Origin of the sequence: Dactylosporangium darangshiense (assembly GCF_039537565.1) — a bacterium.
Taxonomy (GTDB): domain Bacteria; phylum Actinomycetota; class Actinomycetes; order Mycobacteriales; family Micromonosporaceae; genus Dactylosporangium; species Dactylosporangium darangshiense.
In genome coordinates this window covers 55,438-97,809 of sequence record NZ_BAABAT010000042.1, presented here as the reverse complement: position 1 = coordinate 97,809, position 42,372 = coordinate 55,438, and the positions used below count along the sequence as shown (strand labels likewise).

At 69.5% G+C, this 42,372-nt stretch carries 36 protein-coding genes and 6 pseudogenes (1 of these 42 only partly in view); 22 read left to right on the top strand and 20 right to left on the bottom strand.

The window, feature by feature from the left end; translation table 11 throughout:
* Positions 1 to 53: 53 nt before the first annotated feature.
* A pseudogene (locus tag ABD901_RS45490) lies at positions 54 to 338 on the top strand (transposase); the annotation flags it as partial.
* 245 nt (positions 339 to 583) lie between these two features.
* Positions 584 to 814, top strand: a pseudogene (locus tag ABD901_RS45485) (transposase); the annotation flags it as partial.
* Here ABD901_RS45485 and ABD901_RS45480 read toward each other — a convergent pair.
* From ABD901_RS45480 to ABD901_RS45465, 4 genes are all read right to left on the bottom strand, one after another.
* Positions 711 to 1,421 (bottom strand): IS3 family transposase, encoded by a 711-nt coding sequence (locus ABD901_RS45480; RefSeq protein ID WP_345137763.1) that lies wholly within the window; start codon positions 1,419 to 1,421, stop codon positions 711 to 713. The pseudogene ABD901_RS45485 and the gene ABD901_RS45480 overlap by 104 nt on opposite strands.
* Positions 1,418 to 1,774 (bottom strand): transposase, encoded by a 357-nt coding sequence (locus tag ABD901_RS45475; protein ID WP_345137762.1) that lies wholly within the window; start codon positions 1,772 to 1,774, stop codon positions 1,418 to 1,420. The genes ABD901_RS45480 and ABD901_RS45475 overlap by 4 nt, the downstream gene beginning before the upstream one ends.
* 15 nt (positions 1,775 to 1,789) lie before the next feature.
* Positions 1,790 to 1,921 (bottom strand): hypothetical protein, encoded by a 132-nt coding sequence (locus ABD901_RS45470; RefSeq protein WP_345137761.1) that lies wholly within the window; start codon positions 1,919 to 1,921, stop codon positions 1,790 to 1,792.
* Between the two features lie 232 nt (positions 1,922 to 2,153).
* Positions 2,154 to 3,395: an MFS transporter gene (locus tag ABD901_RS45465; protein ID WP_345137758.1), complete on the bottom strand. Its 1,242-nt coding sequence runs from the start codon at positions 3,393 to 3,395 to the stop codon at positions 2,154 to 2,156.
* Positions 3,396 to 3,544: 149 nt separating this feature from the next.
* Here ABD901_RS45465 and ABD901_RS45460 point away from each other — a divergent pair, with 149 nt between their 5' ends.
* Together ABD901_RS45460 and ABD901_RS45455 are read left to right on the top strand one after the other, a co-directional pair.
* A complete protein-coding gene (locus ABD901_RS45460; protein WP_345137757.1) occupies positions 3,545 to 3,973 on the top strand; it encodes a TetR family transcriptional regulator C-terminal domain-containing protein in 429 nt (142 codons plus the stop codon).
* A gap of 17 nt (positions 3,974 to 3,990) precedes the next feature.
* Positions 3,991 to 4,425, top strand: coding sequence for a GlcG/HbpS family heme-binding protein (locus ABD901_RS45455; protein ID WP_345137755.1), 435 nt, complete (start codon positions 3,991 to 3,993; stop codon positions 4,423 to 4,425).
* A 790-nt stretch (positions 4,426 to 5,215) separates the two neighbouring features.
* Here ABD901_RS45455 and ABD901_RS45450 read toward each other — a convergent pair.
* Positions 5,216 to 7,978 (bottom strand): ABC transporter permease, encoded by a 2,763-nt coding sequence (locus ABD901_RS45450; RefSeq protein ID WP_345137754.1) that lies wholly within the window; start codon positions 7,976 to 7,978, stop codon positions 5,216 to 5,218.
* A gap of 411 nt (positions 7,979 to 8,389) precedes the next feature.
* A pseudogene (locus ABD901_RS45445) lies at positions 8,390 to 8,974 on the bottom strand (IS6 family transposase); the annotation flags it as partial.
* A 548-nt stretch (positions 8,975 to 9,522) separates the two neighbouring features.
* Between ABD901_RS45445 and ABD901_RS45440 the strand changes: the two are divergent.
* Entirely contained in the window at positions 9,523 to 10,347 is an 825-nt protein-coding gene (locus ABD901_RS45440; RefSeq protein WP_345137753.1) for an SCO6745 family protein, read from the top strand.
* A 171-nt stretch (positions 10,348 to 10,518) separates the two neighbouring features.
* Positions 10,519 to 11,259, top strand: coding sequence for a hypothetical protein (locus ABD901_RS45435; protein WP_345137751.1), 741 nt, complete (start codon positions 10,519 to 10,521; stop codon positions 11,257 to 11,259).
* Positions 11,260 to 11,869: 610 nt separating this feature from the next.
* On the opposite strand, the gene ABD901_RS45430 is transcribed toward ABD901_RS45435, so the two are convergent.
* Entirely contained in the window at positions 11,870 to 12,847 is a 978-nt protein-coding gene (locus tag ABD901_RS45430; RefSeq protein WP_345137749.1) for a YihY/virulence factor BrkB family protein, read from the bottom strand.
* 110 nt (positions 12,848 to 12,957) lie between these two features.
* Here ABD901_RS45430 and ABD901_RS45425 point away from each other — a divergent pair, with 110 nt between their 5' ends.
* Together ABD901_RS45425 and ABD901_RS45420 are read left to right on the top strand one after the other, a co-directional pair.
* Complete coding sequence (locus tag ABD901_RS45425; RefSeq protein WP_345137747.1) at positions 12,958 to 14,352, top strand: MFS transporter; 1,395 nt, start codon at positions 12,958 to 12,960, stop codon at positions 14,350 to 14,352.
* 215 nt (positions 14,353 to 14,567) lie between these two features.
* Complete coding sequence (locus tag ABD901_RS45420) at positions 14,568 to 14,999, top strand: DUF7144 family membrane protein (RefSeq protein ID WP_345137746.1); 432 nt, start codon at positions 14,568 to 14,570, stop codon at positions 14,997 to 14,999.
* Between the two features lie 101 nt (positions 15,000 to 15,100).
* Here ABD901_RS45420 and ABD901_RS45415 read toward each other — a convergent pair whose 3' ends face one another.
* Both ABD901_RS45415 and ABD901_RS45410 read right to left on the bottom strand, forming a co-directional pair.
* Positions 15,101 to 15,358 (bottom strand): hypothetical protein, encoded by a 258-nt coding sequence (locus tag ABD901_RS45415; RefSeq protein WP_345137745.1) that lies wholly within the window; start codon positions 15,356 to 15,358, stop codon positions 15,101 to 15,103.
* Positions 15,359 to 15,405: 47 nt separating this feature from the next.
* Positions 15,406 to 15,741, bottom strand: a pseudogene (locus ABD901_RS45410) (DDE-type integrase/transposase/recombinase); the annotation flags it as partial.
* A 774-nt stretch (positions 15,742 to 16,515) separates the two neighbouring features.
* Here ABD901_RS45410 and ABD901_RS45405 point away from each other — a divergent pair.
* Complete coding sequence (locus tag ABD901_RS45405) at positions 16,516 to 17,460, top strand: sensor histidine kinase (RefSeq protein WP_345137744.1); 945 nt, start codon at positions 16,516 to 16,518, stop codon at positions 17,458 to 17,460.
* A gap of 102 nt (positions 17,461 to 17,562) precedes the next feature.
* Positions 17,563 to 17,820 carry a hypothetical protein gene (locus tag ABD901_RS45400; RefSeq protein WP_345137742.1) on the top strand — a complete coding sequence of 86 codons (258 nt, stop codon included), beginning with the start codon at positions 17,563 to 17,565 and terminating at the stop codon, positions 17,818 to 17,820.
* 24 nt (positions 17,821 to 17,844) lie between these two features.
* Here the strand turns inward: ABD901_RS45400 and ABD901_RS45395 are convergent, their stop codons facing one another.
* Together ABD901_RS45395 and ABD901_RS45390 are read right to left on the bottom strand one after the other, a co-directional pair.
* A complete protein-coding gene (locus ABD901_RS45395) occupies positions 17,845 to 19,011 on the bottom strand; it encodes a helix-turn-helix transcriptional regulator (protein ID WP_345137739.1) in 1,167 nt (388 codons plus the stop codon).
* A gap of 62 nt (positions 19,012 to 19,073) precedes the next feature.
* Positions 19,074 to 21,941: an AfsR/SARP family transcriptional regulator gene (locus ABD901_RS45390; RefSeq protein WP_345137737.1), complete on the bottom strand. Its 2,868-nt coding sequence runs from the start codon at positions 21,939 to 21,941 to the stop codon at positions 19,074 to 19,076.
* 208 nt (positions 21,942 to 22,149) lie between these two features.
* Between ABD901_RS45390 and ABD901_RS45385 the strand changes: the two genes are divergently transcribed.
* From ABD901_RS45385 to ABD901_RS45370, 4 genes and pseudogenes are all read left to right on the top strand, one after another.
* The gene (locus ABD901_RS45385) at positions 22,150 to 22,983 is read left to right on the top strand and encodes an alpha/beta fold hydrolase (RefSeq protein ID WP_345137735.1); all 834 of its coding nucleotides are present in this window, start codon (positions 22,150 to 22,152) and stop codon (positions 22,981 to 22,983) included.
* A gap of 11 nt (positions 22,984 to 22,994) precedes the next feature.
* Entirely contained in the window at positions 22,995 to 23,846 is an 852-nt protein-coding gene (locus ABD901_RS45380) for an alpha/beta fold hydrolase (RefSeq protein ID WP_345137733.1), read from the top strand.
* Between the two features lie 249 nt (positions 23,847 to 24,095).
* Positions 24,096 to 24,484, top strand: a pseudogene (locus ABD901_RS45375) (transposase family protein); the annotation flags it as partial.
* A gap of 236 nt (positions 24,485 to 24,720) precedes the next feature.
* The gene (locus tag ABD901_RS45370) at positions 24,721 to 25,152 is read left to right on the top strand and encodes a hypothetical protein (RefSeq protein WP_345137731.1); all 432 of its coding nucleotides are present in this window, start codon (positions 24,721 to 24,723) and stop codon (positions 25,150 to 25,152) included.
* A gap of 277 nt (positions 25,153 to 25,429) precedes the next feature.
* Here ABD901_RS45370 and ABD901_RS45365 read toward each other — a convergent pair whose 3' ends face one another.
* The 5 genes from ABD901_RS45365 to ABD901_RS45345 form a co-directional block, all read right to left on the bottom strand.
* Complete coding sequence (locus ABD901_RS45365) at positions 25,430 to 26,692, bottom strand: MFS transporter (protein ID WP_345137729.1); 1,263 nt, start codon at positions 26,690 to 26,692, stop codon at positions 25,430 to 25,432.
* A 106-nt stretch (positions 26,693 to 26,798) separates the two neighbouring features.
* Complete coding sequence (locus tag ABD901_RS45360; RefSeq protein ID WP_345137727.1) at positions 26,799 to 27,194, bottom strand: GNAT family N-acetyltransferase; 396 nt, start codon at positions 27,192 to 27,194, stop codon at positions 26,799 to 26,801.
* Between the two features lie 74 nt (positions 27,195 to 27,268).
* Positions 27,269 to 28,213 (bottom strand): NADP-dependent oxidoreductase, encoded by a 945-nt coding sequence (locus tag ABD901_RS45355; protein ID WP_345137769.1) that lies wholly within the window; start codon positions 28,211 to 28,213, stop codon positions 27,269 to 27,271.
* A gap of 72 nt (positions 28,214 to 28,285) precedes the next feature.
* A complete protein-coding gene (locus ABD901_RS45350) occupies positions 28,286 to 29,203 on the bottom strand; it encodes an NADP-dependent oxidoreductase (RefSeq protein WP_345137725.1) in 918 nt (305 codons plus the stop codon).
* 307 nt (positions 29,204 to 29,510) lie between these two features.
* Positions 29,511 to 29,915, bottom strand: coding sequence for a YybH family protein (locus ABD901_RS45345; protein WP_345137723.1), 405 nt, complete (start codon positions 29,913 to 29,915; stop codon positions 29,511 to 29,513).
* A 260-nt stretch (positions 29,916 to 30,175) separates the two neighbouring features.
* Between ABD901_RS45345 and ABD901_RS45340 the strand changes: the two genes are divergently transcribed.
* Positions 30,176 to 30,826 (top strand): TetR/AcrR family transcriptional regulator, encoded by a 651-nt coding sequence (locus tag ABD901_RS45340; RefSeq protein ID WP_345137721.1) that lies wholly within the window; start codon positions 30,176 to 30,178, stop codon positions 30,824 to 30,826.
* Positions 30,827 to 31,223: 397 nt separating this feature from the next.
* Here the strand turns inward: ABD901_RS45340 and ABD901_RS45335 are convergent, their stop codons facing one another.
* Positions 31,224 to 31,697, bottom strand: a complete 474-nt coding sequence (locus ABD901_RS45335) for a hypothetical protein (RefSeq protein ID WP_345137719.1) — start codon at positions 31,695 to 31,697, stop codon at positions 31,224 to 31,226.
* 239 nt (positions 31,698 to 31,936) lie between these two features.
* Here ABD901_RS45335 and ABD901_RS45330 point away from each other — a divergent pair, with 239 nt between their 5' ends.
* The 4 genes and pseudogenes from ABD901_RS45330 to ABD901_RS45315 all read left to right on the top strand — a co-directional run bounded on the left by ABD901_RS45330 (position 31,937) and on the right by ABD901_RS45315 (position 35,718).
* Positions 31,937 to 32,293 carry a hypothetical protein gene (locus ABD901_RS45330; RefSeq protein WP_345137717.1) on the top strand — a complete coding sequence of 119 codons (357 nt, stop codon included), beginning with the start codon at positions 31,937 to 31,939 and terminating at the stop codon, positions 32,291 to 32,293.
* A gap of 3 nt (positions 32,294 to 32,296) precedes the next feature.
* Positions 32,297 to 32,689, top strand: a complete 393-nt coding sequence (locus ABD901_RS45325) for a hypothetical protein (RefSeq protein ID WP_345137715.1) — start codon at positions 32,297 to 32,299, stop codon at positions 32,687 to 32,689.
* 277 nt (positions 32,690 to 32,966) lie between these two features.
* Positions 32,967 to 33,575: pseudogene (locus ABD901_RS59555) on the top strand (AfsR/SARP family transcriptional regulator); the annotation flags it as partial.
* 1,324 nt (positions 33,576 to 34,899) lie between these two features.
* Complete coding sequence (locus ABD901_RS45315; RefSeq protein WP_345137711.1) at positions 34,900 to 35,718, top strand: tetratricopeptide repeat protein; 819 nt, start codon at positions 34,900 to 34,902, stop codon at positions 35,716 to 35,718.
* 88 nt (positions 35,719 to 35,806) lie between these two features.
* Here ABD901_RS45315 and ABD901_RS45310 read toward each other — a convergent pair whose 3' ends face one another.
* From ABD901_RS45310 to ABD901_RS45300, 3 genes are all read right to left on the bottom strand, one after another.
* Positions 35,807 to 36,004, bottom strand: coding sequence for a hypothetical protein (locus ABD901_RS45310; protein ID WP_345137708.1), 198 nt, complete (start codon positions 36,002 to 36,004; stop codon positions 35,807 to 35,809).
* Positions 36,005 to 36,107: 103 nt separating this feature from the next.
* Positions 36,108 to 36,512 (bottom strand): globin domain-containing protein, encoded by a 405-nt coding sequence (locus ABD901_RS45305; protein WP_345137706.1) that lies wholly within the window; start codon positions 36,510 to 36,512, stop codon positions 36,108 to 36,110.
* Position 36,513: 1 nt separating this feature from the next.
* Positions 36,514 to 39,141: a helix-turn-helix transcriptional regulator gene (locus ABD901_RS45300; RefSeq protein WP_345137704.1), complete on the bottom strand. Its 2,628-nt coding sequence runs from the start codon at positions 39,139 to 39,141 to the stop codon at positions 36,514 to 36,516.
* A gap of 307 nt (positions 39,142 to 39,448) precedes the next feature.
* On the opposite strand from ABD901_RS45300, the gene ABD901_RS45295 reads away from it, so the two are divergent.
* From ABD901_RS45295 to ABD901_RS45285, 3 genes are all read left to right on the top strand, one after another.
* On the top strand, positions 39,449 to 40,825 hold the full coding sequence (locus tag ABD901_RS45295) for an NAD(P)/FAD-dependent oxidoreductase (RefSeq protein ID WP_345137702.1): 1,377 nt from the start codon (positions 39,449 to 39,451) through the stop codon (positions 40,823 to 40,825).
* Between the two features lie 292 nt (positions 40,826 to 41,117).
* Positions 41,118 to 42,278: an LCP family protein gene (locus tag ABD901_RS45290; RefSeq protein WP_345137700.1), complete on the top strand. Its 1,161-nt coding sequence runs from the start codon at positions 41,118 to 41,120 to the stop codon at positions 42,276 to 42,278.
* A protein-coding gene (locus ABD901_RS45285) for a polysaccharide deacetylase family protein (protein ID WP_345137697.1) crosses the window boundary here: on the top strand, positions 42,275 to 42,372 show its 5' end (the start). Its footprint extends 736 nt past the window's final position; only the first 98 of its 834 coding nucleotides appear in the window; the start codon lies at positions 42,275 to 42,277; its stop codon lies off the right edge, out of view. The genes ABD901_RS45290 and ABD901_RS45285 overlap by 4 nt, the downstream gene beginning before the upstream one ends.

Below are 42,372 nucleotides of genomic sequence, written 5' to 3'. Positions count from 1 at the left end.
CAGAAATCCTGAAGTAACGTCAGCCCAGCACCTCTCTTCAGTTGAACCAGCAGATGTCCAGGTCAGAGCCACGCAACAGATTCCACGGTGGACAGACCACACCAGGAACTCCCGGGTTGTTTCTTATCATCGACGTGCAGACCGGCAGACCGGTCGACGTGCTGCCCGACCGCAGCGCGAAGACGTTCGCCGAGTGGCTGATCGCTCACCCCGGCGTGCAGGTCATCTGCCGTGACCGCGCCGGCGCCTACGCCGAGGGCGCCCGTACCGGCGCACCGATGGCTGTGCAGGTCGCGGACCGATGGCACCTGTGGCACAACCTGGGCCAGGCCGTCGAACGGACCGTCGCGGCATGCCGCGACGCTTTGCGCCCCGAGCCGCCCTTCGCTACGCCGCCGGCGCCGACCGCGAGTGAGGCCCGTGCAGTACCTCGGCTCGCCGACAGCCCACTCGCGGTGCGAACCCGCCAACGCCACCACGACATCCACGAGTTCCTCGCTGCCGGGCTGGGCGTGAAAGCCATCGCCCGCCGGTTACAGCTGGCAATAGGCACCGTGCGCCGCTTCGCCCGCGCCGCCACAGGGACCCGCACAGCCCATGGCAGCGCGGGACCAACGAGAACACCAATGGCTTGCTACGTCAGTACTTCCCCAAAGGCACCGATCTGGCTCGGTGGAATCGTGACGACCTCGACGCTGTATCTGCGACTCTCAACAACCGTCCACGTAAGACACTCGGCTGGAAGACACCAGCCGAAGCACTGAACGAACTGCTACTCTCGCATCAAACCACCGGTGTTGCGACGACCGATTGAATCCGGGGTTCGCCCCGCGGTCCGAGTGGTGGATCAACTGGCCGTCGCGGACGTCGCGGGACCAGATGCCGTACTCGAGGGCGCCGAGGATCAGGTCGGTGTCGCAGCGGTCGCCGGCTTTCCAGCCGACGATGCGGTTGGAGAACGCGTCGCGGACCGCGGCGAGCCAGAACACCCCTTCGCCGCAGCGGATGCGGGTGGCGTCGGCGACCCACAGCCGATTCGGGCCGGTCGCGGTGAACTGGGGGTTGACCAGATCGGGCGCTGGTATCGCCCGTGGGTCCTGGCGTGTGGACCCGCCTCGCCAGCCGCGGCGCAGGAACGCGCCCTGCCATCCCTGGCCCGCCATCAGCCGTTCCACGCGTTTGCGGCCGACCCGGATGCCGTCGCGGCGTAGCTGCCGGTGCACCCGGTCCGCGCCGTAGGTGCAGCCCGACGCGGTCCAGATGTCGTAGATGTTGGACAGCAGCCCCAGGTCGACCAGGTCCCGGTCGCACGGCTCGGTGGTCTGGCGCAGCCAGGCGTAGTAGGTCGAGGTGGGGATCTGCAGAACCCGTAACCGGAGCGCGACCGCGAAGCGGTCCGAGTGTTCGTCGATGAACGTCATGACCGTCGCCGGGTCGGGTCGAGCTCCGAGGCGAAATACGCGCTCGCCGCCTTCAGAATCTCGTTGGCCCGCCGCAGCTCAGTGTTCTCCTTCAGCAGCCGCCGATTCTCCTCCGCCAGGTCACTGGAGGGCCGGTCACTGCGCTCGCCGGCGTCCGCCTCAGCCTGGCGGATCCAGTTCCGCAACGCCTCGTGATGCACGTTGAGCTGCTCCGCCAGCCGGCGGATCACCGGCTTCGGGTCCGACTCGCGATACAAGCGCACGGCACGCGCTCGCAGCTCGTCGGGGTACTTCTTCGGTGCTGGCACGGATCTTCCTCCCACGGCCACCAGACCATGATCAAGAAGCTCCATGAAAGCGGGGATGGCTCACTTCGCTGATCTGCCGCCATCGCCGACGCGCGCGGGGTGCTCGCCGGGCACGTGACCGAGCTGCGCGACCGGCTCGAGGCCCACCTCGCCCACGAGGAGCGCGACGCGATGGCGCTCGTCCAGGCCCACCTCACCCAGCATGACTGGGAGCGGCTGGACAAGGAGCACTTCGCGCCGCAGTACGGGCCCCCGCGACGTCCCCGCGGCGCTCGCCTGGGTGATGCACGGGCTCCCGCCGCACGCGGTGCGCCGGATCCCCGGCGGCCCCGCCCTGCGCGATGTCGGAGGGCACCTCGTGCGGAGGTTCGCCCGCGCCGAGCGCCGCACCTTCCGCTACGTTGCACCGGCGGCCACGGCGTGATCAGGCGACCGTCGGCGAGCGGTCCATCGACTCGCCGGTGACGGACACCGGGCCGTCGTCGATGGCCGGCGGCGGCTTCAGGTATCCGGTCGCCCAGGACACCGGGATCGCGATCGCCGAGAGCACGATGCCGGTGACCAGGGGCGCAGAGGCTCCGTGGGTGGCCAGGGCCCAGCCGCCCACGAGGGAACCAACGGCGATGCCGGCGTTGATGGCCGAGGCGGGCAGCGTGGCCGCCAGGTCGGCGCCGGGGCCGGACAGCGACACGATGCGGTACTGCAGCGACGGCACCATGCCGAAGGCGGCGATGCCCCAGATGACGAGCGCCACGGCGACGAGCAGCGGCATCTTGCCCACGAAGGAGAGCAGCACCAGGGCCGCGACGAGGACCACGTTGGCCACCAGGATCGCCCGCGCCGCGTTGCGGTCGGCGAACCGGCCGCCACCGAAGGCGCCGATCGCGGTGGCCGCGCCGTAGGCCAGCAGGAAGGCGCTGATGAGGGCGCCCGAGATGCCGGTGACCCGGTCGAGGAACGGCGTGATGTACGTCAGCGTCGCATAGGGCCCGGCGAACAGCAGCACGCACAGGCCGAGCACGGCGAGCACCCGGGGCGCGAGCGCGTGCCGGGCCTGGGTCCAGGCGTTGCCCGCGCCACCGCTGGGAACCGGCGGGACGACCAGCACCAGGGCGGCCAGGACCAGCACGCCGAGCCCGACGATCGCCAGGAACGCGGCCTCCCAGCTGCCGGCCGCACCTATCAGCGTGCCGATGGGCACGCCGAGCGCGGTGGAGACCGCGAACCCGCCGATGACGGCGGAGAACGCCCGGCCGATCCGCTGTGGCGGCACGACGCTGATGCCGGCGGTGAAGGCGAGGCCGACGAAGAGGCCCTGCAGCGAGCCGGTCAGCGCCCGCACGACGACGAACACGGCGAAGTTCGCTGTGAACACCGCGACCAGGTTCAGCACCAGCCACACGGTCAGCGTCGAGCAGAGCAGCCCCCGGCGGCCGAGCCTGATGGTGAGCGCGGTCAGGATCGGCCCGCCGATGGACAGGCCCAGCGCATACGCGGTGACCAGGAACCCGGCGGCGCTCGCCGACACGCCGAGGTCCGTTGCGAGCGGCTGGAGCACGCCGACGACGACCAGCTCGGCGCTGCCCATCGTGAACGTACCCAGGAACAGCAGGAGCAGTGCCAGGTTGGTGCGGGCCCGGCTCCCCGGCGCGGTTTGCGTACCCATGACGTCCTTCCCTCAGCTCGCCCTGACCGTGGCCCGCCCGGACCACGGTCCGACACGTCGTCGTAGGGCACCTTACCGTAGAAAGGGAGGGATCCCTAACATTCAGGCGAGAAGTACGCTTGGGCGGGCGAATGGCGAGGGGGAACACAATGCGACGGCCCGGCTCCGAGACCCGCGAGCACCTGCTACAGGGTGCGCAGCCGCCGCGGCAGCAGATCCTCGACCTGTTCGACCGGGTCCTCGCGTCCCTGCAGCCCGACGCGTGCCGCGGGTGTGCGTTCCTCATGACGCTCAGCGAGTTTCCGGACAAGGACCTGCCGGCGCACCGCCGGGCGGTGGCCGCGAAGGCCTGGATTCGTGCGCGCATGCACGGGCTGGTGCGGCACCTGGCCGAGGTGGAGACCGTCGAGGAACCCGAGGCGCTCGCCGACCAGCTGACCCTCGTCCTGGAGGGGATGAACGCCTGGGTGCAGGCGCTCGGCGTCGACGGCCCGATCACGCGGGCCCGGGCGACGGCGGAGGTGCTGCTCGACGCGGCGACGGGACGCTCTGCACGCCGGCAACACACCACTGGATGACGCAAGGAGTCGCCACGTTGAGCGACGTCACGACGATCTCCGCGGCGGAGTCCCGCCGGGCCCTCGACGCCGCCCTGGCCAAGGCCGAGGAGCTCGGCGTCACGGTCGCCGTCGCCGTCGTCGACCACGCGCGGCACCTGACCCCGGTGGCCCGGATGGACGGGTCCACGTACATGGCCACGACCATGGCGACCAACAAGGCGATCACCTCGGCCGGCTCGGGCATGTCCACGCACGAGGTGGCGGGGTTCCTGGCCGCCGACCCGGTGATGCTTACGGGCATGGCGATCCAGCCCAACGTCTGCATCCTGCCCGGCGGGGGTCCCGATTCGCATCGCCGGCGCGATCGCCGGTGCGATCGGGGTGGCCGGGGCGCCGACCTCGCGGAGCAGGAGATCGCCCTGGCCGGGGTCGCCGCGGCCGCGGGGACCCTGGCGGGCCGGACGGGCTAGTCCGCCTGTGCGGCGCCAAGCGGTCCACCTGGGATTAGGGCAGCTCTGTCGGCAGCGTTTACCTGTTGCATCTGATGCAATACTGAACCTTTGCTCAGTACGTCGGTGAAGTCCGGGCGCAGCTGACACGGCTCCCCTCGGCCCTCCGGTCCGGCAGGGTTGCAGAAGCGTACGACCAGCACATGGCGCCACGTGCTGACGTAACTCCAGCTACGCCCCCAGAAGGCCAACGAGGCGCCATGTGGTACCCCGCCCGCCGCACGTAATCACACACCTATGGTGTCCCACGCGTCCCTCCGATCGTGAGGACGTCAGGACACGGCAAACGTCTCACAGGCTGTAGCGATCGATGTCCAAGCGCAGCACGTCAGCCAAGATCAACGGCGTGGGCGTTTGGTGCGTGTTGCCCCTTCGACACAAACCGTCACCCCACGGTGGGCGTCCGATCTGTGCCTGGACGTCCACCGTTTGCGTTTTAGGTTGGGTATGTCAGCCGCAGGCCGAGTTGGCGGTACACCTCGGCTTTGTCGGCGGGGTCGGCCCGACGCAGCATCCCGGCCGCGGCCGAGCAGATGATCGCGGCGCTGATACCCGTTGCGCTCCCCCGGTCCAGACCGCAACCTCCGCCGCTGCCAAGCCTGCCGTCTCCGCGCAACTCGCCTACGCAGGCTCTCCCGGAACTCGACATCGGCAGCGGTGGCGCCGTGGCGGCCGTCGGGTCGCCGTGGACCTCGCAGTACAGGCGGAGCCGGTCGACCGGGAGGTGTCCGCTGCGCGAAGCCGTCACGCGCTACTCCTCAGCCAGCAGCCGGGCGGTCGGCAGCCGGCGCAGCGATCGTACCGGCAGGATCGCCGCCGCCACCGCCAGCAAGGCGCCGGCGAGCGCGGCGGCGGCGGCGACCGCGTACGAGACGGCGGTCAGCTCGGAGCTCAGCAGGGCGGCGGAACCGAGCGCGACGCCCACCCCGGTCGTCGCGCCGAGGACGCCGATGGCGAGCGCCTCATAGGCGGCCAGCCGGGCCAGCGGGGCATCCGCCCAGCCGACGGCGCCGAGCAGCGCGAACTCGGCGGCCCGCTCGCGGATGTTGACGTAGAGCACGTCGGCGACCGTGGCCGCGCCGAGCAGGGTGGTGAGGACCGCCGCGATGTAGTCCGTGCTCTGGACCTGCACGGTGATCGCATCGCCGAGGACGGTGCCGGAGACGCTGCCCCGGAAGGTCAGGTTGATGATCACCAGGAGGGTCAGCGAGGCGATGCCGAGGGCGAGGCTCACCGCGCCGAGGACGGTTCGCCCGGGCGCGCGCAGCACGTTGCCCATCGCCAGGCCCGAGACGCGGCGGGGTACTCGGCTTCGACGGACCGGCGCGACCGCGGGACGAACCGCCGCTCCCGGGTCGGCCCGCGTCGCCCGCCAGGCCGGTGGCAGCGCCGCCAGCCCGCTCAGCAGCAGCGCGGCCGGGATCGCGAGCAGGGCGTAGTCGGCGCCGAGGGACACGCCGAGCAGGCGGGACAGCGCCAGCGCCAGAATGGTGCCGAGCAGGCCGGCGACCGCGCCGACGGTCACCGACTCGCCGGTGACGAGCGCGAACAGCCGCCAGCGGGCCCAGCCGAGGCAGGCCAGCACGCCGAGCTCGGTCGCGCGGGTGCGCACCGCCGCGCTGGCCGCGTTGCCGACGGCGAGCGCGCACGCGACGAGCACGAGGATCGCCAGCACCAGCGACTTGCGGTCCAGCGCCGACACGATCGTCGTGGCAACCCCCAACCGCAGCCAGTTCTCCCGGACCGCCAGCGCGGGCCGTCCGAACTGGCCGGCCGGCAGCTGCTCGGCCACCCCGCCCGCCGACGAACCGCCGACCAGATCGACCCGCAGCCCGGTGGCCAGGTGGATCTGGTCGGCGATGGCCCGCACCCGCTCCTGGGAGAAGGCGTCGCTGCCCACGTCGCCGGCGACCCGGACCCGCACCATCGAGATCGGCGCGTCCTTGTTCACGCCGTGCCCGGCGTCGACGTTGGCGTACGGGTCGCGCTGAAGTTTGGACAGGGCCGACAGCGTGGTGAGCAGGTGCGGGCGCTGCCCGAGCGGCCCGGCGAAGTCGGTCGTCGGCTGGAGCGCCCGGTCGCCCAGGGCCCGCCGCGCCGCTGGGTCGGCCGCGGTCGCCTCGGCGCCCGCGTAGAGGTCGAAGGGTGGCCGCGACAGCTCCGGCCCGAGCTGGACCTTGGCCGGGTCGTAGACGCCGACGCCGCGCAGGAAGGTCCGCTCCTGCTTCGGCTCGTCGCTGCCGTGCCGGACGATGGCTCGGACCGGGTCGTCGGCGAGGCCCATCGGCAGCGGTTTGGCGCCCGGCTGGCCGGCGGGGACCTTGCCCCACTCGCCGCCGCTGTAGGGCACCACGTCGGCGGTGCGGCCGGGGCCCGACAGCGTCATCGCGCTGGTCGTCCACCACTCGCCGACGACGGAGGTGCCCGCGTACGGCACGGACCGGCTGTGGTCGGCGGGCGGGTGCGCGATCGCGTCGAGGAGGGCCGGGTATACGTCCTGGGCCGTGTAGGAGCGCGAGGCCAGCGGGGTGACGGGCATGGTCTCGTAGTAGGTCACGGCGTTGTCGAGCCGCATCCCGGCGGCGGTCTGCTCGGCCGCGTCGCCGCCGAGCCGCTCGATCTCGATGCGCAGCTGCTGGTCGAGGTCGAGGCGGCCGGAGGCGAGGACCGGGATGCCGGCGGACTGGTCGGACTCGGGGAGATACGCCCCGGAGGTCACCGCCCCGTCGAGCCGGTCGAGCTTCGCCTCCTGCGCGGGGTCGACGGCGGCCAGGAGCAGCGGGATCGGGAAGAGCACCTCGACCTGGGCCCGCTTGACCGTGTTGGCGCTCGACGCCGGGTCGCTCGACCAGCAGTCCGCCTCCGTGCGGTCGTCCGGCGCGAGGGGCTTGACGTTGTCGAAGTAGCCGGACTGGTGCTCGCACACGGTGGTGACGCCGTTCGGGCCGTGCTCATGGATCTGGGGCGGCTTCGGCATGTCGGCGCCCGTGTACATCTTGCCCTCGACCCATGGGTCGCCGGGCACGTACTCCAGGTTGTTCGGAGTGACGTAGAGGTACTTCGCCCCGTCGGGGATGCTGCTCAGCCCGCGGTCGCCGACGTAGGTCGGCCGCAGCTTCAGCACCTGGCGCCCGCCCTGGCCGGCGTACTGGGTGAGATCGACCGTGATCACCGCGGTCTGCATCACGTAGCCCGCCATCGCGACCGGCGCCGCCGCCGACACGCCCTGGATGTCGAGGATCCGCCGCCACTGCGCCTCGCTGATCCCGCCATAGGTCGAGCTGACCCGGTCGGTGCTGATCAGCCCGTCCTCGGTGGTGGCGGCAGGCGGGCGGACCAGGATGTCGTACATCGGCCGGAAGTTCTCCTGGACCGTGCCGTTGACCCGCACCTGCGAGCCGCGCGAGGCCGACGCCAGCAGCGCGAAGCTCGCGACGGCGACCGCGACGGCGGCGATCGTGGCGACCAGCCGACCGCGCCGGAAGCGCAGCTGCGCGCGGATGAGCGAAATCAACTGACCCTCCTGAGGGGAGCGAAACGGTAACGAATCGTTAGCCCGGTTCCGCAGACTCCGACCAACCACCGGCACCGGGCCGGTGGACAGCGGAGGGAACCTTCATGGTCAACAAGCTCAGGGCGGCCGGCGATCGGATGCTCGGCGCGCTGGTGCCCCACACCTTCGCGCCCGCGGAGATCACAAATACCCCGCGATGAACATGTGCAGGCAGAGCGCCACGTAACCCACCCGGTCGCCTCCGTCCCGCGCCGTGCGCAGGCCACTGCCGATCTCCCGGGCCCCCGCTCCGCGCCTCGACCCTTCATTGATTTCCGTCTTATGTCAAGACTCAAAAAAATACAGCCTTCACTTATCCGGCGCTGTTGCATTTGGGGATCAGGAGACGCGTTGTGCCCGTGCGGGCCACCGTTAGATCGCGGCGGCGAGCTCGGTGAACGCCGCAGCGACGCGGAGTCCGCGTGGTGCGTCGAGGCCGAGTTCAAAGTGTCCGCGGCGAACGTTTTGCATGAAAGCATGTCCGGCCACGATGGTCTGTGCGGTCCGGTCGGTGCGGAGCCCGCGCATCGATCTGAGCCGGTGTTTCAGCTGGCTGTGATCAGCCTCGATCCGGTTATTGGCATAGCGCTAGACGTGATGCCACGCCGACGGAATCAGCTCGTCGGTAACGACCTCGGTGGGCGTCACCTTCAACGTGGCCAGCGCCCGGCGGAAGAACCGGCGAGCTGCGGTAGCGTCACGACGGGCTGACACGAGTACATCGATGACCTGGCCGTCCTGGTCCACGGCGCGGTACACGTACCGCCAGGCACCACTGACCTTCACGTACGTCCCGTCGACATACCACCTGACGGCGGGCGAGTGCCGGCAGAACCTGGCTGCGTCGGCCAGCAGTGGGGTGAACCGTTGCACCCACCGGAAGATCGTGACGTGGTCGACCTCGACACCGCGCTCGAGGAGCAACTCCTCGACGTCGCGGTACGACAGGTTGTACCGCTGGCCAGATGCGCACACATCGGCTATGTCAGGGAGTCGGATGACCCGACTCGCCGTGACGTTCCGTAGCACGCTGATCGTGGCAGGAGCGGTCGTCGTGGACGCCGGTTCGAGCGACCCATCGAATCCGCGCTACGAGACGCATAGGAGTAGTACGATGGCCTGACGTGCGGCTGACGCGACGCCGTGAAAGCGATGGAAAGCGGCACGAGCGCGGACCACGGGCGCGTGCCCGACATCACGGATCGTCATTCACGAAGCGTGACGAGCTGGCTCGCTGGCGCGCACACCAACGAGTTCTGCTCCGTCGGCCCCCGGCAATCCTCCGATATCAGGGTTCACTCGGACTTGGCTGGTTTGTTCGTCACTGGGCGCGACGGGCCTTCATGAGCCTCGGGCGCGTCCGCACGGTCGGCGCGGCGGAGGAGTAGGGCCGATGTTGGTTGGGTTGATGTCGACCGAGTTGTCGTATCGGGGCCGCGTTGTTCGTAGCTGAGGTGAGAGGCAGCCCACCAGGGCGCTGCCACGATCACAGGAGATGCCGACCGATGCCGCATCCACGGGCCAAGATCCACCGCATGTTCGAGCTCGTCGAGCCGATCGCCGCCGTCACCTTCTCCGAGGTACCGAACGAGGCGTTTCTGGCCCTGGGCATGCGCAACTACTGGGACGGATACTTCGCGGGCCGTGCCGCGCCGCTGGGACTGGCGCCGGCCGAGGTGGTGCACGCGGTCTTCTACAACTTCGCCGACGGCGAGGTGGCGCGCCACATCCCGTGGGTCTGGGGGAAGATCACCCCGCAGGAGGCGATCGCCGTGCGTGAGCGGGGCAGCGCCGCCGCGCTACGACAGGTGATCGGGGAACTCGCCGATGCTCCCGGTCTGGTGCGGGTCGCCGATCTCGCCACCCGAGCAGCGCTCAGCGCGCCGACCGAGGGTCGAGCGCTGTACGCCGGGCTCCGGGCGCTCGACGTGCCCGAGGAACCCGTGGCCAGGCTTTGGCACGCAGCGACGCTGCTGCGGGAGCATCGCGGGGACGGCCACAACGCCGCCCTCCTCGCCCACGGCATCGGCGGCACCGAGGCCCACGTCCTGCTCGCGTTGTCCCTCGGAATGAAGGCGGAGGAGTTCGGCCGGATCCACCACCTGCCCAAGGCGCGGCTCGCCGCTGTCATCGACGGGCTGCACGGCCGCGGCCTCGTGAACGCCGCTGGCGGGTTCACCGACGCCGGCCGGGAGACCAGGGAGCGGATCGAGGCGCTCACCGACGAGCTGGCGGCGCCTGCGTACGACGTGCTCAGCGCGGGCCAGCTCGACGAGCTGGTCGCGGGGCTCGAGCCGATCGCCGCCGCGGCACAGGCCGTCGACGACTGAGCCCGTGCATCAGGCGACGACCACGACCCCAGCTCGGCTACCGGGTTGAGCAAGTCGTGCGCGGAGATCAACCACGTCCAGCGGAGCCTTCGGATGGCGTGCCGAGCCCGTGGTGGATCAAGGGCGATTCGGGGTCGCGGACGTGGACGCGTGGCAGGCAAGATGTCATTCGTGGCCGAGGATGATCCACTCGTTGACGCGATCCTGGAGCATTGGAGCGCGTGTACCCTGCCTTTGGGGCAGGGCCCGCGTGCGGGGACAGCGTTCTTCTACAACGAGCTCGTGGACTCCACGCCCGAGGGCGAGCGTGTGCGCGAATGGTGGCTGACCGCGGACCGTTTGACGCGTACCAAAGTGGGCGAGGTGCGGCTGCGGCCCGATCTCATCAAGCCCGCCGGCGCAGCATCGGATTACCTGGCCGTGCCGGACTTCGAGAAGATGTGGTCGCGGCGCTCCGGCGTGGCGGTGATGCGCACGTTCTTCCTCCACGAACATGCGGCGAAGAAGGGCTGGTCCTGGGCGGCCGCACAGATTACCGAGGGCGTCGCCGCCAAGGCCCAGGACGTGCGTGCCGTCGATGCGCAGCCGCGCAGGGCGTACGCCCTGGGCCACGTCACGCGGGAACCGGGCGAGCCGGGCGAGCAGCGGCCGCTGGCCGTCGCCACCTCGACCATCGCACGGGACCCGGACGGCGTCGTGCGCTGGCAGGGCTCACTGCCCGACGGATTCGCCGGCGGTCCCATCTTCGTCACGGAGCGGCAAGGCGACCGCGCCTTCCGTCTGCTTTGCCTTGGGCTGGTCGCGTCGCCCGACAGCAATCCGGACGTGCTCACGTTCGACGCAATCCGTTCGCTGATCGGGGAACTTGTGCGGCCGAAGCCGCCGAAGCGCGGCTTCTTCCGTCATCGCTAGTCGAGCCGCAGGAAGACCCGCCACAACGGCGACGCGTATCTCGCGCAGGACAGAAAGCCGCGCCTCAAGGCGTTGAGGCGTAGGCTCTGGCCTCGAACGTTGATTCGCATGAACCCCTACATATCGCAAGGGTGCGAAGGGTGCGGGTTCAAGTCCCCCTTCGACACTTATTTTTGGTGTAAATGCACCATAGACATGGGCGCATTTGCCAAGTTCACAGGCATGCGGTGCTCCGTGATCACCGCTCCAACGGCGGTGCCCCATGCGGGTGTCGCTCGTTCGGGTACTCGCGGGCCGGGCGGTCTTGATGACTGCCGTGCCACGCCGCGCCCAACCGATCCGCGAGCAGGTCGTCAGCGCGGTGATCCCGCAGACCGTCAGCCCGCAGCTGGAGTTCCTGACGGAGGACGATCATGTAGTTGTGGTCCAACTCGGGCGCGGGACGCAGGCCGCTGCTGAATCGCGGTGCCACACCCTGCAGACCGGCCGTGGACACCTCGGCGGGGCCGGCGGCGGACATTGCTTGGGCAGTGCGGCGCTCGTCTTTCTGCTTGGCCGGCCGCCGCAATCGACCGGCTGGGCGGCGGCAATCTGCCGGTCGCGCCGACGCCTATCGTTGCGACGGCCGGTCGAAGTCGACCCGCACCGTCTCGAAGCCCTTGAATCGCTGCGCCGCCGCCAACGTCGTGTAGATCCGCCGGTCGGCCTCGGCCAGTTCCACATCGTCGGTAAACGGCGTGAGCAGCGCCCGGGGCCACAGGCGGTGGTTCGCGATCATATTGATCTCGGCGCAGAGCATCAGCACGAGCGCTTGCACGTATATCCAGGCGAGAGCGGCGAGTACGAGTCCGAACGTGCCGTAGAGCGCGCTCGCGTGGCTGAGCCGGGCGGCGACGTATTGAGCGCCTACGGTCTGCAATGCCATCCAGGAGGTCGCGGCGATCAACCCGCCGGCGATGACCTGGCGCACACGCAGCGTCCGGGCGGTCAGCAGCTGCATCGCCGCGGTGAACAGGCCGGCATTGATCACGAATGTCAACAGGTAGCCGAGGAGCTGCAGTCCGGGCCCGGACCGGCCGGTGAGCTCGTTGGCGAAGGCCAGGAACGTCGCGGCCGCCGCCGATAGCAGCACCGCGCTGCCGAGCATCAGCAGCAGTCCGAGGCTGCGCAGCCTGGACCGGATCGGATTGGGCTGTTCGTTGCGCGGGATGCCGTAGATGTGATTGAACCCGGCCTGCGCGGCCTGCATCGCCCCCAGTCCGCCGTACAGTGCACCGAGGACGCTGAGGACCAGACGTATGCCGCTGCCGCGCAACTCGCTTACGTTGCGCTGCAACTCCGGCCCGATGCCCGGCAGATCCCCCACCGCCGTCTGCACCAGTTGCTGGTGCAGGCCGGGGTTGGCCTCCAGGAAGAAGCCCAGCGCAGTGAGGAACAGCAGTGTCAGCGGGAACAACGAGATGAAGCCGTAATAGGTCACCATCGCGGCAAGATATGGACCACGGTCGTCGAAGAACTTGTAAACCACCGCCAGCGGGAATCCCAGCCAGGCGTGCCGGCGCTGGTAACGATCCAACCACGCGACCACGGCGCCCACCTACCCCGCCGCCCCAGCGTCACGCCCGGCTACCCGCTCATCCCTGCTCCGTTAGGTACTCATCGTTGCGGGTAGCTGTCCGATCAATGATGTCCGGACGATTGGAAGCACTCTTCGGCGGGCCGGCGCGGACCCGGGTCATCCTGTTGTTCGCCGGCGTGTTCGCCATGGGCTCCGCGGATCTCGGCATGCTTGGCGCACTGGCCCGGGAGCTGGAGGAGGCCTTCCGAATCAGCCACACGCAGCTCGGCCTGCTGGCGACCATGTCGTCCGGGGTCGGCGCGCTCGCCACGATCCCGATGGGGGCCCTCGCCGACCAGGTCACCCGGGTACGGCTGCTGATCTACACGATCGTCCTCTGGAGCGTGGCTCTCCTCGCCGGCGGTGCGGCCCAGTCGTACCTGTGGCTGCTGCTCTCCCGGCTCGCGTTGGGCGGTGCGATCGCGGCGGCCGGGCCGCTGCTCGCTTCCCTGACCGGTGATCTCATTCCGACCGACGAACGGGCGAAGGTGTACGGCTGGATCCTGTCCGGCGAGATGATCGGCGCGGGCATCGGGCTGATCATCGGTGGCAACATCGGCGCCGCGGTGTCCTGGCGGTACGGATTCTGGCTGCTCGGCCTCCTCGGTCTCGGGCTGGCCGTCGCCGTGTACCGGTGGCTGCCCGAACCGGCCCGCGGCGGAGCGAGCCAGCTGCCTCCCGGCGCGCACGAGATCCCGCTGACCGCCCCCGTCCGGATGCACGGCAACCCCCTGGCAATACCACGTGGCACCGGGGGCGCCGACGTCCTGCGGCAGGCCTGGCGGTCACTCGGCGGGGCGTTCGCCTACATCCTGCACATCCCTACGATCCGGATCCTCATCGTCGCGTCGTCGGTCGGGTACTTCTTCTTCGCCGGCCTGCGCACCTTCAGCGTGGTCTTTCTGCAGAGCTGGTACGGCGTCAACATGCGCGAGTTGACCGGTTTCGTCGTGGCGGTGGGTGCGGGCGCACTCGCCGGCACGATGCTCGGCGGGCGGCTGGCCGACCGGCTGCTGCACAGCCGCCACCCGAACGCCAGGATCATGGTTCCGGCCGTGGCGTACACGGGGACGGCGCTGCTGTTCGCGCCGGGCCTGGCGAGCGCGTCGGTGGTGTTCGCCCTACCGTTCCTCATCCTGGGCGTGGCGATGCTGGGCGCGGCGAACCCACCGCTGGACGCGGCCCGGCTCGACATCGTCACGCCCTGGCTGTGGGGCCGCGCGGAGAGCGCACGGACGGTTCTGAGCCTCACCGCACAGGCGCTTGGTCCCGTGTGCTTCGGCCTCGTCGCGGACACGCTGGCCGGCCGGGGCGCGACGAGCCGGACGCCCGGCCTGCGCGACGCCTTCTTGATCATGCTCGTTCCGCTGCTGGCCAACGGGCTGATCATGCTGTCGGCGCGGCACACCTACCTGACGGACAAGAAGGCGGCCCACCGAGCCGACGCCACCGAGTGCGCCCCGGCCGCCGACTGACAACGGCTGCCGACCGCTTACTGCGTGGTCCCGTCCAACCTGGATGGAGGTCGTTCCCGAAGGGCTGTCAAGGAGGATTGTCCGCGCTCTGCGGGGGTATGCCCGATGCCATCCTTCCCGGGCGGCGTCCCGCATCCGGCGTTGTGGACGCTGACCAGGGCTACGCGCGGCGTGACCTGTTGAACGGCGCCCGCTGAGTCGAGGGGGTGCCGAGCATGGCTGAGCAAAGAGCACAGCAGGAGACGGGGGCCGGTCGGGGGGACTCCTCCCCCAGGTGGGCCAGCGGCTTCACCGTCTTCGCCGGGATAATGATGATCATCGTCGGCGTGTTCCACATGGCTGCGGGCCTGGTCGCGATCATCGAGAACAAGTTCTTCGTGGTCACGGCGGACTACTTGTACGCGTTCGACGTGACCGGCTGGGGATGGATTCACCTCATCGTGGGCCTCGTGGTACTCCTGGCCGGCTTCGCGGTGTTCTCAGGACGGCTGTGGGCCCTAGCCCTGGGCATCGTTCTAGCCGGACTGAGCGCCATCGCGAACTTCCTGTTCCTTCCCTACTACCCGCTGTGGTCGCTGCTGATCATCGCGCTGGATGTGTTCGTGATCTGGGCACTGGCCGTGCACGGCTGGAAGGTCAAAGCGTGATGGCCGGCCCTCCCGACATCGGCGCCGACGATGTTGATCCGCCCCGGGTCGGGCACCACTGACGTCAGCGACCAGCAGCAGGTTCGGGTCGTTCGGCAGGATCACCCGGCGCAGGTCGACTCCGCGGAAATCCTCCGGCGCAGACGAGCGGCGCTCAAATCTACGCTGTGCATCGGAGCCGTCACAGCGGCGGGCAAGTGATCGAGGAACGTATGGAGGCCCTCGCGGACCACGGTGATGCCGCGCTCGGTGCCGTGGCAGACGCCGTGAAGGTACTCAGCATCCCGCAGCCGAAACACCGGCCCGTCGTCGGTTGCGATGGCATACAGGTCTCCGCCACCGTTGCTGCCGGAGATCATGATGTCGATGTCCCGTCTCAGCGCAGGGGCGCTGTTGCATTTGGGGATCAGGAGACGCGTTGTGCCCGCGCGGGCCACCGTGAGATCGCGGCGGCGAGCTCGGTGAACGCCGCAGCGACGCGGAGTCCGCGTGGTGCGTCGAGGCCGAGTTCAAAGTGTCCGCGGCGAACGTTTTGCATGAAAGCGTGTCCAGCCACGATGGTCTGCGCGGTCCGGTCGGCGCGAAGCCCGCGCATCGATCTGAGCCGGTGTTTCAGCAGGCTGCGATCAGCCTCGATCCGGTTATTGGTATAGCGCTCGACGCGATGCCACGCCGCCGGAATCAGCTCGTCGAGTACGGCCGGGTAGACCTGCGCGGCGTCGGTAACGACCTCGGTTGGGCGTCACCTTCAACGTGGCCAGCGCCCGGCGGAAGAACCCGCGAGCGTCGCGGTACGACAGGTTGTACCGCAGGTACAGCCGAACGACGAACACGATCACGTCCGGCGACAACCGGAACCCGGCAAACGCCGACCGCGGTGGTAAGGCCGGACGCCAGCGGTTCGAGAGATTCACTGCTCCAGCCTGCCCGACCAGGGAACGCTCCAATGCAACAGCGCACTCCTGGGCTGACTGGTGGTGGATTCCGTGCGCAGTAAGCAGCGATCAGTTCAGTTGGGGACGGTCACCACCGCGCCGGTGCGGCTGGCGTCCTCGGCGGCGAACACGGTCAGGTGCGACAGCAGCGAGTCCCGAGCGCCGGACAGCACGCGGCTCGGATCGTCGGACGCGACTGCGTCGACGAACGCGGCGACCAGCCGCGCGTCGCCGCCGCCGTGCCCGCCACCGGCCGTGTGGTCTGACCGGCGATGACGAGCGCGCCGTAGCTCCTGACGCGCCGGTCGACCCGCAGCGGATCGGCCGATGGTGCCGGTGCTGGTCCTGCCGGGCGGGCGTCGCGGATGCGGCCGATATCGGTTCCTCCGACCGCGGCGCTTCGACAGCACGCGCAAGCCCGGGTGAGGTATCCGGGTGATTGTGCTGAAACCCTGAAACCTTACATGCGTTGCGTCGAATCGCTCGTCGAATTTGAGTTAGGTTCGACCGTAGACCACCGTTTCCGACGTCACTCGGGGTGCCACATGGACCAGGTAGAGCAGGCGAACGCCACCGCCGCGATGAACCTGCAGCAGTTCACGGATCTCATCAGCCACGGACTGCAGAACTGCGGTATACCGGCGCCCACCTGGGTCATCCGCCGCCTGATCGACGAACTCCACACCGGGAAGCGGTGCCCGGCCGACGTACCTGCCGGCGAACCGCACCCGGCCGGCTTGCTGCAGAAGCCCGCCACTGAGCAGGCCGCTATCCAGTGGTCCGAACGCACGCCACCACCCGGCACCGAAGACCGTCTGATCGAATTCACCGACCTCGTCGCCGCCGCCGTCATCAACGCCGAGAGCCGGAAGCAGGTCAATGCGTCGCGGGCCCGCATCGTCCTCGCCGCCGACGAGGTGCGCCGCGGGTTCGAACGCGACCTGCATGACGGCGTCCAGCAACGCCTCGTCTCGCTCGGCCTCGAACTGCGCACCCTGGAAGCGCTGATAGGTGACGATCACAGTGAGCTCAAGCCGCGGATCGGACGGACCATCGAGGGCTTGACGCGTGCCTACGAGGATCTGCAGGAGATCTCCCGTCGCCTGCACCCGGCCATCCTCGCGCAGCGCGGCCTCCCGTCCGCGCTCAAGACGCTCGCCCGCCGCAGCCCCATACCGGTCACCATCAACGTTCGATCCGAACGCCGGTTCTGCGGCAGCGTCGAGACAGCCGCCTACCACGTCGTGTCCGAGGCGCTCGCCCTCGTGGCGGAGCGTACACAAGCCTCCGCCGTCACTGTCGACGTCGACGTCACCCCCGCCACCGCGACCACACGCGAAATGCTCGCGCTGTCGATCCACGACGACGGTACCGGCGGCGATGACGCGGCCCTCGACTCGGGACACGTCGGCCTCATCGACCGGGTCGAGGCACTCGGCGGACAACTGCGGCTGGCAGGCCCGGCGCCCGGCAGAACGTCGCTGCTGGTCACGCTGCCGGCCGACGGGCAACCTCTCCCCGTGTGAACACCGGCGACCCTACTGTTCCGGCGCAGGTTGCGAAGCGCCGCTGAAACAAGGGGGCGGAATCGTCAAGACCTGTGGATCCATGCGCGGGCGACGATGCGGATGGCGTGGGCGTTGCGTTTGCCGCGTTTGTGGCTGCGCGCACGGCCCGCGCAACTGGATGAGGCGGGCGCGCGTTGGCGCGCCACCCCGCCGTGCACGGCGCTCGCCACCGCCGGGCCGTCGAACCTGCACATAGCCGTCTGGCTACGAGGCCTCGCCCATCTCTACGAGTTCACCACCACCACGCTCGCAGACTTGGACGTCGAACAAGTTGAAACCATGGTCATCGGCGCGGCCGCGAAGCGACCGGGGCACTGACCAGCCCGACGGACAACGGAAGCCTCACACCTCGTTCGCTACAACCCGTACCAGTTCGTGGCGCGAGGAGATGCCGAGCTTGCGGAAGACCTTGCGGAGGTGATAGTCCACTGTGCTCGGGCTGAGGAAGAGCTCGGCGGCGACCTCCCGGTTCGACGCACCGGCAGCAACCCGACACGCGACCGCCTGCTCCTGACCGGTCAGTTCCGCGAACTGTCCTAATTGGCTTGTGCCGGCACGGGACGCCAGAGCTGTCCGAAGCTCGCGCCGGGAGGTGACGCCCACCGTGCGGAAGATTCCGCGCAGGTGGTGGTTGACCGTGTGCGCGCTGATGAACAGACGCGTGGCGACTTCGCGGTTGGTGGCGCCCCGCACGACGAGCTCGGCGACCTGACGCTGTTGCGGGGTCAGTTGCAAGCTGTTGCCGGCCTCGTCGATCGGCCGCGTCGTCAAGGCGAGTTCGGCCGCGGCCCGCTGTCCGTACGCCGGAGCACCGATGGCGGTGAACATCTCCACAGCGTCGGCCAGGTACGCTCGCGCTTCCGCCCGCCGGCGTTGACGGCGCAGCCACTCACCGAAGACGAGCCGGGTGTACGCCCGATGTGTCAGCGTCTCGGTTTCATCGATGAGCCGGAGCGCTTGGTGGTACAGGGCCTCCGCCGCACGAGCGTCGTCCGCGAGCGCCGCCGCGCACCGAACCGACAGCGCCGAAGCAAGCGGTGTCGTACAGCGCCCGACCCATTCTCTCAGCCGGGCGAGCGCTTCCTTCGCTGTCGCGCGCCGACCGCAGCGCACGCCGGCCTCGATCATGACAACCAGAGGCGCTTTGCCCGTTGTGCCCGAGTGAAGTTCCCACGCCCTGCGCGCGACCGCGAACGCCTCCGGGTAGCGCGATCGTCCGAGGTGCATCACCATCAGTCCGTGGGCGGCGGCGCGGCTGGCGGGCTCGTCGTCGAGCGCCGCGGCCGCGGCGCGCTGGCGCCGGGCCGCGTGCATGGTTCGCGCATCCTCACCGCGCCAGGCGAGCAGCGGGGTACACGCGATGGAGTCAAGCTCCGCCTGTGACCACCCGGCCGACCTGGCGGCGCGCTCACTGCGCCGGGCATATGCCTCCGCATCGGCCAGACTCCCGCTCGTCGCCGCCACGAACGACAGTTCGGCGAGAATCCGGGGAGAACGATCTGCACGCATGGTGCAGATCGGATCGCACCGCTGTGTGGACGCAGTGCAGAATCAGTGCAGGCGACCGTGGATCAGGGCGGTGTTTCCAGAAGGTTCAACCGCGCCCGCACGTACGCCACCATGTCCCGGTAGCCCACCGCCTCCTCGACGCTGGACATTTCGACCAGTTCGTGGAAGCCGTCACCGGCGATGAGAGCCTCGAACCGCTGGGACGCCTGCTCGGCGCGGACCATGTCACCGCGATCGAAGGCCGCCCTCGCGAGAATCGCGGCAGTGGCGCACAAGGGACCGTTTGATTCGCTGACTGCCTCCGCGAGCCCCCATTCGGCCACCTCAATCGCCTGGTCGAGCCGGCCAAGCTTCCACGACGCCTCGGCGACGTACCGCGCGTAGTAGATGTTGAGATGGTTGAGCCTGTCCGCCCGCACGATCGCCAAGCCTTCCTCCCCGGCCCGTCGACCGAGCTCGGTGCGCTCGAACTTCAGATGGATCTCGCTGAGCGTCAGCAGCCCCGATGCCAGAAGATCGCGTCGCCCGGCCTGCCGGGCCAATTCCACCGCCCGTTCGGCGTGAGCCAGGCACGCCGCATCGCCCTGCGCCATGTTCCGCATGGCAAGGTTGCGCGAGACGTTCGACTGCCCGGCGAGATCGCCTATCCTCGCGAAGATGGACAGTGCTCGTTGCATGTGCGTGACGGCGTCCGGGACAGGTGACATCATCGCGACGCAACGTTCGAGCTCAGCCTCGACGACGGGCTCGACGATGCCTGGGGCGGCATCCAGGATGCGCTGCGCGATCGTCACATTCGTCTCGGGCGCGTGAGGTGGCCGGTCCAGTCCCGGTACCACACCCAGGACGAGGAGGGCTGCCTCCCGCACCATGCCGTGCCGCAGAGCCACCTCGGCGATGGGCCAGACCGCCGGTTGTTCGCGCGTGTACCAGTCGAGAGCCTCTTGCAGGCTTTGGCACGTCTCGGCCCACACGTTCGGTCCAGGGGCCGGGAGGACCGTGACCGGCTGTCGCCAGTACCTGGCGTAACACGCGTGGACGGAGTGCAGATAGTGCACGACGAGTCGGCGCTCGACCGCCTCGCGCTCGCCCGCTCGGTTCAGCACTTCACCGCCGTACGCCCGCAGGAAGTCGTGCACAGAGAACCGCCCGGGCCGCGACTCCACGAGTAGGTTCGAAGCTACCAGCGCGTCCAGCCGGAGCCGGGTGTTCGTCCGGTCGATTCCCGCCGCGCTCGCCACCGACTCGAGTGAGATCTCCTGCCCGGGGTGTGCGGCCAGGACGCGAAAGATGTAGGCCGCGTCTGGTTCGAGATTGTGGTACGACCACGAGAACACCGTCCGCAGGTCATCGCCCCGTTCTACAGTGGACAGCGTGTCGAGGGCACCGGAAGGCGTGGCCAGCTGGGTCGCGATGACGCGCAACGGCAACCGAGGATTGAGGGCGGCCCGGGCGGCCACGATCGCCAGTGCCAACGGCAGGCCTGCGCATGCCGTCACGATGTCACGCACCGCGTCGGCTTCGGCGTCCGTGCGTGCCCGTCCCAGCCGGTTGACCAGGAACTCGTGCGACTCCGCTTCGTTGAGCCGGTCGAGCTGTACGTATCGGGCACCTTCGCGAGCGACGAGACTGACCATGCTGTTGCGACTCGTGACGATGACCAGGCTTCCACGGGTAGCGGGCAGCAACGGACGGACCTGCTCCGCGTCGCGGGCGTTGTCCAACAGAATCAACATACGACGGCCGGCCAGGACTGTGCGGTAGCGGGCAGCCCGCACATCCAGGCTCTGCTCGGGTGTGTCCTGTTCACCGAGCGAAGCGAGCAAAGTGGACAGCGCGTCGTCCGACGACATCACCCGCCCGGTCGGATCGAAGCCGCGCAGATTCAGGTAGAGCTGGCCGTCGGGAAACTTGTCGGCGATCTCGTGCGCCCAGTGGACAGCGAGGGCGGTCTTGCCGATGCCGCCCATGCCGCCCAACGCAGTGATGACAACCGTCGTCTCGCTGAACGTGTCGGCCAACCGCTCATCGAGAATGGCGGCCACATCGTTGCGTCGTACGAAGCCGGCGACAGGTGGGGGTAGCTGGGCGGGGCGAAGTACATTTGCCGGTGCCTGTTCATCCTCTGGTGTCCAGCCACTCGCGAGCAGTTCGCGGTATGCGTCGCGCAACCGCGGTCCCGGTTCCACGCCGAGTTCTTCGACAAGCCGCCGACGCGTCTGCTCGAACACCCGCTGGGCTTCGGCCCGGTTGCCAGTAGCGAGGTGGGCGCGCATCAGGCTGGCCTGTAGCGCCTCATCCAACGGAGCCGCTTCGGCCATGATCAACAGTGGTGTCAGTGCTCTGTCGGCCATGCCACTCAAGATCGCCGCATCGGTCGCCGCGACCGCCACCGTGATCCGCTCCCGTTCGACCGCCACAAACCCGGCCGTATTCAGCGTCTGAACGGGAAGGCCGGCGAACGCCGGACTTCGCCCGAGCTCAAAAGCCGTGAGATACGCCCGCACGCCGGCTGTCGTGTTCCCACTCGCCACGTCAGCGCGGGCCCGGCGTACCAGCTCACGGAACATGGCCAGGTCGCAGTCCTCAGTCGCGATCAGGAACCGGTACCCGGTGCCCGCGGGCAACAGATATCGCCCATTGGAGCGGGCCGGTAGGTCAGGCTCGAGAATCCGCCGGAGTTGGCCGACATGCCGCTGAATCTGGTTGATAGCACTCGCGGGCGGGTTTTCGCCCCACAGGCAGTCGACCATGGACTCGATGCTGACGACGCCGCCGGCGGCGACGAGGAGCATGGCGAGAATGACCTGCTGGCGCCACGGACCGAGGTCGACCTCAGCACCGTCGCGGGCGGCGCGCAGTCCGCCGAACACCCTGAACTGGGAGTGCGGCCGCGATTCACCCGATTGCCCATGTTCAGGCGCCCTCACGAACACACCCTACGTAGGAACGATGAATGCGCAACGTCGCTTCCCAGGATACCCCGCCGAGGAGCTCCGAATTTCCCATGTCTCGTGTTCGGGTCGATATCGCCGGTGACGACGAAGACTACGCATCACGAGTGATTCGGCGACCGCCCCAGGGTCCGTACCTTCGGCCAGGTTCCCCTCGCCGGGGGTCGAAACCGAAGGAGTACGCATGCCCTACCTAGCGGTTGGCTCGGAAGGCGCCAACCCCGTCAACATCTACTACGAAGACCACGGCAGCGGTACGCCCGTGGTGCTCAGCCACGGCTACCCACTCAGCGGCCGCTCCTGGGAGAAACAACTTTCCCAACTGCTCGCGGCCGGATACCGGGTCATTACCTACGATCGGCGGGGATGGGGTAACTCCAGCCAACCCGCGACCGGATACGACTACGACACGTTCGCCTCCGACGTCAACAAACTTCTGACGCAGCTGGACGTTCGCGGCGCCATTCTCGTCGGGCACTCGATGGGCACCGGTGACATCACCCACTACCTCGGTAGGTATGGCACCGAGCGGGTCGCCAAGGCTGTCCTGCTCTCGCCGATCCCCCCATTCCTGCTTGGGACGGCGGATAACCCCGAGGGTGCGCCACAGTCGCTGTTCGACGGTTTCATCCAAGCCGCACAGGCGGACCGGTACGTGTGGCTCAAGCAGTTCCTGGAAAACTTCTACAACCTCGACACCTACGGCGGCACCCTGGTCAGCGACCAGGTGTTCCAGGCCAGCTGGAACCTCGCCGTGGCCGGGTCTGCGATCGCCGCCGTGGCGTGCATCCCCACCTGGCTCACCGACTTCCGCAACGACCTGCCGAAAATCGATGTGCCGGTCCTCGTGATGCACGGCGACCAGGACCGCATCCTGCCGATCGGGCTGACCGCCCAGCGGCTGCCCGGACTCATCAAGGACATGCGGCTGCTCGTCATCGAGGGCGGGCCGCATGCCATCGCGTGGACCCACGCCGACCAGGTCAACGCCGCCCTGCTCGACTTTATCCAAGGCTGAAAGGAAACACAGTGAAACTCCCCCTCCGTCGGCGGACCATCTACATAGGAGCGGCCGCTGCCGCGCTCACGCTCGGCCTGGTCGGGGTCGGCACCGCGCAGGCTTCGACCAGCCATGTGACCAGTCCTGCCCATGCCCAGCCCAAGCCGACCGTCGTGCTGGTACACGGTGCCTGGGCCGACGGGTCCAGTTGGTCGGGCGAGGTGAGCCGGCTGCAGCACGACGGCTACCCCGTCGTTGTGGCACCGAACCCGCTGCGAGGCCTGTCCAGCGACGCCGACTACCTGCGTGCCTTCCTCAGCGGAATCACGGGACCGATTGTCCTGGTTGGACACTCGTACGGTGGCGCCGTCATCACCAACGCCGCCACCGGCAACGCCAACGTCAAGGCTCTGGTCTATGTGGACGCCTACATCCCGGATGCGAACCAGTCGGTGGCCGGGCTGACCAGCGCCGACTCGGTCCTCGCACCGGCCGGCAGCAACCCCGCATCGGTGTTCAAACTGGTGACATACCCGGGCGCGCCTGACGGCATCTATGACACCTACCTGCTTCCGAACGTGTTCGCGGCGGCGCTGGGTGGCGGGCTGTCCGCGTCGCAGGTATCGGTTCTCGCAGCCTCACAGAGCCCGACCTCGCTGATCGCGCTGGGCGAGCAATCTGGCGCGCCGGCGTGGGCGTCGATCCCATCGTGGGACCTCGTCGGCACGCAGGACAAGGTCATCCCCCCGGCGGCCCAGCTGTCCATGGCCGCGCACGCGCGAGCGCACGTGGTCAAGGTCAACGCCGCACACCTGTCGCTGGTCACCGCCCCGGACGCGGTCACCCAGCTCATCGAGACCGCCGCGCGCGCTACGGCGTAACGGCCTCGACGCTCTGAGGTGGTGGCGCTTCTGCGACCACCGCCTCAGAGTCTCGGGAGTGCCCCCTACGAACCGGTACCCCAGCCCCGGACTCGAGACGTAGATTGCGCTGCATCCGGTCGCCCGACGCTCACCCGTCATGAGCCGTCCAGGTACGAGCGTGACGTTCGGCTGCCGACGGGAGCCGCGGTGGACGGGCCGGAATCGGTCGTCATGTTCGACGAAGTCGCCGGCTCTGCGGTCCGCGGCGTCATCTCGGATGCCGCCAGCCGCCTCACCTGGGCGTCGCCGGCGCTGCCAGGCGCGTTCCACGACCTCACGGCCGCCCGCAGCCACGGCATCATCGACGCGCTGACCAGCGCCGCCGTGACGACCTTCGCAGGCAAGGGCTACAGGACGCGGGCGCGACGGTGCGCACACCGTTCAAACGCCACCATCACCGCCCGAGGCTGTCACACCGGCAGAATGCGGTGAACACGGCACACGCGAAGATCCGCGCCTGCAGCGAACGGGCTATCGCCTTCCTCAAGACCTGGAAGATCCTGACGAAGCCGCACTGCCGCCCACGCCGATCCACCGCAATCGTGCAGGCCATCCTCGCCCTGCACCGCATCGACACCGGCCGCTACGCAGGATGAATATGGCTCACGCGAAGTCGCCACCTTTTCCTGCTCAACGACCGTGCCGGAATTGCGGTTCCCCGCAGGCTGGGCAGCGGGTCGCCGCCCGGAGACACAGCGGCCGGCGACCGTCGCCCGCTCGACGGGTGCCCGCGACTCAATTTTTACTCAAAACGCACCGTGGTCTACGAAATTCACCTTGGTAATTGCTAATTTCCGCGTACCGATTTTGCGCTCACGAAGGAGGGTCCACCGTGCGAATACCGCGCCGGGGTCTGCTCGGGCTGGCCGCACTGGCCGGCCTGCTCACGACCCTACTGGCTCCCCAGGCGGCGTTCGCCGCATACTACGGCGGCGAGATCAACCACGCCGCGAGCATCGACTACCCGCCGGACACGGACTGGTACCGGAAATGCGTCAGCGTCACCGGTGCGATGGCCTGTCTCCAGCCCTATGGCGACGACCTCTACATCTACGACAGCAGCGCCGACGGCCATTCCGCCGCGATGATCTGGTTCGACGCCGACTCAGCCCGGTCGGGCACCTGCGTCAGCCAGTGGGGCAACGGCCACTGGGGCTGGTGCAACAAGGATTTCACCGAGGGCCACACGATCTACTTCGCTGCCGCCGTGTACGAGGCGGGCAACATCGTGCGAAACAGCAGCTGGGTCTCGACCGTCACCTGATAGCGGCGTCCCGCAATGAGACGGGGGGTCCGGGCGGGCTGCCGCAGAGCCCCGTTCGGGCCCTCTCCATCTCGGCTCTGTCGAGGGTACCGCCGAAGAACGTGCTGGCTCTACGTGGAAGGCGGCAACGGTGCCGCGTTCGTCGACGCCGACCTCGCCTTGCCGCTGTCGCGCCGGAGCCCGCCGACGTGGGGGCATACCGTGCTGTGGCGGGCCGGATGATCGTCGCGAACACGAAGGCAACGACGGATATCGACGAGCGCGGGCGGAACCCCGCTCAGGGTCGCGTGAGGTCTGGATGATGGTGAGGTTCGTCATGATGACTCATGTGCTGGCTATTGCCGGTTGTGTTGGGGTGTGGGCTGCGTGCCGCGATGACCGTGAACACGGTGGCGACGAGGGCAAGTGCGCCGTATCCGAGGGCGATCTGCGGCAGTGAGAAGGTGTTGGAAAGTTGGCCGGAGGCCAGGGCAGGGATAGCCGCTCCGCTGTAGCAGAGTAGGTAGATCGCGCTGAAGATCGGTGCCCGGTCGGCCGGGGTGCTGCTGTGCAGCAGGCCGCGGGTGGCGGCGCTGATGGCGATGCCTTGACTGGCGCCCGCGACGATGGTTGCGGCGATGAACGCTACCAATGTGCCGGTGGCGATCGCTGTGATGATGCCGATCCATCCGGCCAGGAAGATGATCGTGCCGAGGCGTTGGGCGGCCGCGGATGTGAACCGGCCGCCGAGGGGAGCACCGAGAGCACTGGGACCCATGTAGGCGGCGAACACCAGCCCGAGGACGAGCGGGCTGCGCGTGTGGAGTTGATCTTCGACGAGCGCCGGCACGAAGGCCTGGTAGAAGGCCCCGGTCGCCCAGGTGGCCAGGAACACCACTGCTGCGACGGGGAGCAGAGGTCTGACCCGGGCCGGTACGCGGACGTGGGGTCGCAATGACAACCAGGCGCCCGGCGACGGAGTCGCAGTCTCCGGGCTGACAGCGACGAGTGCGGCAGACAGGAGGAGGAGGCCGGCGGCAACCAGATAGATGAGCTCGCGTGGCCAGGGGCCGAACTGGACCAGGGCTCCGGAGGCGATGGCGCCGACGGCGAGGCCGAGCATGACTGTCTGGCTGGAGGCGACGGAGGCCAACCAGGCCGGCCTGGCCGGTGCGGCATCGACGATGTAGGAGGTGAGGCTGGTGCTGGCCAGCCCGGCCCCAAGGCCCATCAGGAGCCTTCCGGCGATCAGGATGCCGATGTCGTGCACGTGCAGCAACAGCAGACAGCCCAGCACCAGCAGTCCGAGGCTCGCGATCGAGGTGGGCCGGCGGCCGAGATGATTGGACAGCCGTCCTGTCATCAACAGTGTGGTGAGAGTGGCGGCGGAGTAGGCGACGACGGTCATCGAGATGCCGGCGTTGGTGAACCCGTCCTCGGCCCGGTAGATGTTGAAAAGCGGGATCGTCGAGCCCACTGCGGCAAATACGGCCGCCAGGGATACCACCGCGGACAAGAAAGCCAGCCGGAGCGTTCCGCGCCGGCTGACCTGGTTGATCACAGGTGCCACGTTCTGCATCTTTCTCGTGTTCTGAACTAGACCGGCCCGCGAATGCGCCACATGGCGACCAGCGCGACACTGGGGAGCCAGGTGCGCAGTACCAAGGTCATCGGCGACCTTCGGCTGCTCCCGGGTGCTTAAGGTCGATGAGGTCGGCGTACTCGGGGTTGTGCTCGATGAAGGTGCGCACGATCGGGCACATGATGGTGACTGTCTTGCCTTGCGCGCGCACGTCGTCGAGGACGCGTCTGATCAGCTCGCTGGCGATGCCCTGTTTGCGGAACTCGGGGAACACCGAGGTGGCCAGCAAGACGAGGCGGTCGTCGCCGGCGACGTTGTATGACAGTCCGGCAATCTCGCGCTCGCCGAAGACGGCTTCGTAGATGCCGGCTTTCTCGTCGTTGACGACTGCGAAGTCGAACGCGGGAGCGTGGGGATCGTCGATTACCTCGTCGACAGAGGCGATCTGGTCCTGACTGACGATGCCTTTCCCGTCGGTCATTGGGGGTACTCCTCCTTGATTGCACGTTCACCGGCCGAGGCCGCTGGTCCTTGTGCTTCGGTGTTCCGAACCCTTTACGGGCGAACGCGGATGATCGTCTTGCCCTTGATCCGCTCGGTCGGGTTGAAGGCAGCGACCGCATCGTCGAGGGTTGCGACTTGGCCGATGTTCGTTCGCACTCGTCCATCCCGCACCCGCTGGGCGATCTCACCCAGTTGGGCGCGGTCGGACACCACAACGAAGTCGATCGCCACGGCGCCGGCGGGCCGCGCCTCCGCCGGGCCGGTGACGGTCACCAGCGTTCCTCCGGCCCGAACCAAACGCGCGGAACGCTGCTGAATGTCGCCGCCGATGACATCGAACACCAGATCCACTCCGCCAACTTCTTCCAGAGCGTCGTTGTCAAGGTCGACGAACTCCTGCGCGCCGAAGTCGAGCGCCGTCTGACGACCGGCGGCGCGCCCCGTGCCGATGACGTATGCGCCGGCCTCACGTGCCAACTGCGTTGCCATCGAACCGACCGCGCCGACCGCGCCGTGCACGAGGACGCTCTGCCCCGCCTGCAGGTGGCCGTGCTCGAACAGCCCTTGCCACGCGGTCAGGCCCGTCATCGCGACGCTCGCGCCCACCGTGAAGTCAACGTCGCCCGGCAGCGGCGCGAGGTTGCGCGCCTCGACGACCGTGTACTCCGCGAGGGTGCCGTCGCGGGTCCAGTCCGTGAGGCCGAACACCCGCTGTCCCACCGACAAGCCGGCGGCGCCGTAGCTGAGTGCGGTGACCACTCCGGCTACCTCGTGGCCGGGGATCGACGGCGTCCGGTCGCGGCCGAGGCGATCAATCCAGGTCGACGGCCACTCGAGCTCATTCCCGGTGAATCCCGACGCATGAACCTCCACGACGACATCGCCGTAGTTCGCGCCCTCGAGACTGGCGAGCCTCGCTGTGTCCGGCTCGGGCCGCTCCACCAGCGTCATCCCCGCCGTTCCCGCGGCCCGGTCCGTTACCACAATCGCTTTCACCTGACTACCTCCCAGTAACAACCCTCGCCCACCCGTGATGACGTAACGGGGTGGGCCGTTGTCTCCGCGTCCTTACGGGCGAACGCGGATGATCGTCTTTCCCTTGACCCGCTCGGTCGGATTGAACGCCGCAACGGCATCATCGAGGGTCGCGACGTTGCCGATGACCGTCCGCAGACGTCCGTCCCGCACCCGCTGAACGACCTCACGCAGTTGGGTGCGATCGGACACGACGACGAAGTCGATGGCCAGGCCGTCTGCGGGCCGCGCCTGCGGCGGCCCGGCGATCGTCACCAGTGTTCCTCCGGCTCGAACCAGCCCGGCCGACCGCTTCCCGATGTCACCGCCGATCACGTCGAACACCAGATCAACTCCGCCGACGTCGTCCAGTGCGTCGTTAACCAGGTCGACGAACTCCTTCGCGCCGAAGTCGAGTGCCGTCTGACGGTCGGCGGCGCGTCCGGTACCGATGACGTAGGCACCGGCCTCGCGCGCAAGCTGGGTGACCATCGATCCGACTCCGCCGGCCGCGCCGTGCACGAGGACGCTCTGCCCCGCCTGAAGGCGACCATGCTGGAACAGTCCCTGCCAAGCGGTCAGACCCGAGATCGGCAGACTCGCGCCCACCGTGAAGTCGACGTCCCCCGGTAGCGGCGCGAGGTTACGCGCCTCCACGGCCGCGTACTCCGCCAGCGTGCCGTCGCGGGTCCAGTCCGTGAGGCCGAACACCCGCTGCCCCACCGACAGCCCCGTCGTTCCGTACCCGAGAGCGCTGACCACACCGGCCAACTCGTGACCGGGGATCGACGGCGTCCGGTCACGGCCGAGGCGATCCGTCCAGGTCGACGGCCACGTCAACTCTCCAGGAGTGAAACCCGAGGCATGGACCTCGACGAGCACATCGTTCCCCGCCGCCTCCGGCTCGGGGCGCTCCGCCAGCGTCATCCCGGCTGTTCCCGCGGCCTCATCCATCACCACGATCGCCTTCATCTGGCACCTCCCTGTATCCAGTTCTCGCCGCCAGACTCGCTAGGCAGCTTTATGGACGATATCGTCCACTACCGTATCACTCCCAGGACGCGCCGTCAGACGAGGACGTATCGCTGAATCAAGCCAGTGATGGCAGACGGAGGCTTGCGGTTCGATACCGCTCCGACTCGCCACCTGGACGAGATAGTCCAGTTGGTCGGCCCAGGGCGCGTCCGCGACCACGTCCTCACCGCCGATGAACCTCACCTGGTCCCTTCGGTGGAATCTTCCGCGATAGGGGCAGTTTCACCACGCGGCGGCCACGTGTTCAGGCGGGCTGTCGCACCGCTGTCCCGAGCGCATTGTCGATCACGTACCGCCAGAATCCATCCGCGCCGTGGCGCACGACATCGCTTGCCGAGCCTCCGAGGTGCACGTGCTTGCCGTCGGGACCTGTGCCGTCAATTGACCAGTCCAGCACGATTTGGGCGATGTCGCCGGCAACGAACACATGGCGCGCCTTGGCCTCCAGCGGTAGGCCGAGGCTGAGATCGCGCTCGAGTTCGGCAGCGATCTCGGTGTGATCAGTGACGGTTCGCCCGTCTTTCGCGATAAACACGGCCTCCGGTTCGTACCCGATCATCATTGCGCTGACCTTGCCGGAGTTGAATCGCTCGAGCAACGACGCGACGACGCCTTCGGGTTCAGTGGGGAGTGAGTAGGACTCAGACATTTTGGCTCCCTGCTTCGGTTGGTTGAACGGTCCCATAACTGGACGAACTAGTCCACTTTAGCACGGGGTCGCGCAACGGACACCTGACAGTTAGGCCACAGAGGCCGGTATTTTGAGGGGTTGGGAATGCACACGACGGCCGACGGGATGCCTCAAGGCACATCGCCGGTTGACCAAATGAGACGCAACCGTCCAGATAGGGTCCTACGGCAGCACGCGTTCACTGGTTCGTGCGGCGGTCCTGTCAGTACCATGGCGGTGTGGAGGAAAGCGCGCAGACTGCCGCAGCCGCGCGGTTGACGGCGCGCGGCGCGAAGACAAGGTCACAAATCGTCGCCACCGCCGCCGAACTGATGCGCGTGCGAGGAGTCGGTGGAACGACTCTGGACGACGTCGTCTCAGCGAGCCAAGTCAGTAAATCGCAGCTGTACCGACACTTTGAAGACAAGCCGGCGCTGGTCCGGGCAGTGATCGAGTTCGTGGGCGAGCGAACGATAACCGGTGAGCGAGATCGCCTGGAGAAGGTGAGGACATTCGCGGGCCTGCGACGTTGGCGGGATGCACTGGTCGCGCGCAATGCCCTGCAAGAGGGCCGGTACGGGTGCCCTTTGGGCTCCCTGGCGAACGAGGTCTCCGATCAGGACTCGGTCGCGCGCAGGAAACTGCACGACCTGTTCACGGCTTGGCAAGAACTCTTCGAAGATCTCCTTCGCCGATTTCAGAAGGAAGGTGTCATTCCGCAGGACGCCGACGTGGCCCAACTTGCGACGGGGTTCGTGGCGGTTGTCCAGGGCGGCTACCTGTTGGCGCAGACCTCCCGCGACGTCACACCGATGGCTTCCGCGATCGACATGGCCATATCACACCTGAGTCTGCTCGCCCGTGAGCAAGATGAAGCACACCGCCCGTGAGCTCGCCGGTCACCGGGTGCGGCTGTCGGCGCCGGAGCACCCGACACCCGAACTACAAGGTGCCTTGGTCCTGCACGCAGTAGAGCTCCGGGACCGCCGGAGAAGAGCCCGTACAGCGGCCACAACGAACCCGCCGTCGACGCCCCGCCCGCTCTGCGGGTCGTAGCTGCGTTCACCGAACTCGCCCGGGCGATCTGACCGCGGACCCCGACAGGGGTTCAACACGTTCGCCGATCCCACAACGCGACAACGCCCTGCCATCTACCTCAACGCGGTCACGCTGTGCGGCATCCTCTTCGGCGAGTCCCTACTGGGACTCGCCGACCTGTATCTGACCGCGTCCGTCGCGTTCGAACCTGCGATCGGTCGCGGCCACCGCTCTCGGCTGCTGAAGACGTCAGTTATTGGAGAACGACCACAGGTAGTCCACCGGCATGGTGGCGTAGTTGATGAGGTGGCCGCCGTACACGGTTTTCTCGCCGGCCTCGCTCCAGTTGAAGTTGCACCGCGCCCACGTGCCGTTGCCGTGCGTGTTCCGGCAATACCGGGTCAGCACGTCGCCGCGGTCGCTGTCGATTCTTGCCATCGCCGACTGGCCGTCGGCCTTGTTGTCCTTGACGTAGACGTAGTCGCCGTCGTAGTCGATGCAGACAATGGTGGAGTGGTAGTACGCGTCAGCCATGAGGCACACGCCGACCGGGCCCGCGACCTTGGTGCCGGTCTGGCATGACGCCCACACGCCTTCACATGCGACGAAGTACTGGTCTCCGCCGGCCATGCTGGGCGTCGGCGCGGCGAACACGGCGATGGCCGTGACCACCAGAGCGACGAACCCGGCCCGGAACACCTTGACACGATTCACTAGTGGCATGACCGGCAACATCTCGCCGACCGAGTCGAGCCGTCAATCATCAACGCCGATGCTTGAAGGAATCTTGAGCTAAGCGCGGCGTTCCACTCCTCAATTTTTCCTCAAGGTTGCCGCGCCACGCCGCCGACCAATTCGACGATCGCTAATCTCGATCCGATCGTTCCACGCAATTCAATGAAGGCGAGGGCGAAATGAGAATTCGACGTCTAACGGCCGCGGTCGGCACGACGAGCGTGTCAATGGCGGCCGTGGTGCTGGCGACGGGATCGCCGGCGAACGCGGCCACGACCGAGTTCTGCACGCAGCCCGGCGCGCGGGCCGGATACAGCTGTTTCTATTCGAACGGCGACATCATCGGCGTCAATGATATGTTCAAGGACGGATTGCGTGCCGTGGTCGAGTGGCGGACGGATGACGGCTATGGCGAGTGCCATGACGCGAACGGCGCGCTCAACGGCTGGACGTACTGCAACTACGACTTCACGGAAGGCAAAAACAAGATCATCTCATTCCGTGTGGTAGCTCGCAACGGAGCCAACGGCGCCGACCAGTTCCCGACCGTGGCGGTGGTCGGCTGGATCTCGGGGCGTGGTTGATCCATGCGCTGGACACGTAGAGCTGCGGTCTCCGGCGGCGTTGTCGTCGCGGTGCTCGCCGGCGCCGCCGCACCGGCCGGGGCGAGCACGAACCTCGGCTGGCTGTACACCGTCAACAACGGCGGCGCGATCTTTTTCGACGCGGACCTCAACGGCCAACCGGGCATCGAGAAGATCACCGTCTGCGACAACAAGAGCGACGGTCGCGGCATCGCGGCCTCCGTCGAGGATGTCGAAGGCAACCTGGAGTACTTCATCGTCGACCGGTCCCACGACGGCAATTGCACGGTCTACCAGGGCGACCTCTTCAAGGAGGAGACCCGCGTCTCCGTCTCGGTCTGGGAGTACGCCGGGACTTGGAAGAGCACCGTGAAGTACGGGATCGCCGTCGCCTGACGGTCGTAGCGCCCACCTCCCAGGATGACCCGCCCGGAAAGTTACCTCCGGCGACCGATCCACGCGTCCGGCCCGCCGCCCCAAGCTCGTCACCATGATTGGAGACGTGAACCACAAGCGCGGCGTGGAGCGCACATCGTGAGCGCGGGCTCATCGCCGGGTAGGCCGGCGCAGGGAGGCCGGGCGCTCCGGCTCCCCCCGTTGCGAGCCGGAGCGCCCCGCCGCGACAAGGATCACTGTTGCCCCGGCCGGAAACCTTGCTGAATGCTTAACGGCGATGCATGCACCGCTCGCGATCCGGCTGCTGGGCGCCGTGGAGGCCCGCGTCGGCGGGCAACCGGCCGGCATCGGCCACCCCAGGCAGCGCGCCGTCCTGGCGGTGCTCGCCGTCGACGCCGGCTCGCCGGTCACCGTCGACGACCTGGTTGACCGGGTCTGGGACGAGCCGCCCGACCGGGTCCGCCAGTCGGTGTACGTCTACGTCGCCCGGCTGCGTCACGTCGTGCCGATCGCCAGGCGGTCCCGCGCGTACCTGCTCGACGTTGAACCCGACGTTGTGGACCTGCACCGCTTCCGCCGGCTGGCCGCCACCGACCCGCGCGCAGCGCTGGACCTGTGGCAGGGCAGACCGCTCGCCGACGTCGAGGGCCCTTGGGCCGCCGCGCAGCGTGCCCGCTGGGCGCAGGAGCGCCGGGACGCCACCATCGCCTGGGCCGACGCCGAGCTGGCGGCCGGACGTGCCGCCGCGGTGATCGGGCCGCTGAGTGACATCGTCGCCGAGCATCCGCGCGCCGAGCCGCCCGTCGAGCGCCTCATGCGGGCGCTGCGGGACCAGCGGCGCTACGCCGAGGCCCTCGACGTGTACACCGGTCTGCGCGAGCGCCTCGCCGACGCGCTGGGCGCCGACCCCGGACCGTCGCTGCAGGCGCTGCACCGCTCGCTGCTGCTCGGTGAGGAGCCCGACCCAGCGACGGTGCGACCGCGGCCCGCGCCAGCGCCTACCGTGCCCGCGCAGGTGCCGCTGGACGTGCGCGGGTTCGCCGGACGGGGCGCGGCGATCGCTGAGCTCGACGCCCTCGCCGCCAGCACGGAGCGGGGCAGCGTCGCCGTCGTCATCTCGGCGCTGTCGGGGACCGCCGGGGTCGGCAAGACCGCCTTGGCCGTGCACTGGGCGCACCGGGCCGCGCACCGGTTTCCCGACGGGCAGCTGTACGTCAACCTGCGCGGCTTCGGCCCGCCCGGCTCGGGATTCGCCGCGGGTGACGCGTTGCGGGTGCTGCTCGACGGGCTCGGGGTGCCCGCCGACCGAGTGCCGTCCGGGCTGGACGCGCAGGCCGCGCTGTACCGCAGCGCCATCGCCGGCCGCCGCATGCTCGTCGTGCTCGACAACGCCCGCGACGCCGCGCAGGTGCGGCCCCTGCTGCCGGGCGCGCCCGGTTGCCTGGTCGTCGTCACCAGCCGCGACAGCCTCGGGGGCCTGATCGCCGGCGAGGGCGCCGTGCCGCTTCCGCTGGATCTGCTCGACCGGCAGGAGGCCCGGGACCTGCTCGCTGGGCGGCTCGGCGCGCAGCGGGTGGCCCGTGAGCCCGCCGCGGTCGAGGAGATCATCGACCGGTGCGCCCGCCTGCCGCTGGCCCTGGCGATCGCTGCCGCCCGCGCGGCCGTCGACCCGCGCCGGGCACTCGCCGACGTCGCCCTCGAGCTGGCCGGCGCGGAGCAGCAGCTCGACCCGTTCGCCGGAGCCGACGTGGTGACCGACGTGCGGGCGGTGTTCTCGTGGTCGTACCGCATGCTGCGCCCGCCGCTGGCACGGATGTTCCGGCTGCTCGGCCTGCAACCCGGCGACGACGTCGGCGCGCCGGTCGCGGCGAGCCTCACCGGCGTCACCCCCGAGCGCGCCGCCCAGATGCTCGCTGAGCTCGCCGACGCTCACCTGGTCACGGAGGCGCGGCCCGGCCGATACGGCCAGCACGACCTGCTGCGCGCCTTCGCCCGCGAGCTGGCGGCCACCGACCCGGAGGCGCCCGCGACGGTGCGCCGGCTCGCCGACCACTACCTGCACACGTCGGGCACCCTCGCGGGGCGGCTCGACCCGTTCCGCGTCGCCGTGCCGCTGCCGCTGCCCGCTCACGGCGTGCGGGGCCGAGACGCTCGAGGGCGGCAGCGCCGAGGAGGCGCTGGGGTGGTTCGCCGCGGAGTATCCCGCGCTCATGGCCGCCGTGCGCGCCACCGCCGGCTCCGACGACCCGGGCCTCGCCCTGCACCCGGCCCGGCTGGCCCGCAACCTCGTCGAGTACCAGCAGCGCACCGGCCGCTGGAACGACCTGCTCGCCGCGCACGAAGCCGCCGCGCGGGCCGCGCACCGCCACGGCGACCGGCTCGGCGAGGCCGTGGCCCAGCACGGCATCGCCCGCGCGAACGCGTTCCTCGGCGACGCCGACGCCGCAGCCACCGCGGGCCTGCGCGCCGCAGAGCTCTACCGCGACGCCGGCCTGCCGGTCGCCGAGGCCGACGCCCGGCGCAGCGTGGCCGTCGCCTACTCGCGGGCGAACCGGCTGCCGGAGGCGCTCGAGCACGCCCGACGGCTGGTCGATCTGTACGAGCGGCACGGCGAGCCGTCCGACCGCGCGCAGGGGCTCAACACACTCGGGTACACGCTGGTACAGCTCGGCCGTGCCTCCGAGGCCCTCGATCCGCTCACCCTCGCCCTGGACCTGCAGCGCGGTACCGGCGACAACCACGGCGCCGCCTTCACCCTCGACAGCCTCGGCCTGGCCTGCGCACGGCTGGGACGGCCGGACGAGGCAGCCGAGCACTACCGCCGGTCGCTGGAGCTGTTCGAGCGGGCCGGCGACCGGTACGGCCAGGTGTACCCGCTGTGCGGCCTCGGCGACGTCGTCGCTGCCCTGGGCGATCGCTCGGGCGCGCGGGAGCTGTACGAACGCGCCCTGCGGATCAACCGCGAAGTCGACGGCGATGCCCTCACGACCGACCTACAGGAGCGCCTGCGGCACCTCGGCCCACCCTGAACCCCTTCGGCTCCGCCGGTCGGATTGCCGACGGCCCGCCCGCGGGGTGCGGACGGGGCGTCGTACCTGCGAGAGGTCAGGGGGATCCTCAGATGTCCGGGCCGATGGCCCAGGTCACCGGAGGGACGTCCGTGGCGTCGTGGATGATGACGCCGGTTGCGGTCGGGCCGGGCGGGTACGCGCCGTCGTGGATGATGACGCCGGCCTGTGCGGGGCTGGGCAGTCCGACGACAGCGACTGCGAGGACGAGGCCGGCGAGGACGACACCGGCGCGGTGGATGTTCATGGTGGTACCTCCTTGTGTGGCGGCTTTCCGCTGCCACCCATGCTTGCCGCCGACGGGGGTTCCCCGCCTGAGCAAGCCATGCTCATTCCGCGGGCGGCGCTGCTCAGCGGAGGTTGAGCAGCATCGCTTCGGTGATCATGTCGTAGGCGACCGTCCAGGCGTGTTCGTGCTCCTCGGTCCAGACCGACGCCATTTCGGCGGCGATCGTGGCGATGAGGGCGGTGCGGACCTGGTTGTAGTGGGCCACCCGGACGCCGTAACCGGCGTGGCGGCGACCGAGACGGGCGGCGCTGTCGAGGAACGCCGGAAGGTCGGGCAGGGCCACCACCAAGGCGCGCAGCTCGTCGGCGAACTTGGCGCGTTGGCGGGCCAGGTCGGCCGGGAACATCGGGCGCAGCTGCGGATACCGGCCGAACAGTTCGGCGTAGAACGCATCGGCGACCAGCGGCAGCCGCGGTCGCATCCGCTCGATGCCCTCCAGTACCAGGTCTACCTGCTCCGGTGTCATCTCACACGCCCTCCTCCGGCGCCGGCCCGAGTCGCAGTGCGGCGGCGAGTTCGCCGCGGTTGGAGACCCCGAGTTTGGTGTACGCGCTCTGCAGATGGTTGTTGACGGTCCGTACCGACAGGAAGAGCTGATCGGCGATCGCCCGGCTCGCGTGACCCTTCGCGGCCAGGACCGCGATCTCGCGCTCGCGGGTGCTCAGCGGCGACGTGGTCACCGGCCGCAGCAGGCCCGGGGTGCGCACGTCCGGGCATCGGGCCAGCCACTGCGTGGCCAGCACACCGGCCCGCGACCGGTGCCGCCCGTCGCCCGTCGCGGCGGCGTGGGTTGCGGTCTCGGCGGCGGCGAGCAGCGCGTCCAGGGCAGCGTAGCGGTGCGCGACCGTCAACAACCCGGTGCCGTCGCCGCGGACGGCCGCCTCGGCGTGTGCCCGTACCGTCGCGGTGATCTCAGTGGCCCACGGGAGGTCCCGGAGGCGGCCCAGCACCATCTCGGGCCGGCCGAGCCGGACCACGTCGTGGAGGAGCCGAAACTCGCGGGTGTACGCACCGACCCGAGCGCACCGCTCGGCCACGCCGACCAGCCGGGTCAGCGCGGCCGGCACGTTGCCGTGCTGGGCCTCGACCCAGGCCAGGGCCCGCTGCAGCTGGATGATCGGACCCGCGGTGCCGGACGCGGCGGCGTCGAGGGCGGCGGTCAACCGCTCCAGCGCCGGCCGGTCCACGGCCCCGGCGAGCGCGGTCGCCATCACCAGGCCGGCCACCGGGCTCAGGACCGCATCGGAGGTGGCGACCGTCCCGGTCTCGCTCAGCGCCGCCCGGAACGCGACGACCGCCGCCGCGACGTCGCCCCGGTCGAGCTGCGTCCAGCCCGCGATGGTCGCGAACACCGCGCTCAGCGACCGGTCCCCGGCGGCCGCGGCCTCCTGCTGCCCCTGGGCGCAGACGTCCAGCGCGGCGCTGAACTGCCCGCGCAGATCCAGGACCGTGGCCAGGACCGACAGGTGTACCGCCGCGGGTGGCGGCCCGCCTCCCGGCTCCGGCCAGGTGTGCGCGAGCCGGCACAGGTCCTCGGCCTCGTCCAGCTGGCCGAGTTCGGCCAGGCTCGCCGAGCGGACGTGCCAGGCCAGTGACCGGCCGGGCGGCAGCGGGCCGGCGGTGCGAGGCCCGGCGTCGCGGCCGGGAGGACCGACCGTGTTCACGAGCTCCAGCGCCTCGCGGGGCCGCCCGGCGTAGGCCGACAGCATCGCCCGCATGGCCACGAGGCGCTCGTCGTAGGCGGGTCCGACGACGTCGGCCGCAGCCCGCAGGCTCCGGGCCGCGTCGTCGAGACGGCCCAGTCGGTACGCCAGGTTCAGGCTCCGGGTCACCGCCCACGTGGCGTAGGTGTCGGGGTCCGCGGCTGGGTCGTCCGCGGCGGCCAGCACCGCCTCCGCCCCGGCGGGATCCCCCTCGTCCGCCAGCGTCTCGGCCAGCACGATGCTCGCGGGAAGGTGTCTCGCCGCCCGCAGGACCGCGCCGGCCAGCCGCTTAGCCCGCGCGTTGTCGCCTGCGGCCCGGGCGGCGACCGCGGCCTCGGCCAGCAGCGCCACGTCGCCGTCGCCCGTCGCATCCAGCCGCCACGTCGCCAGCTGCAGCGGATCGGACGCGCGACGGGCCCCGTGGGCGACGACACGGTCGATCTGGTCGAGCAGCAGCCGCCGGGCCGCCAGCGTCGGAATGCCCTCGCGGAGGATCGCGCCGTGCAGCGGGTGGGCCAGGGCGATCTGGTGCCGGCGCTCGTCCACGCGCACCACGATCCATTCGCGCGCCTCGAGCTGGGGCAGGTCGGCCGCCGGGAACTGCTCCGCCACGTCGTCGGCGCCCAGCGGACCGCAGACGGCGAGCAGGTCCAGCACCTGCCGGTCGTGCTCGGGGAGGTCAGCCAGCCGCCGCCGGACGATGGCGGCCACCCCGGCGCCGGGCCGCAGCGGGGCGCGCAACGCCCACACCCCGCCGGTACCGACCAGCGCACCGTCCTCGATGGCCCCGAGGACGAGCTCCCGCAGGTACAGGACATTGCCCTGACTGGCCTCCCACAGCGCCAGCGCGGCCAGGGCCGTCACCGGGCCGAGCAGGCTCAGGTGCAGCAGCCGCTCGCACGCGCCGCGATCGAGCGCGCCCAGTTCGATGCGGATGGCGTGCCCGGCCCGCCACAGTGCGTCGAGCGGCTCCGGCGGCGCGGCAGGGGTCGCCACGGTAGCCACCACGAACACGGCTCCCTGCTGCAGCAGGTGACCCAGCAGTACCGTCGACGCCGGATCCAGCAGGTCCGCGTCATCGACGCCGACCACGACGCGGCGCCCGCCGAACGTCGCGCGCAGGTGGTCGAGGCACGCGACCAGCAGCGCCACCGGATCGTCGAGCCCGGCCCCCGCCGGCAGCAGCGCCGCCACCGCCGAGAGCGGGATCGCGGCCGCGGCAACGGAGACCGCCACGTGCAGAACCGGCCACCCGTCATCGCGGGCGCGCCGCAGCGCCTCCCGCGCCAGCCGGGACTTGCCCACACCCGAGCGACCGGTGATGATCACCGCGCTGTGGTCGGACCCGGCCAGGACGTCGGCGATGCGCTCCAGCTCTGCGTGCCGGCTCACGAACGGCCACGCCGTCACGGCACTGACCACCGACACCACCCGTCCGGACCCGGCACACGGGCCGAGCGATCGTCCACTGTGGACCAGCTCGGCGGCGCAGCCGTGACCCGCATCTGGCATACGCCATGTCGAACAGCATGACACGCCGGGCTGCGCACGGACTGGACGAAACCCGACAGCGGAGCTGAGTAGTCGGCTCGGCGACCGTCGCAGATGAGCAATCGTTGCTCAGGCGCGAGGTGTCCGGTGCGGGTGTGCTTCAGGTACGGCGGGCGATCGGCTCGCCACCGACGCAGGGAGAGCCGCCATGGCAAGCAGGGACCGTTCCGGCCACGCCGTCGTACTGGGCGCCAGCATCTCGGGCCTGCTTGCGGCCCGGGTGCTCAGCGACGCGTTCGCCAACGTGACGGTGGTCGACCGCGACGAACTGCCGACGGCCGCGGCACCGCGGCGTTGTGTACCGCAGGGCGCGCACGGGCACGGCCTGCTGGCCGCGGGTCACGCGGCACTGGCGGAGCTGTTCGACGGCTTCGCGGCCGACGCCGCGGGGCTGGGCGGCATCCCGGTCGACATCCAGCGTGACATCCTCTGGATCTCCGACGGGCGCCCGCTGCGCAACGCCGAGTCCGGGTTGCGGGGCCTGTGCCTGAGCCGCCCCGCGATCGAGGGCTACGTCCGAGGCCGGGTCGCGGCGTTGCCGAACGTCGAGATCCGGGCCGGGCACGAGGCCGTCGGCCTGCTGAGCACCTCCGACCGGACCCGGGTCACCGGAGCTCAGGTGCTGCCGAAGGGCGGCGTCGTGGAACACCTCGCCGCCGAGTTGGTCGTCGACGCGACCGGGCGAGGCAACCGCGGTCCGACGTGGCTGGCCGAGCTCGGCTACAGCACGGCGCCTGAGGAGACCGTCGACGCGAACATGGTCTATGTGACGCGCGAGTTCCGCCGGACGCGCGGCGACGCGCGGCACGCCGCGATCGTACAGAGCCCGTGGCCGGGCCAGCCGTACGGCGTCGTGGCCATCGCCGTCGAGGGCGACCGCTGGCAGGTCACCCTCCTCGGCTGCGGTCCCGGCATCACGCTGCCGAGCGAAGTCGACGAGTTCGTCGCCTTCGCCGGCCGGCTGCCCGATCGGCGGGTGTACGACCTGATCTCGGGCGCGGAGCCGCTCGGCCCACCGCACCGGATGCGGCTGCCCGTCAGCGTCCGGCGCCGCTACGAACGCCTCACCCGGCTGCCCGAGGGGTTCTTGTCGGTGGGGGACGCAATGTGCTCGTTCAATCCGGCGTACGGGCAGGGCATGACCGTCGCCGCCGCCGAGGCGCTGGCCCTGCGCGACTGCCTGAAGCGCGGACGCGAGGGTCTGCCTCGGCAGTTCTACGCCCAAGCGGCGCGGCTGATCCAGGCACCGTGGGAGATCGCCGTCGGCGGCGACCTACGCTTCGCTCACGTCGACGGTGTCCGCACACGCAAGACGAACTTCATCAACGCGTACATCGGCCGGCTCTACCGCGCCGCGGAACAGGACCCGGTGGTCAGCCGAGCATTCCTACGGGTGGCCAACCTGGTGGCCGCGCCGCCGACCCTGTTCGCCCCGGGGATCGTGGCCCGCGTCCTGCGGGGCAGCCGCCGCCCGGCTCCGACCACGATCCAGTCACCGCCCCGTGTCCGCCAGTTGGTCGAATGACGACCTCCGCCGGCGTGCCGCTCGTGGTCGGTACGCAGCGCGCACGTCGGACGGCAGGTGCGGCACGAACTTCTGTTTGATCTTGCCGAGCAGCAAACGCGACAGAGCCGGTGCGGGTAACCCGCAGCGACTGTGCGGCTTCGGGCGGACGTCGGGCCGCTGCGCTCCGGCGATGCTGGGACGGCGCCGTCGCCGGGACGGTGCACGGCCGCACCGGCGGTTCGCGCGCGAGAGGAGCCGGATGCTCGCCACTGGGCAACGGCGGAAACCGGCGCGCAGAACCAGGAGCCCGTTGTGGGCGCGGCTCTGCCTGACCTTCGGCTCGCTGCTGCTCCTGGGCAGCGTCGGCTCCCTGGTCGGCGGCGAGCTGCTCCTGGCGCACTTCGGCGACCAGGTCACCCACCCCGGCGGTCTCGGCTCGGCCGCGGCGACCGGGCACAACATCGACGGGCCGCTCAACCTGCTCCTGGTCGGCATCGACGAGCGGACCGGCAACGCGGCAATGGGCGCCCGCGCCGACTCGATCATCATCGCCCACGTGCCGGCGAGCCACGACATGGTGTACCTGACCAGCATTCCCCGCGACACGCGAGTCTCCATCCCGCCCGACCGCCACAGCCAGTACCGCGGCGGCACCGATAAGATCAATGCCGCGTTCGAGTTCGGGTACCGCAACGGCGGCGGCCGCGACGAGGGCCTGGCGCTGCTGGCCGAGACGGTCAGCAACCTCGCCGGCGGGCTGACGTTCAACGGCGCCGCGATCGTCAACTTCGACGGGTTCAAGGACCTCGTCGACGCAATCGGCGGCGTGCACATGTGCGTGGACGAGCGCACCACGTCGATCCACACCGGATGGAACACCCGCACGGGGCAGGAGAGTGAGCCGTACAACTTCAACGCCGACGGCATCCCGACCACCCTGAAGCCGAACATGCGCCCGCAGGTGTACGAGCCCGGCTGCTACGACATGGCCGCCTGGCAGGCCCTCGACTACGTGCGGCAGCGCGACAAACTGGCGAACAACGACGGAGACTACGGCCGCCAGCGCCACCAGCAGCAGTTCATCAAGGCCATGCTCAGCAAGGCCACCAGCGCCGGCGTCATCACCAACCCGCAGAAGGTCGATCACATGCTCAACGCGATCGGCAAGGCGGTGTCGTTCTACAACAACGACATCCCGCTCGCCGACTGGATCCTCACGTTGCACGGCATCGCGCCGGACCGGCTGGTGACGCTGAAGGCCAACGGCGGCCGGTACAACACCGAGGTCGTTGACGGCCAGTCGTACGAGATCCTCGACGCCACCACCAAAGCGCTCCTCGTGGCCGTCGACCAGGACCGGGTCGCCGAGTTCGTCGCCGCCCATCCGGAGCTGGTCAACGAAAGCAGCGGCACGCCGTCGGGCAAGCCGAGTCCGACGGGGACCGGCCCGTCCCGCCGAAGCCGCACGTGACCGGGAGGGTTTCCCGGCGCGCTCTCCTGTTCGCCCTGGGCGGGGTCGGGCTGGTGACCGGATGCGGCGACGGCCACGCGACCTGGCACGGCGC

Coding starts and splice junctions, on each gene's coding strand:
- ABD901_RS45480 (WP_345137763.1), bottom strand. CDS start 1,421: ATGACGTTCATCGACGAACACTCGGACCGCTTCGCGGTCGCGCTCCGG.
- ABD901_RS45475 (WP_345137762.1), bottom strand. CDS start 1,774: ATGGAGCTTCTTGATCATGGTCTGGTGGCCGTGGGAGGAAGATCCGTG.
- ABD901_RS45465 (WP_345137758.1), bottom strand. CDS start 3,395: ATGGGTACGCAAACCGCGCCGGGGAGCCGGGCCCGCACCAACCTGGCA.
- ABD901_RS45460 (WP_345137757.1), top strand. CDS start 3,545: ATGCGACGGCCCGGCTCCGAGACCCGCGAGCACCTGCTACAGGGTGCG.
- ABD901_RS45440 (WP_345137753.1), top strand. CDS start 9,523: ATGCCGCATCCACGGGCCAAGATCCACCGCATGTTCGAGCTCGTCGAG.
- ABD901_RS45420 (WP_345137746.1), top strand. CDS start 14,568: ATGGCTGAGCAAAGAGCACAGCAGGAGACGGGGGCCGGTCGGGGGGAC.
- ABD901_RS45415 (WP_345137745.1), bottom strand. CDS start 15,358: ATGATCTCCGGCAGCAACGGTGGCGGAGACCTGTATGCCATCGCAACC.
- ABD901_RS45405 (WP_345137744.1), top strand. CDS start 16,516: ATGAACCTGCAGCAGTTCACGGATCTCATCAGCCACGGACTGCAGAAC.
- ABD901_RS45400 (WP_345137742.1), top strand. CDS start 17,563: ATGGCGTGGGCGTTGCGTTTGCCGCGTTTGTGGCTGCGCGCACGGCCC.
- ABD901_RS45395 (WP_345137739.1), bottom strand. CDS start 19,011: ATGCGTGCAGATCGTTCTCCCCGGATTCTCGCCGAACTGTCGTTCGTG.
- ABD901_RS45385 (WP_345137735.1), top strand. CDS start 22,150: ATGCCCTACCTAGCGGTTGGCTCGGAAGGCGCCAACCCCGTCAACATC.
- ABD901_RS45360 (WP_345137727.1), bottom strand. CDS start 27,194: ATGACCGACGGGAAAGGCATCGTCAGTCAGGACCAGATCGCCTCTGTC.
- ABD901_RS45350 (WP_345137725.1), bottom strand. CDS start 29,203: ATGAAGGCGATCGTGGTGATGGATGAGGCCGCGGGAACAGCCGGGATG.
- ABD901_RS45345 (WP_345137723.1), bottom strand. CDS start 29,915: ATGTCTGAGTCCTACTCACTCCCCACTGAACCCGAAGGCGTCGTCGCG.
- ABD901_RS45335 (WP_345137719.1), bottom strand. CDS start 31,697: ATGCCACTAGTGAATCGTGTCAAGGTGTTCCGGGCCGGGTTCGTCGCT.
- ABD901_RS45330 (WP_345137717.1), top strand. CDS start 31,937: ATGGCGGCCGTGGTGCTGGCGACGGGATCGCCGGCGAACGCGGCCACG.
- ABD901_RS45325 (WP_345137715.1), top strand. CDS start 32,297: ATGCGCTGGACACGTAGAGCTGCGGTCTCCGGCGGCGTTGTCGTCGCG.
- ABD901_RS45315 (WP_345137711.1), top strand. CDS start 34,900: ATGGCCGCCGTGCGCGCCACCGCCGGCTCCGACGACCCGGGCCTCGCC.
- ABD901_RS45310 (WP_345137708.1), bottom strand. CDS start 36,004: ATGAACATCCACCGCGCCGGTGTCGTCCTCGCCGGCCTCGTCCTCGCA.
- ABD901_RS45305 (WP_345137706.1), bottom strand. CDS start 36,512: ATGACACCGGAGCAGGTAGACCTGGTACTGGAGGGCATCGAGCGGATG.
- ABD901_RS45295 (WP_345137702.1), top strand. CDS start 39,449: ATGGCAAGCAGGGACCGTTCCGGCCACGCCGTCGTACTGGGCGCCAGC.